59 protein-coding genes, 4 tRNA genes and 1 rRNA gene (1 of these 64 running past the window's edge) are annotated in these 56,276 nt (G+C 54.2%); 59 read left to right on the forward strand and 5 right to left on the reverse strand.

Going from position 1 to position 56,276, the window contains the following annotated elements; genetic code table 11:
* Positions 1-195 precede the first annotated feature (195 nt).
* The 47 genes from rrf to rplQ all read left to right on the forward strand — a co-directional run bounded on the left by rrf (position 196) and on the right by rplQ (position 33,130).
* A 5S ribosomal RNA gene (rrf, locus tag BT114_RS12470) occupies positions 196-311 on the forward strand.
* A 299-nt stretch (positions 312-610) separates the two neighbouring features.
* Complete coding sequence (locus BT114_RS12475; RefSeq protein ID WP_072326841.1) at positions 611-1,588, forward strand: biotin--[acetyl-CoA-carboxylase] ligase; 978 nt, start codon at positions 611-613, stop codon at positions 1,586-1,588.
* The gene (locus BT114_RS12480) at positions 1,578-2,366 is read left to right on the forward strand and encodes a type III pantothenate kinase (protein WP_072326842.1); all 789 of its coding nucleotides are present in this window, start codon (positions 1,578-1,580) and stop codon (positions 2,364-2,366) included. The genes BT114_RS12475 and BT114_RS12480 overlap by 11 nt, the downstream gene beginning before the upstream one ends.
* Before the next feature lie 111 nt (positions 2,367-2,477).
* Positions 2,478-2,561: transfer RNA gene (locus BT114_RS12485), tRNA-Tyr, on the forward strand.
* A 15-nt stretch (positions 2,562-2,576) separates the two neighbouring features.
* Positions 2,577-2,650 (forward strand) — tRNA-Gly (locus BT114_RS12490).
* An 8-nt stretch (positions 2,651-2,658) separates the two neighbouring features.
* A tRNA-Thr gene (locus BT114_RS12495) sits at positions 2,659-2,733 on the forward strand.
* 63 nt (positions 2,734-2,796) lie between these two features.
* A tRNA-Trp gene (locus BT114_RS12500) sits at positions 2,797-2,872 on the forward strand.
* 63 nt (positions 2,873-2,935) lie between these two features.
* Entirely contained in the window at positions 2,936-3,304 is a 369-nt protein-coding gene (secE, locus tag BT114_RS12505; RefSeq protein WP_072326843.1) for a preprotein translocase subunit SecE, read from the forward strand.
* A 9-nt stretch (positions 3,305-3,313) separates the two neighbouring features.
* Positions 3,314-3,847 (forward strand): transcription termination/antitermination protein NusG, encoded by a 534-nt coding sequence (nusG, locus tag BT114_RS12510; protein ID WP_072326844.1) that lies wholly within the window; start codon positions 3,314-3,316, stop codon positions 3,845-3,847.
* Positions 3,848-3,934: 87 nt separating this feature from the next.
* The gene (gene rplK, locus BT114_RS12515; protein WP_072326845.1) at positions 3,935-4,366 is read left to right on the forward strand and encodes a 50S ribosomal protein L11; all 432 of its coding nucleotides are present in this window, start codon (positions 3,935-3,937) and stop codon (positions 4,364-4,366) included.
* A complete protein-coding gene (gene rplA / locus BT114_RS12520; RefSeq protein ID WP_072326846.1) occupies positions 4,367-5,062 on the forward strand; it encodes a 50S ribosomal protein L1 in 696 nt (231 codons plus the stop codon).
* 209 nt (positions 5,063-5,271) lie between these two features.
* Positions 5,272-5,775, forward strand: coding sequence for a 50S ribosomal protein L10 (gene rplJ, locus BT114_RS12525; protein ID WP_072326936.1), 504 nt, complete (start codon positions 5,272-5,274; stop codon positions 5,773-5,775).
* A 63-nt stretch (positions 5,776-5,838) separates the two neighbouring features.
* Positions 5,839-6,207, forward strand: coding sequence for a 50S ribosomal protein L7/L12 (gene rplL, locus BT114_RS12530; RefSeq protein ID WP_072326847.1), 369 nt, complete (start codon positions 5,839-5,841; stop codon positions 6,205-6,207).
* A 205-nt stretch (positions 6,208-6,412) separates the two neighbouring features.
* Positions 6,413-10,492, forward strand: a complete 4,080-nt coding sequence (gene rpoB, locus BT114_RS12535) for a DNA-directed RNA polymerase subunit beta (protein WP_072326848.1) — start codon at positions 6,413-6,415, stop codon at positions 10,490-10,492.
* Positions 10,493-10,606: 114 nt separating this feature from the next.
* A complete protein-coding gene (gene rpoC, locus BT114_RS12540; RefSeq protein ID WP_072326849.1) occupies positions 10,607-14,821 on the forward strand; it encodes a DNA-directed RNA polymerase subunit beta' in 4,215 nt (1,404 codons plus the stop codon).
* A gap of 179 nt (positions 14,822-15,000) precedes the next feature.
* On the forward strand, positions 15,001-15,372 hold the full coding sequence (gene rpsL, locus BT114_RS12545) for a 30S ribosomal protein S12 (RefSeq protein ID WP_072326850.1): 372 nt from the start codon (positions 15,001-15,003) through the stop codon (positions 15,370-15,372).
* A gap of 95 nt (positions 15,373-15,467) precedes the next feature.
* Entirely contained in the window at positions 15,468-15,938 is a 471-nt protein-coding gene (rpsG, locus tag BT114_RS12550; protein ID WP_072326851.1) for a 30S ribosomal protein S7, read from the forward strand.
* 12 nt (positions 15,939-15,950) lie between these two features.
* Positions 15,951-18,056, forward strand: coding sequence for an elongation factor G (gene fusA, locus BT114_RS12555; protein ID WP_072326852.1), 2,106 nt, complete (start codon positions 15,951-15,953; stop codon positions 18,054-18,056).
* A gap of 35 nt (positions 18,057-18,091) precedes the next feature.
* Positions 18,092-19,285: an elongation factor Tu gene (gene tuf, locus BT114_RS12560; protein ID WP_072326853.1), complete on the forward strand. Its 1,194-nt coding sequence runs from the start codon at positions 18,092-18,094 to the stop codon at positions 19,283-19,285.
* 172 nt (positions 19,286-19,457) lie between these two features.
* A complete protein-coding gene (gene rpsJ, locus BT114_RS12565; protein WP_072326854.1) occupies positions 19,458-19,769 on the forward strand; it encodes a 30S ribosomal protein S10 in 312 nt (103 codons plus the stop codon).
* Between the two features lie 121 nt (positions 19,770-19,890).
* Positions 19,891-20,532 (forward strand): 50S ribosomal protein L3, encoded by a 642-nt coding sequence (gene rplC / locus BT114_RS12570; protein ID WP_072326855.1) that lies wholly within the window; start codon positions 19,891-19,893, stop codon positions 20,530-20,532.
* Positions 20,533-20,546: 14 nt separating this feature from the next.
* Positions 20,547-21,152: a 50S ribosomal protein L4 gene (gene rplD / locus BT114_RS12575; protein ID WP_072326856.1), complete on the forward strand. Its 606-nt coding sequence runs from the start codon at positions 20,547-20,549 to the stop codon at positions 21,150-21,152.
* Entirely contained in the window at positions 21,149-21,445 is a 297-nt protein-coding gene (gene rplW / locus BT114_RS12580) for a 50S ribosomal protein L23 (protein WP_072326857.1), read from the forward strand. The genes rplD and rplW overlap by 4 nt, the downstream gene beginning before the upstream one ends.
* Before the next feature lie 15 nt (positions 21,446-21,460).
* Entirely contained in the window at positions 21,461-22,285 is an 825-nt protein-coding gene (gene rplB, locus BT114_RS12585) for a 50S ribosomal protein L2 (RefSeq protein ID WP_072326858.1), read from the forward strand.
* A 16-nt stretch (positions 22,286-22,301) separates the two neighbouring features.
* On the forward strand, positions 22,302-22,577 hold the full coding sequence (rpsS, locus tag BT114_RS12590; RefSeq protein ID WP_072326859.1) for a 30S ribosomal protein S19: 276 nt from the start codon (positions 22,302-22,304) through the stop codon (positions 22,575-22,577).
* A gap of 11 nt (positions 22,578-22,588) precedes the next feature.
* The gene (gene rplV / locus BT114_RS12595) at positions 22,589-22,924 is read left to right on the forward strand and encodes a 50S ribosomal protein L22 (RefSeq protein WP_218163515.1); all 336 of its coding nucleotides are present in this window, start codon (positions 22,589-22,591) and stop codon (positions 22,922-22,924) included.
* 11 nt (positions 22,925-22,935) lie between these two features.
* Positions 22,936-23,649, forward strand: coding sequence for a 30S ribosomal protein S3 (gene rpsC / locus BT114_RS12600; RefSeq protein ID WP_072326861.1), 714 nt, complete (start codon positions 22,936-22,938; stop codon positions 23,647-23,649).
* Between the two features lie 11 nt (positions 23,650-23,660).
* Positions 23,661-24,074, forward strand: coding sequence for a 50S ribosomal protein L16 (rplP, locus tag BT114_RS12605; RefSeq protein WP_072326862.1), 414 nt, complete (start codon positions 23,661-23,663; stop codon positions 24,072-24,074).
* The gene (rpmC, locus tag BT114_RS12610) at positions 24,074-24,265 is read left to right on the forward strand and encodes a 50S ribosomal protein L29 (protein WP_072326863.1); all 192 of its coding nucleotides are present in this window, start codon (positions 24,074-24,076) and stop codon (positions 24,263-24,265) included. Before rplP ends, rpmC begins: the two co-directional genes overlap by 1 nt.
* 2 nt (positions 24,266-24,267) lie before the next feature.
* On the forward strand, positions 24,268-24,534 hold the full coding sequence (gene rpsQ / locus BT114_RS12615; protein WP_072326864.1) for a 30S ribosomal protein S17: 267 nt from the start codon (positions 24,268-24,270) through the stop codon (positions 24,532-24,534).
* Between the two features lie 43 nt (positions 24,535-24,577).
* Positions 24,578-24,946: a 50S ribosomal protein L14 gene (gene rplN, locus BT114_RS12620; RefSeq protein WP_072326865.1), complete on the forward strand. Its 369-nt coding sequence runs from the start codon at positions 24,578-24,580 to the stop codon at positions 24,944-24,946.
* 15 nt (positions 24,947-24,961) lie between these two features.
* Positions 24,962-25,279, forward strand: coding sequence for a 50S ribosomal protein L24 (gene rplX, locus BT114_RS12625; protein ID WP_072326866.1), 318 nt, complete (start codon positions 24,962-24,964; stop codon positions 25,277-25,279).
* Between the two features lie 17 nt (positions 25,280-25,296).
* Entirely contained in the window at positions 25,297-25,836 is a 540-nt protein-coding gene (rplE, locus tag BT114_RS12630) for a 50S ribosomal protein L5 (RefSeq protein ID WP_072326867.1), read from the forward strand.
* 10 nt (positions 25,837-25,846) lie between these two features.
* A complete protein-coding gene (rpsN, locus tag BT114_RS12635; protein ID WP_072326868.1) occupies positions 25,847-26,152 on the forward strand; it encodes a 30S ribosomal protein S14 in 306 nt (101 codons plus the stop codon).
* 24 nt (positions 26,153-26,176) lie between these two features.
* Entirely contained in the window at positions 26,177-26,569 is a 393-nt protein-coding gene (gene rpsH / locus BT114_RS12640; protein WP_072326869.1) for a 30S ribosomal protein S8, read from the forward strand.
* Between the two features lie 11 nt (positions 26,570-26,580).
* Positions 26,581-27,117, forward strand: a complete 537-nt coding sequence (gene rplF / locus BT114_RS12645) for a 50S ribosomal protein L6 (protein WP_072326870.1) — start codon at positions 26,581-26,583, stop codon at positions 27,115-27,117.
* A 9-nt stretch (positions 27,118-27,126) separates the two neighbouring features.
* Positions 27,127-27,477 (forward strand): 50S ribosomal protein L18, encoded by a 351-nt coding sequence (gene rplR, locus BT114_RS12650; protein ID WP_072326871.1) that lies wholly within the window; start codon positions 27,127-27,129, stop codon positions 27,475-27,477.
* Positions 27,478-27,488: 11 nt separating this feature from the next.
* Positions 27,489-27,989, forward strand: coding sequence for a 30S ribosomal protein S5 (rpsE, locus tag BT114_RS12655; protein ID WP_072326872.1), 501 nt, complete (start codon positions 27,489-27,491; stop codon positions 27,987-27,989).
* A gap of 4 nt (positions 27,990-27,993) precedes the next feature.
* A complete protein-coding gene (gene rpmD, locus BT114_RS12660) occupies positions 27,994-28,173 on the forward strand; it encodes a 50S ribosomal protein L30 (RefSeq protein WP_072326873.1) in 180 nt (59 codons plus the stop codon).
* 3 nt (positions 28,174-28,176) lie between these two features.
* A complete protein-coding gene (rplO, locus tag BT114_RS12665) occupies positions 28,177-28,611 on the forward strand; it encodes a 50S ribosomal protein L15 (RefSeq protein ID WP_072326874.1) in 435 nt (144 codons plus the stop codon).
* Between the two features lie 16 nt (positions 28,612-28,627).
* The gene (secY, locus tag BT114_RS12670; RefSeq protein WP_072326875.1) at positions 28,628-29,956 is read left to right on the forward strand and encodes a preprotein translocase subunit SecY; all 1,329 of its coding nucleotides are present in this window, start codon (positions 28,628-28,630) and stop codon (positions 29,954-29,956) included.
* A gap of 32 nt (positions 29,957-29,988) precedes the next feature.
* Entirely contained in the window at positions 29,989-30,102 is a 114-nt protein-coding gene (gene rpmJ / locus BT114_RS12675; RefSeq protein WP_072326876.1) for a 50S ribosomal protein L36, read from the forward strand.
* Between the two features lie 136 nt (positions 30,103-30,238).
* The gene (rpsM, locus tag BT114_RS12680) at positions 30,239-30,595 is read left to right on the forward strand and encodes a 30S ribosomal protein S13 (protein ID WP_072326877.1); all 357 of its coding nucleotides are present in this window, start codon (positions 30,239-30,241) and stop codon (positions 30,593-30,595) included.
* Between the two features lie 61 nt (positions 30,596-30,656).
* Positions 30,657-31,040 carry a 30S ribosomal protein S11 gene (gene rpsK, locus BT114_RS12685; protein ID WP_072326878.1) on the forward strand — a complete coding sequence of 128 codons (384 nt, stop codon included), beginning with the start codon at positions 30,657-30,659 and terminating at the stop codon, positions 31,038-31,040.
* A gap of 12 nt (positions 31,041-31,052) precedes the next feature.
* Positions 31,053-31,673, forward strand: a complete 621-nt coding sequence (gene rpsD / locus BT114_RS12690; protein ID WP_072326879.1) for a 30S ribosomal protein S4 — start codon at positions 31,053-31,055, stop codon at positions 31,671-31,673.
* Between the two features lie 37 nt (positions 31,674-31,710).
* The gene (locus tag BT114_RS12695) at positions 31,711-32,712 is read left to right on the forward strand and encodes a DNA-directed RNA polymerase subunit alpha (RefSeq protein WP_072326880.1); all 1,002 of its coding nucleotides are present in this window, start codon (positions 31,711-31,713) and stop codon (positions 32,710-32,712) included.
* 40 nt (positions 32,713-32,752) lie between these two features.
* Positions 32,753-33,130, forward strand: coding sequence for a 50S ribosomal protein L17 (gene rplQ, locus BT114_RS12700; protein ID WP_072326881.1), 378 nt, complete (start codon positions 32,753-32,755; stop codon positions 33,128-33,130).
* A gap of 63 nt (positions 33,131-33,193) precedes the next feature.
* Here the strand turns inward: rplQ and uvrA are convergent, their stop codons facing one another.
* Complete coding sequence (gene uvrA, locus BT114_RS12705) at positions 33,194-36,025, reverse strand: excinuclease ABC subunit UvrA (RefSeq protein ID WP_072326937.1); 2,832 nt, start codon at positions 36,023-36,025, stop codon at positions 33,194-33,196.
* Between the two features lie 200 nt (positions 36,026-36,225).
* Here uvrA and BT114_RS12710 point away from each other — a divergent pair, with 200 nt between their 5' ends.
* The 3 genes from BT114_RS12710 to BT114_RS12720 all read left to right on the forward strand — a co-directional run bounded on the left by BT114_RS12710 (position 36,226) and on the right by BT114_RS12720 (position 40,152).
* Positions 36,226-37,587, forward strand: coding sequence for an MFS transporter (locus BT114_RS12710; RefSeq protein ID WP_072326882.1), 1,362 nt, complete (start codon positions 36,226-36,228; stop codon positions 37,585-37,587).
* 60 nt (positions 37,588-37,647) lie between these two features.
* A complete protein-coding gene (locus BT114_RS12715; RefSeq protein ID WP_072326883.1) occupies positions 37,648-38,364 on the forward strand; it encodes a single-stranded DNA-binding protein in 717 nt (238 codons plus the stop codon).
* Between the two features lie 162 nt (positions 38,365-38,526).
* Positions 38,527-40,152, forward strand: coding sequence for a methyl-accepting chemotaxis protein (locus BT114_RS12720; RefSeq protein WP_072326884.1), 1,626 nt, complete (start codon positions 38,527-38,529; stop codon positions 40,150-40,152).
* A gap of 4 nt (positions 40,153-40,156) precedes the next feature.
* Here BT114_RS12720 and BT114_RS14840 read toward each other — a convergent pair whose 3' ends face one another.
* On the reverse strand, positions 40,157-42,205 hold the full coding sequence (locus tag BT114_RS14840) for a sensor histidine kinase (protein ID WP_143142839.1): 2,049 nt from the start codon (positions 42,203-42,205) through the stop codon (positions 40,157-40,159).
* 152 nt (positions 42,206-42,357) lie between these two features.
* On the opposite strand from BT114_RS14840, the gene BT114_RS12735 reads away from it, so the two are divergent.
* A complete protein-coding gene (locus BT114_RS12735; protein ID WP_072326885.1) occupies positions 42,358-42,741 on the forward strand; it encodes a DUF4168 domain-containing protein in 384 nt (127 codons plus the stop codon).
* 90 nt (positions 42,742-42,831) lie between these two features.
* Here the strand turns inward: BT114_RS12735 and BT114_RS12740 are convergent, their stop codons facing one another.
* Positions 42,832-45,000: a malate synthase G gene (locus tag BT114_RS12740; RefSeq protein ID WP_072326886.1), complete on the reverse strand. Its 2,169-nt coding sequence runs from the start codon at positions 44,998-45,000 to the stop codon at positions 42,832-42,834.
* Positions 45,001-45,222: 222 nt separating this feature from the next.
* Here BT114_RS12740 and BT114_RS12745 point away from each other — a divergent pair, with 222 nt between their 5' ends.
* Both BT114_RS12745 and BT114_RS12750 read left to right on the forward strand, forming a co-directional pair.
* Complete coding sequence (locus tag BT114_RS12745; protein WP_072326887.1) at positions 45,223-46,200, forward strand: alpha/beta hydrolase; 978 nt, start codon at positions 45,223-45,225, stop codon at positions 46,198-46,200.
* 15 nt (positions 46,201-46,215) lie between these two features.
* Positions 46,216-46,419, forward strand: a complete 204-nt coding sequence (locus BT114_RS12750) for a hypothetical protein (RefSeq protein WP_072326888.1) — start codon at positions 46,216-46,218, stop codon at positions 46,417-46,419.
* Between the two features lie 89 nt (positions 46,420-46,508).
* On the opposite strand, the gene serA is transcribed toward BT114_RS12750, so the two are convergent.
* Positions 46,509-47,738 carry a phosphoglycerate dehydrogenase gene (gene serA, locus BT114_RS12755; RefSeq protein ID WP_072326889.1) on the reverse strand — a complete coding sequence of 410 codons (1,230 nt, stop codon included), beginning with the start codon at positions 47,736-47,738 and terminating at the stop codon, positions 46,509-46,511.
* A 191-nt stretch (positions 47,739-47,929) separates the two neighbouring features.
* Here serA and BT114_RS12760 point away from each other — a divergent pair, with 191 nt between their 5' ends.
* From BT114_RS12760 to dxs, 4 genes are read left to right on the forward strand one after another with little or no spacing between them, the layout of a single operon-like run.
* Positions 47,930-49,324 (forward strand): FAD-binding oxidoreductase, encoded by a 1,395-nt coding sequence (locus BT114_RS12760; RefSeq protein WP_072326890.1) that lies wholly within the window; start codon positions 47,930-47,932, stop codon positions 49,322-49,324.
* Positions 49,325-49,339: 15 nt separating this feature from the next.
* Complete coding sequence (locus BT114_RS12765) at positions 49,340-49,582, forward strand: exodeoxyribonuclease VII small subunit (RefSeq protein WP_072326891.1); 243 nt, start codon at positions 49,340-49,342, stop codon at positions 49,580-49,582.
* Positions 49,582-50,454: a (2E,6E)-farnesyl diphosphate synthase gene (gene ispA, locus BT114_RS12770; protein ID WP_143142840.1), complete on the forward strand. Its 873-nt coding sequence runs from the start codon at positions 49,582-49,584 to the stop codon at positions 50,452-50,454. The genes BT114_RS12765 and ispA overlap by 1 nt, the downstream gene beginning before the upstream one ends.
* A 44-nt stretch (positions 50,455-50,498) precedes the next feature.
* The gene (dxs, locus tag BT114_RS12775; RefSeq protein ID WP_072326892.1) at positions 50,499-52,442 is read left to right on the forward strand and encodes a 1-deoxy-D-xylulose-5-phosphate synthase; all 1,944 of its coding nucleotides are present in this window, start codon (positions 50,499-50,501) and stop codon (positions 52,440-52,442) included.
* Here the strand turns inward: dxs and BT114_RS12780 are convergent.
* A complete protein-coding gene (locus BT114_RS12780; RefSeq protein WP_072326893.1) occupies positions 52,409-53,248 on the reverse strand; it encodes an NAD-dependent epimerase/dehydratase family protein in 840 nt (279 codons plus the stop codon). The genes dxs and BT114_RS12780 overlap by 34 nt on opposite strands.
* A gap of 207 nt (positions 53,249-53,455) precedes the next feature.
* Between BT114_RS12780 and BT114_RS12785 the strand changes: the two genes are divergently transcribed.
* Positions 53,456-54,361 (forward strand): hydrogen peroxide-inducible genes activator, encoded by a 906-nt coding sequence (locus BT114_RS12785; RefSeq protein ID WP_072326894.1) that lies wholly within the window; start codon positions 53,456-53,458, stop codon positions 54,359-54,361.
* A gap of 1 nt (position 54,362) precedes the next feature.
* On the forward strand, positions 54,363-56,276 hold the 5' portion of the coding sequence (gene recG / locus BT114_RS12790; RefSeq protein ID WP_143142841.1) for an ATP-dependent DNA helicase RecG. The gene runs 180 nt beyond the window's last position; only the first 1,914 of its 2,094 coding nucleotides appear in the window; its start codon is at positions 54,363-54,365; its stop codon lies off the right edge, out of view.

Raw genomic sequence — 56,276 nt, forward strand, 5'->3', positions numbered from 1 at the left:
GTGAACGAAACACCGGATACAGTGAGACTGATCCCGCTTTGACACAGCAAGCTTCAAGAAAAAGCAACAAGCAGCATTAACAAGCAAGCGTAAATTAAAAACTCGGTTCTTGCCCCTTTTAAGGATGTTGGCGTCGCTGTACAACAGCACAGGCATCACAAGTATCAAAAAACACGCCAACCTCCAACAGTTACGCCTGACGACCATAGCGTCCGGGAACCACCTGATCCCATGCCGAACTCAGAAGTGAAACCGATCAGCGCCGATGATAGTGTGGGGCCTCCCCATGTGAAAGTAGGTCATCGTCAGGCACCTATAAGATAATCCCCTTGGCTCAGTGAGCCAGGGGGATTTTTTTATGGCGTCTGAAAAAGACGACTTGAACATGCCATGTGACTGATCGGTCTGGAACCGATCAGAACGGCCGAAGGACGGCCCGCAGGGTGAGTGCCAGGGAGGGTGCGAATCAAGTAGGTCATCGTCAGGCGCCTTTTCAAAAAACCCCTTGAGCGAAAGCTTGAGGGGTTTTACTTTTGGGGTGGGATAAAAGGTTAATAAAGGTTACAAGGACCACCTGAAACGCTAGAATGACGCGCCTCAGGAGTTAAATATGAATTTATACCCCCTAATTAAAGCGCTCAGTGACGGCAAGTTTCACAGTGGAACAGAGCTAGGTGAACTATTGGGTGTCAGCAGGACCGCCATCTGGAAACAGGTGCAGCAGCTGTCTAGCTGGGGACTTAACTATTCGACAGAAAAAAATGCAGGGTATGCCCTGCAGCAGCCTCTTTCGTTGCTCGATCTGCAGCAAATTAACCAACTCCTAAAGAGACATGCAAGTCAGCTGCAGGCTGAGGTTGTTCCGCAGGTTGATTCGACTAATACAGAGTTATCGCGGCGCATTGCATCGGGGCAACTGGTGCATGGCACACTGTTACTTGCCGAAATGCAAACAGGGGGGCGTGGCCGCCGTGGCCGCAACTGGCAGAGTCCTCTGGGCAGCTCAATCAGTCTTTCGATTTGCTGGCAATTTGATGCTGGTGCCAATGCGTTGCAGGGTTTAAGTCTGGCAATTGGTGTTGCCGTGCGCAGGGTGCTGGCAAATTATGGTTTGGCTAACATCGGGTTGAAATGGCCTAATGATATTTATGCCCAAAATGCAAAGTTAGGTGGAATCCTGATTGAGGTGTTTGGTGATTTTGCTGGGCCATGCCAGCTGGTTATTGGACTGGGATTAAACTACCAACGTACTGATTTAATGAATGAGCTGGATCAGCCTGTCACCAGCCTTTCAGATTTAAATGCACAGCTGCCTTCAAGAAGTCAGTTATGTTCAGATTTGGCTTTTGCCATTGAACAGGTAGTCACAGTGTTTTCCGAGTCAGGTTTTAAACCTTTTAAAGCGGAGTGGAATGCAGCACACATCTGGCAAGGCCAAAAGGCTGTCATTATTGCAGTAAACGATGAAACCCCGGTGCGGCTTGGCGGGGTTAATGATCTGGGTGAACTTGAAGTTACCGATACTGATGGTTCCAGGCGCTTTATCAACGCAGGAGAAGTCAGTGTGAGGGTTAAACGTGATTCTTGATCTTGATATAGGAAACACCCTGACCAAGTGGCGTTTAAAGCACATTGCGGATGACAGGATTGTAGAGCGGGGTTCGATCTGGACACGGGATCGTTGGGAAGACTCTGAGAATATTCCTGATTTTCGGGACATCAAATTGATGCGTGTTTCCAATGTTGCTGGCAAAGAAGTTCTGGCTGAGGTTGAGCGGATAGCGCGACGTTATCATGTGCCATTACATGTTGCGCAGTCCACGGCACGATTCGGTGGTGTCACCAACGGTTATAAAGAGCCAGAGCGTCTGGGCGTTGATCGGTGGCTTGGGGTGTTGGCTGGCTATAAAGCACTTGGTGCGTGTTTTGTAGTGGACTGTGGTAGTGCGATCACCATGGATGCAGTTGAAGAAGGTGGTCGACATTTGGGTGGTTATATTGCACCTGGCATCAGGTTAATGAAAGAAAGCCTTAAGCTGGGTACCCGCAATGTACCTGTGGATCCTGATGAGTCACCTCAGGGGTTGATGACACCTGGAAGTACTACACATGAAGCAGTCAGTCACGGCATTTACCTTGCTGCAATAGGGCAGATCGATCTTGCATATGAGCGTATTTGTGAGCTTCTTCAGACTCGCTTGCCAGTGGTTTTGACAGGTGGTGACGCATTACTGGTTTCAGGTGGTCTTTCAGTTGAAACACAATGCTGGCCAGATATGGTCTATGCGGGGTTGGAGTTGATGTTTCCCGTGACTGACCGTGAACGGCGCGGCGAACTCTATGGAATGCCAAAAAAAGAAATATAAAAAAAGGACTTGCGGAACTTAAGAGGAGTTGGTAAAGTTGCGCCCGTTGTTGAGGCACATGAAAAAAACTTTGACAACGACGACAAGTTCACTATAATTTGTCGCCACGCTGGAGGGGTACCCGAGTGGTCAAAGGGAGCAGACTGTAAATCTGCCGCGCGAGCTTCGAAGGTTCGAATCCTTCCCCCTCCACCAGATTCTGCCGGGCATGCGGGCATAGTTTAATGGTAGAACCTCAGCCTTCCAAGCTGATGACGCGGGTTCGATTCCCGCTGCCCGCTCCAAGAGTTTGGCTCATGTAGCTCAGGGGTAGAGCACACCCTTGGTAAGGGTGAGGTCGACGGTTCAAATCCGTCCATGAGCTCCACGAATCATTCGGATTATCCGTTTGCTCGTGAAGCAGTGCAAAGCACTAGATGATTGCCAATATAGGCCAGTAGCTCAATTGGCAGAGCAGCGGTCTCCAAAACCGCAGGTTGGGGGTTCGATTCCCTCCTGGCCTGCCAATCTTCCCCAGGTTGGTTAATCTTTTTCCTGATTTCAGCTGCTGCAAGGAGTTAGTCTCTCTAATGAAAGCAAAAGCCGAGACTCATTCAGACAAGCTGGATGGTTTCAAGTGGGCGCTGGTTGTTGCGCTGATTGCAGCAGCAGTAACTGGTAACATGTATTATTCAGATGCTCCCCTCCTGTATCGGGTGGTTGGAGTTGTTCTGCTTTCTGTGGCTGCGGGCTTGGTGTTTCTGCAGACGGGGAAAGGTCAGCGTTTTTTGCTGCTGGCAAAAGAAGCAAGAACAGAAATTCGCAAGGTTGTATGGCCAACCCGCCCTGAAACCACTCAGACAACTTTGATTGTTCTGGCAGCGGTGGCTCTGGTGGCCTTCCTGCTCTGGCTCATTGATTCGTTTCTGAGCTGGGTTATCAGAAGCCTGATTTACTAGGAGCAAGACATGGCCAAGCGCTGGTATGTAGTTCATGCCTATTCAGGCTTTGAAAAGCAGGTAATGCGTTCGCTGCTTGAGCGTGTGAAGCTTAAGGGCATGGAAGAGCATTTTGGCCAGATCCTGGTCCCAACCGAAGAAGTGGTTGAGATGCGGGATGGCAAGAAGCGTAAGAGTGAGCGCAAGTTCTATCCTGGCTATGTTCTGGTCGAGATGGACATGAATGACGATAGCTGGCACCTGGTAAAAGAAACACCGAAGGTGCTGGGTTTTATTGGAGGTACGGCAGAAAAGCCGGCCCCAATCACCACCAAGGAAGCGGAAGCAATTCTTCAGCGTGTGCAGGATGGCAGTGATAAGCCGCGTCCTCGCACCATGTTTGAGCCGGGTGAAGTGGTTCGAGTGCTGGACGGTCCTTTTGCCGACTTTAATGGTGTGGTGGAAGAAGTTAATTACGAGAAGAGTCGCCTGCAGGTGTCGGTACTGATTTTTGGTCGTGCAACACCGGTAGAGCTTGAATTTGGTCAGGTAGAAAAAGACTGATTAGTCTGCCTGAGCTACTGAGGCCCTGCTATCAGGGCTTCTTTTGTCAACGGGGAGCCGAAAGGCGTTAAACCCACAGGAGTAAACATGGCTAAGAAAGTACAGTCCTATATCAAGCTGCAGGTTGCAGCCGGTAAGGCAAACCCGAGTCCGCCGGTTGGTCCCGCTCTGGGTCAGCACGGTGTGAACATCATGGAATTCTGTAAGGCATTCAACGCTGCTACTTCCGAGTTGGAAGTCGGTCTGCCGATTCCTGTTGTTATTACTGTTTACAGTGATCGTAGCTTCACTTTCATCACTAAAACCCCGCCAGCATCTGTACTGCTGAAAAAGGCGCTGGGTCTGCAGTCCGGTTCTGCTGAGCCGAACAAGAAGAAAGTAGGCAAGATTTCTCGTGAGCAGATCGAAGAAATTGCCAAAACCAAAGAGCCCGATCTGACTGCAGCTGATCTTGATGCTGCTGTTCGTACTATTGCCGGTACTGCCCGTAGTATGGGTATTGAAGTGGAGGGCGTATAAATGGCCAAGTTATCCAAGCGTCAGAAACTGATTGCCGAGAAAGTTGAAGCTGGCAAGGTTTACTCCATTGAGGAAGCTGTTGCACTGCTGGCCAGTCTGCCTGCTGCCAAGTTCAAGGAAACTGTAGAAGTTGCTGTGAACCTGGGTGTTGATCCACGTAAATCTGACCAGGTTGTTCGTGGTGCCACTGTGCTGCCAAACGGTACTGGCAAAAGCGTGCGTGTGGCTGTATTTGCCCAGGGTGCTGCTGCTGAAGCTGCCAAAGAAGCTGGTGCTGATCTGGTGGGTATGGATGATCTGGCTGAGCAGGTCAAAAAAGGCGAAATGAATTTTGATGTGGTCATTGCTGCGCCTGACGCGATGCGCGTTGTGGGCATGCTGGGCCAGATCCTGGGTCCACGTGGCCTGATGCCGAACCCGAAAGTGGGTACTGTGACTCCTGATGTTGCCACTGCTGTGAAAAACGCCAAGGCGGGTCAGGTTCGTTTCCGTACTGACAAGAACGGTATCATTCACGCTGGTGTTGGCAAGGTTGACTTCACTGCTGAAGCCATTCGTGGCAACGTTGAAGCCCTGCTGGTAGACCTGAAAAAACTGAAGCCGTCTTCTTCCAAAGGCGTCTACATGAAAAAGGTTACCCTGTCCAGTACCATGGGTCCTGGCCTGCTGATTGATATCAGCGGCCTGAACCTGTAACAAGACTTTGCGGCTGTCGGCATCTTGCATGCCGACAACCCGTCAAAGACCGCAGGTGCGGTTATTGATTTAACCGCTTAATGTCCTGCGCAGATGGATGACCGCCTGAATTGTCGGTCCAACCATCATACCGACTCTGGCAACTGCCAGAGGGTTGGAAACCGTGGAAAGCAGCCTGGCTGTTTTTCCGTAAACTGGAGCAAGATAAAGTGGCACTTAGTCTCAAAGACAAACAGGCCATTGTTGGCGAAGTCAACGATGCTGCCAAAGCTGCTCTGTCCGTAGTTCTCGCCGATTCCCGCGGTGTAACAGTAAGCGCCATGACTGGTCTGCGCAAGCAGGCTCGTGAAGCCGGTGTACAAATGCGCATTGTGCGTAACACCCTGGCTCGTCGTGCATTTGCTGATACAGCCTATGAGTGCCTCTCTGAGGAGCTCACTGGTCCGACTCTGATTGCTTTCTCCATGGAACACCCGGGCGCTGCTGCTCGTCTGTTCAAGGATTTTGCAAAGGGTCAGAAGGAATTCGAAGTCAAGGCGATGGCTTACGAGGGCGAACTGATTCCGGCTAAAGATATCGATCGTCTGGCAACACTGCCAACTTACGACGAAGCGATCGCCAAGCTGATGGCTACCATGAAGGAAGCCGCTGCTGGCAAGCTGGTACGTACCCTTGCAGCCCTGCGCGACCAGAAGCAGGCCGAAGCTGCCTGAGGGCAGTTTTGTATAACCTCATTCTGAGTCAACAAACTCACTTTTTACTCAGGTAAAGTTAAAATGGCACTTACTAAAGAAGATATCCTCAACGCGATTGCTGAAATGTCGGTAATGGAAGTTGTTGAGCTGGTTAGCGCAATGGAAGAGAAGTTCGGTGTTTCTGCTGCTGCTGCTGTTGTTGCCGGTCCGGCTGCTGCTGCTGAAGCTGCTGAAGAAAAAACCGAGTTTGATATTGTTCTGGCCGCCGCTGGTGACAAGAAAGTTAACGTCATCAAGGTTGTTCGTGAAATCACTGGCCTGGGCCTGAAAGAAGCCAAGGCGATGGTTGACGGCGCTCCAGCCACAGTCAAGGAAGGTGCTTCCAAGGCTGATGCTGATGCTGCCAAGGCCAAGCTTGAAGAAGCCGGCGCGACGGTGGAACTCAAGTAATTTGCATGGCAGCTTACGGCTGCTGCAGATGAATGGCTGGTGGTGCCAATGCACCGCCGGCCTTTTTCTGTTCAAGCCGGATGCATTGGATTGAAATGCCTGTTGCACGTTCAGAACGTGTGGGGGCACGGGGCACACCTCCCCCTGAAGGTGTAGTGACCACTACTTGCGGTCTGGTTTCTGGTGAACAAGCTGGGGAAAACTGATGGCTTACTCGTACACTGAGAAAAAACGCATCCGCAAGGATTTCAGCAAACTGCCACAGGTGATGGACGTTCCTTACCTGCTGGCCATTCAGCTGGATTCCTATCGCCAGTTCCTCCAAGAGGATCAAACAGGTGATGCGCGAACTGAAACAGGCTTGCATGCCGCCTTTCAGTCCGTGTTCCCGATCGAGAGCTACTCAGGCAATGCTGCCCTTGAGTATGTAAGCTACCGCCTCGGAACCCCGGCTTTTGATGTCAAGGAGTGTATTCTGCGTGGTGTGACCTACGCAGCACCCCTGCGCGTGAAAGTACGCCTGGTTATTTATGATAAAGATTCGCCCAACAAGGCAATCAAGGACATCAAAGAACAAGAAGTCTACATGGGCGAAATTCCGCTCATGACCAAAAATGGTACCTTCGTTATCAATGGTACCGAGCGAGTGATTGTTTCCCAGTTGCACCGTTCACCGGGTGTGTTTTTTGATCACGATCGTGGTAAAACCCACTCTTCAGGCAAGCTGCTTTATTCTGCTCGCATCATTCCTTATCGTGGTTCCTGGCTGGATTTTGAATTTGATCCCAAGGATCTGGTTTACGTACGTATTGACCGTCGCCGTAAACTGCCGGCCTCCATTCTGCTGCGAGCACTGGGTTACTCAGCCGAGCAGATCCTGGAAATGTTTTTCGACACCAGCAAGTTCCACATCGAGAAAGATGGTTTCTCTGTGGATCTGGTGCCTTCACGTCTGCGTGGTGAAACTTCTTCTTTCGAGATTCTCGACAAAGATGGCAATGTCCTGGTTGAGAAGGATCGTCGCATCACCCAGAAGCACATCCGCCTGCTGGAAAAAGCCGGTATTGAGCGCCTGGCCGTACCGATGGATTATCTGTATGGCAAGGTGCTGGCTCGTGACATCATTGATCCTGCCACGGGTGAACTGGTGGTGGAGTGCAATTCCGAAATCACTGATGAAGTGCTGAAAAAGCTGGGGCAGTGCAAGGTCACCACTTTTGAAACCCTCTACACCAATGATCTGGACTGTGGTCCGTTCATGTCGGATACCCTGCGTATCGATCCGACGCGCTCACAGCTTGAGTCGCTGGTAGAAATTTACCGCATGATGCGCCCTGGTGAGCCGCCAACCAAAGAAGCCGCGGAAAGCCTGTTCTCCAACCTGTTCTTCACCGAAGAGCGTTATGACTTGTCTGCTGTTGGACGGATGAAGTTCAACCGCCGCCTGCGCCGTGATGAAGATACCGGTGAAGGTGTACTGTCGCATGACGACATCATTGATGTCATGCGTGAACTGATCAGCATTCGTAACGGCAAGGGTGAAGTTGATGATATCGACCACCTGGGTAACCGCCGTATCCGTTGTGTCGGTGAAATGGCTGAGAACCAGTTCCGTGTTGGTCTGGTCCGTGTTGAGCGTGCTGTTAAAGAGCGTCTGTCGCTGGCAGAAAGTGAAGGTCTGATGCCTCAGGACCTGATCAATGCCAAACCGGTTGCTGCTGCAGTGAAAGAGTTCTTCGGTTCCAGCCAGCTGTCCCAGTTCATGGACCAGAACAACCCGCTGTCTGAAGTCACCCACAAGCGTCGTGTTTCTGCTTTGGGCCCAGGCGGTCTGACCCGTGAGCGTGCCGGCTTTGAAGTTCGTGACGTACACCCGACCCACTATGGCCGTGTTTGCCCGATTGAAACACCGGAAGGTCCGAACATCGGCCTGATCAACTCCCTGGCCACCTATGCTCGCACCAACTCCTACGGTTTCCTGGAAACGCCTTACCGTACCGTTGTGGATGGCAAGGTTACCGATGAAGTGACCTATCTGTCGGCCATTGAAGAAGGCCAGTATGTTATCGCTCAGGCTTCTGCCAAGCTGGATGCAGAGGGGCGCCTGATTGATGAGCTGGTGCAGGTGCGTCACAAGGGTGACACCACCTTTGTAACCCCTGAACAGGTCACCCTGATGGATGTGTCACCGCGTCAGGTCGTGTCTGTTGCTGCATCGCTGATCCCCTTCCTGGAGCACGATGACGCCAACCGCGCTCTGATGGGTTCTAACATGCAGCGTCAGGCGGTACCGACCCTGAAAGCGGACAAACCGCTGGTTGGTACTGGTATGGAGCGCTTTGTTGCCCGTGACTCCGGCGTATGTGCTGTTGCGTTGCGTGGCGGTGTGGTCGACTCTGTTGATGCATCCCGTATTGTAGTGCGCATCAATGAAGTTGAGCTGATCGGCGGTGAGGCCGGTATCGACATTTACAACCTGACCAAATACACCCGCTCCAACCAGAACACCTGTATCAACCAGCGTCCGATCGTCAAGCCGGGTGATGTGGTCAGTCAGGGTGATATCCTGGCTGATGGTCCTTCAGTCGACATGGGTGAGCTGGCTCTGGGTCAGAACATGCGTATTGCGTTCATGCCCTGGAACGGCTTTAACTTCGAAGACTCGATTCTGGTTTCCGAGCGCGTGGTGCAGGAAGATCGCTTCACCACCATCCACATTCAGGAACTGACCTGCGTGGCGCGTGATACCAAGCTGGGCTCTGAAGAGATTACTGCGGATATACCCAACGTTGGTGAGTCTGCCCTGTCCAAACTGGACGAATCCGGTATTGTTTACATCGGTGCTGAGGTTGGTCCGGGCGACATTCTGGTCGGTAAGGTGACACCCAAGGGTGAAACTCAACTGACACCAGAAGAAAAGCTGCTGCGTGCGATTTTCGGTGAAAAAGCTTCCGACGTGAAAGACACTTCACTGCGTGTCTCCACCGGTATGAAAGGCACCGTTATTGACGTGCAGATTTTCACCCGTGATGGTGTCGAGAAAGACAAGCGTGCATTGAGCATCGAACAGATGCAGCTGGATGAAGTGCGCAAGGATCTGAAAGAAGAGTACCGCATTGCTGAAGAAGCAACTTTTGCGCGTCTGCGTAACGCGCTGGTTGGCGAAGTGGTTAATGGTGGTCCGCAGCTGAGCAAGGGCGCAGCCATCACTGACGACTACCTGACAGAGCTGCCGACCGTGCAATGGTTCAAGCTGCGCATGCAGGATGAAGCGCTGAATGAACTGCTGGCTCAGGCTCAGCAGCAGCTGGAAGAGCGCAAGTCCATCATGGAAGAGAAGTTTGAGGACAAGAAGCGCAAGCTGCAGCAGGGTGATGATCTGGCGCCGGGTGTACTGAAGATTGTTAAAGTTTACGTGGCTGTTAAGCGTCGCATCCAGCCTGGTGACAAGATGGCCGGTCGTCATGGTAACAAGGGTGTTATTTCTGCCATCATGCCAGTGGAAGACATGCCTTATGACGAAAAGGGCATCCCGGTAGACATCGTTCTGAACCCGCTGGGTGTACCTTCACGTATGAACGTGGGTCAGGTACTGGAAACTCACCTGGGTCTGGCGGCCAAAGGGCTGGGCGAGCGTCTGGCAGAAATGCTGGAAGCTGAGCGCAGCACCCAGATTACCGAAATCCGCTCCTTCCTTGACCAGGTGTACAACCACACCGGTGGCAAACGCAAGGAGGAACTGGACAGCCTGACCGATCAGGAAGTGATCCAGTTAGCCTTCAACCTGAAGAAGGGTGTACCGATGGCAACACCCGTCTTTGATGGTGCCAAGGAGCAGGAAATCAAAGCCATGCTGGAGTTGGCAGGCCTGCCGCGTAGTGGTCAGATGGATCTGTACGATGGCCGTACCGGCGACAAGTTTGACCGTCCTGTGACTGTTGGCTACATGTACATGCTGAAGCTCAACCACCTGGTGGATGACAAGATGCATGCCCGTTCCACTGGCTCTTACAGCCTGGTTACCCAGCAGCCGCTGGGTGGTAAGGCTCAGTTCGGTGGTCAGCGTTTCGGTGAGATGGAGGTGTGGGCACTGGAAGCTTATGGTGCTGCCTACAGTCTGCAGGAAATGCTGACCGTTAAGTCGGACGACGTAAACGGCCGGACCAAGATGTACAAGAACATTGTTGACGGTAATCACCGCATGGAGCCGGGCATGCCCGAGTCATTCAACGTTCTGATCAAGGAAATACGTTCTCTGGCGATTGATATCGACCTGGAATACTGAGAAACGCTGCCAGCCATTGATTGAAGATGGCTGGCAGTCCCCGGTACTCCGGGGCTGGATGAGATTGCAAGGCGGGCCCTGGCCCGCTGTCCACTCCAACGGGAGCTGCGGCTGATGAAAGACCTGGTTAATGTATTGCGTACTCAGGGTCAACCTGAAGAATTTGAGTCCCTGAAAATTTCCCTGGCCTCGCCGGACATGATCCGTTCCTGGTCCTTTGGCGAAGTCAAGAAGCCGGAAACCATCAACTACCGGACCTTCAAGCCCGAGCGTGATGGTCTGTTCTGTGCCAAGATTTTCGGTCCTGTGAAGGACTATGAGTGCCTGTGTGGCAAATACAAGCGCATGAAACACCGCGGCATCATCTGCGAAAAGTGCGGCGTGGAAGTCACTCAGGCCAAGGTGCGCCGTGAGCGCATGGGCCACATCGAACTGGCTTCGCCGGTTGCCCACATCTGGTTCCTCAAGTCCCTGCCATCCCGCATTGGTCTGATGCTGGACATGACCCTGCGTGATATCGAGCGAGTGCTTTATTTTGAAAGCTTCGTGGTGATTGATCCGGGCATGACCACCTTGGAAAAAGGCCAGCTGCTGAATGATGAGCAGTACTTTGATGCACTGGAAGAATTTGGTGATGACTTTGATGCCCGCATGGGTGCTGAAGCCATCCAGGCACTGCTGCAGGATATCGATCTGATCGGTGAAATCGAGCAGATCCGTGAAGAAATCCCGCAGACTTCGTCTGAAACCAAGCTGAAAAAGATCACCAAGCGCCTGAAAATTCTTGAGGCATTCCGTGATTCAGCCAACCAGCCAGGCTGGATGGTGCTGGAAGTGCTGCCCGTACTGCCGCCGGATCTGCGCCCTCTGGTGCCGCTGGATGGTGGTCGTTTTGCGACTTCCGACCTGAACGATCTGTACCGTCGGGTGATCAATCGTAACAACCGTCTGAAGCGTCTGCTGGAACTTAATGCGCCTGATATCATTGTGCGCAACGAAAAGCGCATGTTGCAGGAAGCGGTTGATGCCCTGCTGGACAACGGTCGTCGTGGCCGCGCCATCACTGGCAGCAACAAGCGCCCGTTGAAGTCACTGGCTGACATGATCAAGGGTAAGCAGGGTCGTTTCCGTCAGAACCTGCTCGGTAAGCGTGTTGACTACTCCGGTCGTTCTGTGATCACCGTAGGTCCGACCCTGCGTCTGCACCAGTGCGGTCTGCCCAAGAAGATGGCGCTGGAGCTGTTCAAGCCGTTCATTTTTGCCAAGCTGGAAGCCCGCGGTCTGGCGACCACCATCAAGGCTGCCAAAAAGATGGTTGAGCGCGAACTGCCGGAAGTCTGGGATATCCTGGCTGAAGTGATTCGCCAGCACCCAGTGATGCTGAACCGTGCACCAACGCTGCACCGTCTGGGTATTCAGGCCTTTGAACCGGTACTGATTGAAGGTAAGGCCATTCAACTGCACCCGCTGGTTTGTGCGGCTTACAACGCCGACTTTGACGGTGACCAGATGGCTGTTCACGTACCGCTGACTCTGGAAGCCCAGCTGGAAGCGCGTGCCCTGATGCTGTCCACCAACAACGTACTGTCACCCTCCAACGGTGAGCCAATCATTGTTCCTTCCCAGGACGTGGTATTGGGTCTGTACTACATGACCCGTGAAAAGATCGGTGCTCGCGGTGAGGGCATGGTGCTGAGTGGTATTGATGAAGCTGAGCGTGCTTATGCCACTGCCACAGCCAGTCTGCATGCCCGTATTAAAGTGCGCATCACTGAAACGGTGAAGGAAATTGAAGGTGAGCCCTTCACCCGTACCTTCATGGCTGAAACCACCATTGGTCGCGCCCTGCTGTCGCGCATCATGCCGAAGGGTCTGCCCTTTGAGCTGGTCAACAAGGCACTGAACAAAAAAGCCATTTCCCGCTTGATCAACGAGGCGTACCGCCGCGTGGGTCTGAAGGATACGGTTATTTTTGCTGACCAACTGATGTACACCGGCTTCCGTTATGCCACCTGGTCCGGCTGTTCCATCGGCGTAAACGATTTTGTTATTCCAGAAGAGAAAGCAAAAATTGTTGCTGAAGCTGAAGCTGAAGTGAAACAGATCGAGCAGCAGTTTGCTTCCGGTCTGGTGACCCAGGGTGAAAAATACAACAAGGTTATCGATATCTGGTCCAAGGCCAACGATAAGGTAGCCAAGGCGATGATGGCGGGTATCTCCAAGGAAACCGCAGTGGACAGCAAGGGTGTCGAGCATGAGCAAGACTCCTTTAACAGCGTGTTCATCATGGCTGACTCGGGTGCGCGTGGTTCTGCTGCGCAGATTCGTCAGTTGGCGGGTATGCGTGGTCTGATGGCCAAGCCAGATGGCTCGATCATCGAAACCCCGATTGTGGCTAACTTCCGTGAAGGTCTGAACGTACTCCAGTACTTCATCTCCACACACGGTGCTCGTAAAGGTCTGGCGGATACCGCACTGAAAACGGCTAACTCCGGTTACCTGACGCGTCGTCTGGTGGACGTGGCTCAGGATCTGGTGGTCACTGAAGATGACTGTGGCACCGAAGAAGGTCTGGTGATGCATCCGGTCATTGAAGGTGGTGACATCATTGTGCCTCTGTCTCAGCGTGTACTGGGTCGTGTGGTTGCGCGTGATGTATTGAATGCTGAAACCGGTGAAGTGGTCATCAACAAGGGCACCCTGCTGGATGAAAAATGGTGTGACCGTCTGGATACACTGGGTGTGGATGAAATTGTGGTGCGTTCCACCATCACCTGTGATACCCGTTTTGGAGTTTGCTCCAAGTGTTACGGCCGCGATCTGGCGCGTGGTCACCAGGTCAACGTGGGTGAAGCAGTGGGTGTTATTGCTGCCCAGTCGATCGGTGAGCCGGGTACCCAGTTGACGATGCGTACCTTCCACATCGGTGGTGCTGCGTCTCGTGCCTCTGCCACTGACAGTGTACAGGTGAAGCACGGCGGCAAGGTGCGTTTCCATAACATCAAGTTTGTGACCCGTGAAGATGGCAAGCTGGTTGCTGTATCCCGCTCGGGCGCGCTGGCTGTTGCTGATGCCCAGGGTCGTGAACGCGAATACTACAAGCTGCCCTACGGTGCCGAAATCAGTGTTAATGATGGTCAGGCTGTTGAAGCCGGACAAGTGGTTGCCAAGTGGGATCCGCACACTCATCCAATTGTGGCTGAAGTGGCCGGTCGCGTGCAGTTTGCCGACATGGAAGACGGCATCACCATCAACCGCAACATTGATGATCTGACTGGTTTGTCCTCGATTGAAATCATTGAGACACAGCACCGTCCTGCTGCCGGTAAAGACAAGCGCCCGATGATGCTGTTGCTGGATGCCAAGGGCAAGGAAGTGACGCTACCAGGCAGTCAGACGCCGGTACAGTACATTCTGCCCGGCAAGGCAGTTGTTACCATCGAAGATGGTGCTGCTGTAGCTGTGGGTCAGATCATTGCCCGTATTCCGCAGGAAAGCAGTGGTAACCGCGATATCACCGGTGGTCTGCCACGCGTTGCTGACTTGTTTGAAGCGCGTCGTCCGAAAGAGCCTGCGATTCTGGCTGAGTGTGATGGCACTGTGTCACTGGGCAAGGAAACCAAAGGCAAGCAGCGCATCATCATCACCCCGAACGATGGTGGTGACCCGATTGAGCTGCTGATTCCGAAGTGGCGTAAGATCAACGTGTTTGAGGGTGAAACCGTTCAGCGTGGTGAAGTGATTTCTGACGGTCCAGCCAACCCGCACGACATTCTGCGCCTGCTGGGTGTCAGTGAGCTGGCCAAGTACATCACCACTGAAGTGCAGGACGTATACCGCCTGCAGGGTGTAGTGATCAACGACAAGCACATTGAAGTGATTGTGCGCCAGATGCTGCGTAAGGTTGAAATCATCGAAGCCGGTGACTCCTCCTTTATTTCCGGCGAGCAGGTTGAGTACTTCAAGGTGATTGAAGAAAATGCTGCGCTGCTGAAAGGCGACAAGTTCCCGGCTCGCTTTGAGCGCCTGCTGCTGGGTATCACCAAGGCCTCGTTGGCAACTGAGTCCTTCATCTCTGCGGCCTCCTTCCAGGAGACCACACGAGTGCTGACTGAAGCAGCGGTTAACGGTAAGCGTGATCACCTGCGTGGTTTGAAAGAAAACGTGGTGGTAGGTCGTTTGATTCCGGCTGGTACCGGTCTGACCTATCACGCACAGCGCAAGCGTCGTCGTGACGAGCAGCAGTTGGTGCTGAGCGGACCGAGCGCGAGTGAAGTAGAAGCAGCACTGACCAGCGAGCTTTCAGCACTGGATCAGGACGAAGAATAAGGCACGGGGTCGGTGCTGACGGGGTTGAAAACCCTGTCAGCACTTGACCTCTTGTGCTTTCTGACCGTAGAATGCGCTTCCTCAAAAGAGGGGATAGGTGCGTCTATCCATTTTGTATCATCAGAAATCTGCCTTGTTGCGGTGTTTCGGCACCAAAACAGACATTGGAGTTTGCTTGCATGGCAACAATTAATCAGTTGGTTCGCAAGCCACGCAAACGTAAGGTAGCCAAGAGCGACGTTCCGGCGCTTCAGGCCTGCCCGCAAAGACGTGGCGTATGTACTCGTGTTTACACGACTACCCCGAAAAAACCTAACTCGGCTCTGCGTAAAGTATGCCGTGTGCGTCTGACCAATGGTTATGAAGTCACTTCCTATATCGGTGGTGAAGGTCACAACCTGCAGGAGCACTCAGTAGTACTGATTCGCGGCGGTCGTGTAAAAGACTTGCCAGGTGTGCGTTACCACACCGTACGCGGTGCCCTGGATACCTCTGGTGTTCAGAACCGTAAACAGGCTCGTTCCAAATACGGCGCCAAGCGTCCGAAGTAATCTATTTGTTAACTGTGTCTGATAAGAGTAAGGCCAGGCCTGCCTGATTTGATCAAGTGCCTGGGGTTACCTGAAGACCGTTTAGAGGGCTTATCATGCCAAGAAGAAGAGTTGCGGCGAAACGTGAAGTACTTCCAGATCCAAAATACGGAAGTGATCGTCTGGCCAAGTTCATCAACCACGTGATGGAAAGCGGCAAAAAATCCGTTGCTGAGCGAATTGTTTATGGCGCGCTGAGCAAAGTGGAAGAACGCACCAAGAAAGACCCGATTGAGCTTTTCGAGAAAGCACTCGAAAGCATTCAGCCGCTGGTGGAAGTTAAGTCACGTCGTGTTGGTGGTGCTACCTACCAGGTTCCGGTGGAAGTACGTCCTTCCCGTCGTACCGCACTGGCCATGCGTTGGCTGGTGGATTTTGCCCGTAAGCGTGGCGAGAAATCCATGGATCTGCGCCTTGCTGGCGAGATGATGGACGCTGCTGAAGGCAAGGGTGCGGCAGTCAAGAAGCGTGAAGATGTGCACCGCATGGCCGAAGCCAACAAAGCATTTTCTCACTACCGCTTCTAACGGAGGCCCCAAGTGGCACGTAAAACCCCGATTAACCGTTACCGTAATATCGGTATCTGTGCTCACGTTGACGCGGGTAAAACCACGACAACTGAGCGTGTTCTCTACTACACCGGTGTCAACCACAAGCTGGGCGAGACTCACGATGGTGCGTCTACCACCGACTGGATGGAGCAGGAGCAGGAGCGTGGTATTACCATCACTTCCGCTGCTGTAACCACCTTCTGGAAGGGCATGGACCACCAGTTTGAAGAGCATCGCGTCAACATCATCGACACCCCCGGCCACGTTGACTTCACCATTGAAGTAGAGCGTTCGCTGCGCGTGCTGGATGGTGCCGTGGTTGTATTCTGTGGTTCCTCCGGTGTTGAGCCGCAGTCTGAAACCGTATGGCGTCAGGCCAACAAATACGAAGTTCCGCGTCTGGTGTTCGTTAACAAAATGGACCGTTCCGGCGCCGACTTTGAGCGTGTGGTTGCCCAGATCAAAAACCGTCTGGCTGCCAACCCTGTGCCGATTCAACTGAATATCGGTGCAGAAGAAGAGTTTGAAGGTGTGATCGACCTGATTCGCATGAAGGCGATCTACTGGAATGAAGCTGACCAGGGCATGACCTATGAGCTGCGTGACATTCCTGAGCATCTGGTAGCCAAGGCTGAAAAATACCGCGAAGAGATGATCGAAGCGGCTGCTGAAGCCAATGAAGAGCTGATGAACAAGTACCTCGAAGAGGGTGAGCTGACCACCGAAGAAATCAAGGCTGGTCTGCGTCAACGCGTTATCGGCAACGAAATTGTGCTGGCCATGTGTGGTTCTGCCTTCAAGAACAAGGGTGTGCAAGCTGTACTGGATGCGGTGGTTGAATACCTGCCGGCACCAAACGAAGTTAAAGCCATTGAAGGTGAGCTGGAGAATGGCGAGATCGGAGTGCGTCCGGTTGATGACAAGGAGCCCTTTGCGGCCCTCGCATTCAAGATTGCCACTGACCCCTTTGTGGGTACGCTGACCTACATCCGTGTTTATTCGGGTGTTCTGGAAAGTGGCTCCGGCGTTTACAACTCCGTGAAGCAGAAAAAAGAGCGCATTGGTCGTTTGGTTCAGATGCACGCCAACCAGCGTGAAGAGATTAAAGAAGTTCGTGCGGGTGACATCGCGGCCTGTGTGGGCCTGAAAGATGTAACCACTGGTGATACCCTGTGTGACATCGACAACAAGATTGTCCTGGAGCGCATGGAATTTCCGGAGCCGGTAATCTCTGTTGCTGTTGAGCCGAAATCCAAGGCGGATCAGGAGAAGATGGGTATTGCACTGGGCAAGCTGGCTCAGGAAGATCCATCTTTCCGCGTGAAGACTGACGAAGAATCCGGCCAGACCATCATCTCTGGTATGGGTGAGCTGCACCTGGACATCATCATCGACCGCATGCGTCGTGAGTTCAAGGTTGAAGCGAACATCGGCAAGCCGCAGGTTGCTTACCGTGAAACCATTCGCAAGAAGGTTGAGCAGGAAGGTAAATTTGTACGCCAGTCCGGTGGTCGTGGTCAGTACGGTCACGTCTGGCTGAAAATCGAGCCGCTCACCGACAAGGGTGAAGATGGCGAGAAGACTTACGAGTTCGTTAACGAAATCGTTGGTGGCGTTGTGCCGCGTGAATACATTCCTGCTGTTGACAAGGGTTGCTTTGAGCAGCTGCAGAATGGTGTTCTGGCTGGCTACCCGATGATCGACGTTAAAGTCACCATCTTTGATGGTTCTTACCATGACGTCGACTCTAACGAAATGGCCTTCAAGATTGCTGGTTCCATGGCAATCAAAGAAGGTGCAAAGAAAGCAGGTGCTGTGCTGCTTGAGCCGATCATGAAGGTTGAAGTGGTTACACCTGAAGACTACATGGGCGACGTCATGGGCGACTTGAACCGCCGTCGTGGCCTCGTGCAGGGTATGGACGATATTCCAGCAGGAAAAGTTGTCCGTGCGAAAGTTCCACTGGGTGAAATGTTCGGTTATGCAACCGATCTGCGCTCTGCGACCCAGGGTCGTGCGAGCTACTCGATGGAGTTTCTTGAGTATGCTGAGGCGCCGGCTAGCATTGTCGAAGCCGTCATCAAACAGAAGTAATTTTTAATCTGCCGTTAACTGAAGAGGTTATCGTTGTGGCTAAAGAAAAATTTGAACGTAGCAAACCCCACGTAAACGTTGGCACCATCGGTCACGTTGACCATGGTAAAACCACTCTGACTGCTGCCCTGACTCGCGTTTGTGCAGAAGTTTTTGGCGGTAAGGCGGTTGCCTTCGACGGTATCGACAATGCGCCAGAAGAGCGTGAGCGTGGTATTACCATCGCTACCTCTCACGTAGAGTACGAGTCCAGCATCCGTCACTACGCGCACGTTGACTGCCCCGGTCACGCTGACTACGTAAAAAACATGATCACCGGTGCTGCCCAGATGGATGGCGCGATCCTGGTTTGTTCCGCTGCTGACGGCCCGATGCCGCAGACTCGCGAGCACATCCTGCTGTCCCGTCAGGTTGGTGTACCCTACATCGTTGTGTTCATGAACAAAGCCGACATGGTTGACGATGCCGAGCTGCTGGAACTGGTTGAGATGGAAATTCGTGACCTGCTGTCTGCTTACGAATTCCCTGGCGACGACACCCCGATCATCATCGGTTCTGCCCTGATGGCACTGAATGGTGAAGACGACAACGAAATGGGCACCAGCGCTGTCAAGAAACTGGTTGAGGCTCTGGACTCTTACATTCCTGAGCCTGAGCGTGCCATTGACAAGCCGTTCCTGATGCCGATCGAAGACGTATTCTCTATTTCCGGTCGCGGTACTGTAGTAACTGGTCGTGTAGAGCGCGGCATCATCAAGACTGGCGAAGAAATTGAAATCGTTGGTATTGTTGACACCGTAAAAACCACCTGTACTGGTGTTGAAATGTTCCGCAAGCTGCTGGACGAAGGCCGTGCTGGTGAGAACATCGGCGCCCTGCTGCGTGGCACCAAGCGTGACGACGTACAGCGTGGTCAGGTTCTGGCCAAGCCAGGCTCCATCAAGCCGCACACCCAGTTCGAGGCAGAAATCTACGTTCTGTCCAAGGACGAAGGTGGTCGTCACACGCCTTTCTTCAAGGGCTACCGTCCTCAGTTCTACTTCCGTACCACTGACGTGACTGGTTCTTGTGAGCTGCCAGAAGGCGTAGAGATGGTTATGCCTGGTGACAACGTCAAGCTGGTTGTTACCCTGATTGCTCCGATCGCGATGGAAGACGGTCTGCGTTTCGCCATCCGTGAAGGTGGTCGTACTGTTGGCGCTGGTGTTGTTGCCAAGATCCTTGCCTGATCTGAAGCTCCACTAGTCTGACCAAAGAGGGTCTCCGCATGGAGGCCCTCTTTCTTGTATCAAATTTCTGATTAAATTTGACACATAAGAAATCACAGCACTATAATGCTGCTCCTTTTTCAGGTGCAGATCCGGTGTCTGTGCCATGTAGCCCGTATCGGAGCATTGGAAAATGCAAGACCAGAAAATCCGTATTCGGCTGAAATCGTTTGATCATCGCCTGATTGATCAGTCTGCGCTGGAGATTGTTGAAACTGCCAAGCGCACTGGTGCACAGGTTAAAGGTCCGATTCCACTGCCGACTCGCAACGAAAAATTCACTGTGCTGATTTCTCCGCACGTGAACAAGGATGCTCGTGACCAGTACGAGATTCGTACTCACAAGCGTGTGCTCGACATTGTTGAGCCGACTGAAAAAACAGTTGATGCGCTGATGAAGCTTGAACTGGCCGCTGGTGTTGATGTCCAGATCAGCCTGGGCTGATTTGCTGACAAAGTAGTCAAGAAGTTCGCGTCGAGAGACGCAATACAATCGAGATAGTGGAATGCCCTGGAAAAGGCAGCCATAGCGGGTGATAGCCCCGTACACTGATAGGAGACATACAATGGCTCTTGGTTTGGTCGGTAAGAAAAGCGGCATGACCCGCATTTTCACCGAAGACGGTGTTTCTATACCCGTCACCGTGATTGAAGTCACTCCTAACCGTGTTACGCAGATCCGTACTGCTGAAGTGGACGGTTATTCTGCTGTACAGGTTACTGCAGGTTCGCGCAAAGCGAAGCACCTGACCAAGGCGCAAGCTGGGCATTTTGCCAAGGCTGGTGTTGAGGCTGGTAGCGTTGTGCGTGAATTCCGTCTTGCTGAAGGTCAGGAAGTGCCCGCCCAGGGTTCTGAGTTGACAGTCGGTCTGTTTGAAGCTGGTCAGATCATTGATGTGACCGGTATCTCCAAAGGTAAGGGTTTCCAGGGTGCTGTTAAGCGCTGGAACTTCCGTACTCAGGATGCTACCCACGGTAACTCACTTTCTCATCGTGCTCCCGGTTCTATCGGTCAGAACCAGACTCCCGGTCGTGTCTTTAAAGGCAAGAAAATGGCGGGTCACATGGGTGCTGAGCAAGTGACTGTTCAATCCCTGGAAATCGTTCGTGTCGATGCGGAGCGTAATCTGCTGCTGGTTAAGGGTGCTGTACCCGGAGCCACTGGTGGTGACGTCGTCGTTCGTCCAGCGGTCAAAGCTCGCAGCTAAGAGGATAAAGACGTATGAATCTGAATCTGGCCGGAGCTCAGGGTACTGTTGAAGTATCTGACGCGACCTTTGGAAAAGAATTTAACGAAGCCCTGGTGCATCAGGTAGTGACTGCTTACCTGTCTGGTGCTCGTCAGGGTAGTCGTGCCCAGAAAACTCGTGCCGAAGTTAACGGTGGTGGCAAGAAGCCCTGGCGTCAAAAGGGTACTGGCCGTGCGCGTTCTGGTACTGCGACTTCTCCGATCTGGCGTAAGGGTGGCGTAACTTTTGCCGCTCGTCCTCAGGATCACTCCCAGAAAGTAAACAAGAAAATGTATCGTTCTGCGATGCGTTCGATCCTTTCTGAGCTGGCTCGTCAGGACCGTCTGGTTGCCGTTGAAGACTTCAGCGTTGAGGCACCCAAGACCAAGCTGCTGGCTGCCAAGCTGAGCGAGATGAATCTGGGTAAAGTGCTGATTGTTACTTCTGAGCTGAACACCAACCTGTACCTGGCAGCGCGTAACCTGCCGCATGTTGATGTTATCGAAGCTAGCGCAGCCGACCCTGTCAGCCTGATCGCCTATGAAAATGTGCTGGTTACTGTACCGGCCCTGCGTCAGCTCGAGGAGAAATTGGGATGAACCAGGAGCGCCTTTTCAAAGTACTGCTCGGTCCTCACATGACCGAGAAAGCTGCCGTACTGGCTGATGCAAAAAACCAGTATGTATTCAAGGTAGCCGCAGATGCGACCAAGCCTGAGATCAAGAAGGCTGTCGAGCAGCTGTTCGATGTCAAGGTTGATGCCGTGCGTGTTCTGAACACCAATGGCAAGACCCGTCGCACTCTTCACGGTCTCGGTCGTCGCAATGGTTTCCGCAAGGCTTATGTGAGCCTGGTGGAAGGTCAAGCGATCGATTTCGCTGACGCGGAATAAGGCAAGGGGTTAATCATGGCAGTTATCAAGACTAAGCCGACTTCCGCCGGTCGCCGCCACCTGGTCAAGGTGGTGAACAAGGACCTGCACAAGGGTGCACCTTATGCCCCGCTGCTTGAGTCCAAGAACAAGACTGGTGGTCGTAACAACAACGGCCGTATCACCACTCGTCACATTGGCGGTGGTCATCGTCAGCACTACCGTATTGTTGACTTCAAACGCAACAAAGACGGTATTGTCGGTGTGGTTGAGCGCCTGGAATACGATCCAAACCGCTCTGCTCACATTGCGCTGATCAAGTACATGGACGGTGAGCGTCGCTACATCATTGCACCTAAGGGTGTGGTGGCTGGTGATCGCATTCAGTCCGGTGTTGATGCACCCATCAAGGCTGGCAATACCCTGCCGCTGCGTAACATGCCGCTGGGTGCCACCCTGCATTGTGTTGAACTGAAGCCTGGCAAGGGTGCACAAATCGCACGCTCCGCTGGTGCCTCTGTTCAGCTGGTAGCTCGTGAAGGTGCTTATGCCACCCTGCGTCTGCGTTCTGGTGAGACCCGCAAAGTGCTGGTTGATTGCCGCGCAACCCTGGGCGAAGTGGGCAACAACGAACACAGTCTGCGTGTCCTCGGTAAAGCCGGTGCAAGCCGCTGGCGTGGTGTTCGCCCGACCGTACGCGGTATGGCGATGAACCCGGTTGATCACCCCCATGGTGGTGGTGAAGGCCGTAACAAGGGTATGCATCCGACCACGCCTTGGGGTGTACCGACCAAGGGTTACAAAACTCGCAAGAACAAGCGCACGAGCAATCTGATTGTTCGTCGTCGCAAAGCGAAATAACTAAGGGGATACCGCTGTGCCTCGTTCACTGAAGAAAGGTCCTTTCATTGACCTTCATCTGTTGAAAAAAGTGGAAGTTGCGGTCGAAGGCAAAGACAAGAAGCCAATTAAGACTTGGTCTCGTCGTTCCATGATCATTCCAGATATGATCGGCCTGACGATTGCTGTCCACAATGGACGCCAGCATGTACCGGTTTACATCACTGAAGAGATGGTCGGTCACAAGCTGGGTGAATTTGCTGCTACCCGTACTTATCGCGGTCATGCAGCTGACAAGAAAGCCAAGCGCTAATTCAGGAGGTTATGATGGAAGTCGCCGCTAAACTGCGTGGTGCCCGTCTGTCCGCACAGAAGGCTCGCTTGGTTGCTGATCAGGTGCGTGGCAAGAAGGTTGCTGATGCGCTCAACCTGCTGACCTTCAGCCCGAAAAAAGGTGCTGTGCTGGTTAAGAAGGTGCTGGAGTCTGCAATTGCAAACGCCGAGCATAACGAAGGTGCTGATATCGATGAACTGCGTGTTTCTACCATCATGGTAGATGAAGGCATGACCATGAAGCGCATTAAACCGCGCGCCAAGGGCCGTGCTGACCGCATTCTCAAGCGCACTTGCCATATCACTGTCAAGGTAGCCGACCGGTAAGGAGTCACCCTATGGGTCAGAAAGTTAATCCGACCGGCATTCGCTTGGGCATCGTTAAAGAGCATACCTCTACCTGGTACGCCGAAGGCCCTGCTTATGCTGACAAGCTGAACAATGACATGCAGGTGCGCAGCTTTCTGGAAGAGCGTCTGAAGCAAGCTGCTGTCAGCCGTATCCAGATCGAGCGTCCGGCCAACAACGCCCGCATCACCATTCACACTGCCCGTCCAGGTATTGTGATTGGTAAAAAAGGTGAGGACGTTGAGCGTCTGCGTAAGGACGTATCCGACATGATGGGTGTGCCAGTGCACATCAACATTGAGGAAGTTCGTAAGCCTGAACTGGATGCAGCTCTGGTTGCCCAGAGTGTTGCCGGCCAGCTCGAGCGCCGCGTCATGTTCCGTCGCGCCATGAAGCGCTCGGTACAGAACGCCATGCGTCTCGGTGCCAAAGGCATCAAGATCCAGGTTGGTGGTCGTCTCGGTGGTGCTGAAATTGCCCGCTCCGAGTGGTATCGCGAAGGTCGTGTGCCGCTGCACACCCTGCGTGCCGATATCGACTACGCCACTGCTGAAGCCCACACCACTTATGGCGTCATCGGCGTCAAGGTATGGATCTTCAAAGGTGAGATCCTGGGCGGGATCGAAGAGGTGCGTGCAAACGCTGCCAAGCAGGCCCAACAGCCTCAGCAGCCGGCAGCACCCAAGAAAAAAGGTTCCAAGTAAGGGGATAGTCGATGTTACAGCCTAAGCGTACAAAATTCCGCAAGCTGCACACAGGCCGTAACCGCGGCCTGGCACTGCGCGGAAACAAGGTCAGCTTTGGTGAATTCGGTCTGAAAGCCACCGGTCGTGGTCGTCTGACTGCCCGCCAGATTGAGGCGGCCCGTCGTACCATGACTCGCCACATCAAGCGTGGTGGTAAAATCTGGATCCGGGTTTTCCCAGACAAGCCGATCACAGAAAAGCCGTTGGAAGTTCGTATGGGTAAGGGTAAGGGTAACGTGGAATACTGGGTTGCCCTGATCCAGCCGGGTAAGGTGCTGTACGAAGTTGAAGGTGTTACCGAAGAGCTGGCCCGTGAGGCATTTGCTCTTGCAGCTGCCAAACTTCCTATCCCGACAACTTTTGTTAAACGGACGGTGATGTAATGAAAGCTCAAGAACTGCGCGGCAAATCAGCCGATGAGCTCAAGGAGCAGCTGCACAACCTGTTGCGTGAGCAGTTCCAACTGCGCATGCGTAAGGTGACCGGTCAGCTGGGCCAGACTCATGTGCTCAAGCAGCTGCGTCGCGATATAGCACGCGTTAAAACCGTGCTGAACGATAAGGCAGGTAACTGAACATGGCCGAAGTCGAAAAGAAAGCAAGAACTGTCACCGGCAAGGTGGTCAGCGACAAAATGGACAAATCCATCACCGTAGTGGTTGAGCGCAGTGTGGCTCACCCTCTGTATGGGAAGTACGTTCGCCGCTCTACCAAGATGCATGCACATGACGAGACGAACGATGCTCGCATGGGTGACACCGTAACCATCCAGGAAACCCGTCCGCTGTCCAAGACGAAGACCTGGAAACTGGTTGAGATTGTTGAGCGCGCCAAGGAAGTCTGAGGAAACTCAGACTCCTAAGCTGCTTCAAGTTTGGAGATAACCAATGATTCAGACGCAATCAATGCTGGATGTTGCCGACAACAGCGGCGCGCGTCGCGTCATGTGTATTAAGGTGCTCGGTGGTTCCCACCGTCGCTATGCACGTGTCGGTGACATCATCAAGGTCACCGTAAAAGATGCCATCCCGCGTGGTAAGGTGAAAAAGGGCCAGGTTCTCAAGGCTGTGGTTGTTCGCACCAAGGCGCCGGTACGTCGTCCTGACGGTTCCGCTATCCGTTTTGACGGCAATGCTGCCGTTATCCTGGATAACAAGGACGCCCCGATGGGCACCCGTATTTTTGGGCCGGTAACCCGTGAGCTGCGTGGCGACAAGTTCATGAAGATCATTTCCTTGGCACCTGAAGTGCTGTAAGGAGCGAGGCCGGTTATGCGTAAAATTAAACGTGACGATGAAGTGATCGTCATCGCAGGCAAAGACAAGGGTAAGCGTGGTACTGTAAAGCGCGTTCTCAAAGACGATCGCTTTGTGGTGTCCGGTGTGAATATGATCAAGCGTCACACCCGCCCGAACCCCTATGCCAATCAGCCAGGCGGCATTATTGAGCGCGAAGCGCCCATTCATGCATCCAACGTTGCCATTTTCAATAAAGAAACTGGCAAGGCTGATAGAGTAGGATTCAAGGTCCTGGACGATGGTTCCAAGGTACGTATTTTCAAGTCGACTCAAGCTGAGATCGACTCCTAATCAAGTCAGGTATCAGCATGGCTAGATTGAAAAATCTTTACCAAGATGAAGTTGCAGCCAAACTGAAAGATGAGCTTGGCTTAAAGAATGTGATGGAAGTGCCACGCATTACCAAAATCACCCTGAACATGGGTGTGGGTGAAGCGCTCAGCGATAAAAAGCTGATGGAGAACGCCGTCGCTGATTTGGAAAAACTGAGTGGGCAAAAAGCTGTAATCACCAAAGCCCGCAAGTCCATCGCTGGCTTTAAAGTCCGCGAAGGCTGGCCGATTGGCTGCAAGGTGACCCTGCGCCAGGAGCGTATGTGGGATTTTCTGGACCGTTTGGTAGATGTTGCGATTCCTCGTATTCGTGACTTCCGTGGTCTGAACCCCAAATCGTTTGATGGCCGTGGCAACTACAGCATGGGTGTGCGTGAGCAGATCATTTTCCCCGAAATCGACTACGACAAGGTCGACCGGGTACGCGGTCTGGACATAACCATCACCACCACTGCCCGTAACAACGACGAAGGCCGTGCGCTGCTTGCAGCACTTGGCTTCCCGTTCAAGAAGTAAGGGGAAAGACATGGCGAAGGTTTCCATGATGCAGCGTGAGCTGAAGCGCGCCAAGCTGGTAGAGAAATATGCTGCCAAGCGTGCCGAGCTGAAAGCGATTATTGTCAACCCACAGACCTCTGAAGAGGATCAGTGGGCGGCACTGCAACAGCTGCAGAAGCTGCCACGCGACTCCAGCCCAGCCCGTCAGCGTAACCGCTGTCGCGCGACTGGTCGTCCGCATGGTTTCTACAACAAGTTCGGCCTGAGCCGCAACGCACTGCGTAAAGCAGCTATGCGTGGCGATGTTCCGGGCCTGCGCAAGTCCAGCTGGTAAGCAGGATCCAGGAGTGCAAAGCGAATGAGCATGCAAGACACCCTGGCGGATATGGTTACTCGTATTCGCAACGCCCAGATGGCAACTAAAGAGACGGTCACCATGCCGTCTTCCAAGATGAAAATCGAAGTTGCCCGGGTGCTGAAAGAAGAGGGTTACATCGCGGACTATTCCGTCCAGGGCGATGTTAAACCCGAACTGACTGTGACCTTGAAGTACTTTGAAGGCAAAGCGGTCATCGAGAAGATCGAACGTGTCAGCAAGCCAAGTCTGCGTCAGTACAAGGGCAAGAGTGAGCTGCCCAAGGTTGCTGCCGGTCTGGGTATCGCGATTGTTTCCACCTCCAAGGGTGTGATGACAGATCGTGCTGCGCGCGCGGCCGGTGTCGGTGGCGAAGTCATCTGCACCGTGTTCTAAGGGAGAGTGCAATGTCCCGTGTAGCAAAGAAACCGATTGAACTGCCAGCTGGCGTTGACTTCAAGGTCAATGACCGCAAGCTTACCGCAAAAGGTGGCAATGGCACACTGGAGCTCAACCTGCATCCGCTGGTTGATGTGAAAGTGGAAGGTACGACCGTGACGGTTGCCGCTGGCAACCCGAACAACAAGGCTGCCTGGGCTCATGCCGGCACCACCCGTGCACTGGTCAACAATATGCTGACCGGTGTTTCCCAGGGCTTCACCAGAACTCTGGAAATCAACGGTGTGGGTTACCGCGCACAAGTCAAAGGGCAAACCATCAATCTCACCTTGGGCTTCTCCCATCCGGTGGATTATGACCTGCCGGCCGGTGTAACTGCCGAGACTCCGAGCAACACCCAGATCATCCTGAAAGGTGCTGACAAGCAACTTCTGGGTCAGGTGGCTGCAGAGATCCGCAATTACCGCCGTCCGGAACCCTATAAGGGCAAGGGCATCCGCTATAGCGACGAACAAGTTCGTCGTAAAGAAGCCAAGAAGAAGTAAGGCAGGGTTATGAACGCGAAGAAAGAATCTCGTTTACGTCGTGCCCGCCGTGCCCGCGCCAAAATTCGCGAGCTGGGTGCAGTACGCCTGTGCGTGAACCGCACTCCGCGGCACATTTACGCGCAGATCATTTCCGCCGATGGTGGTCAGGTGCTGGCCAGTGCTTCCACACTGGATTCCAGCCTGCGCGCTGGTGCGACCGGTAACATTGAAGCCGCCACCAAGGTGGGCAAGCTGATCGCTGAACGTGCAAAAGCAGCTGGCATCAACGCCGTTGCCTTTGACCGCGGCGGTTTTAAATATCACGGACGCGTGAAGGCCCTGGCTGATGCGGCCCGTGAAGGCGGCCTGGAATTCTAAAGGGTGTGACAATGGCGAATATTGAAAAAACAGCCGGTGACCTGCAGGAAAAGCTTGTACAGGTTAACCGTGTCGCCAAAGTGGTCAAGGGTGGACGCATTTTTGCGTTCACCGCTCTGACTGTTGTTGGTGACGGCAATGGCCGCGTTGGTTTTGGTCGTGGCAAGGCGCGTGAAGTGCCTGTAGCGATTCAGAAAGCAATGGAGCAGGCTCGCCGCAACATGGTGAACGTACAGCTGGATGGCACCACCCTGCAATATCCTGTGCGCGCCGCTCACGGTGCGTCCAAGATCTTCATGCAGCCTGCCTCTGAAGGTACTGGAATCATCGCTGGTGGTGCCATGCGCTCTGTGCTGGAGCTGGCCGGTGTACAAAACGTACTGGCCAAGTGCTATGGCTCCACCAATCCGGTGAACGTAGTGCGTGCCACCATCAAGGGTCTGGCTGCCATGCAGGCGCCGGAAGACATTGCTGCCAAGCGCGGCAAGACCGTAGAAGACATTCTGGGGTAATACCATGGCGAAATTGAAAGTCACTCTGGTACGCAGCCCCATTGGTACACTGCCGAAACACAAGCTGTGTGTCAAAGGTCTGGGTCTGCGCCGCATCGGCCATCAGGTCGAAGTGGAAGACACTCCGGCAGTGCGTGGCATGATCAATAAGGTCAGCTACATGCTGCAGGTCGAAGGAGCTTAAGTCATGCAACTGAACGATCTGAGCCCGGCACCGGGCTCCAAACCTGCGGGCAAGCGTGTTGGCCGCGGTATCGGCAGTGGCCTGGGTAAAACCGGTGGTCGCGGCCACAAGGGTCAGAAATCCCGCTCTGGCGGCAAGGTATCACCAGGTTTTGAAGGTGGTCAGATGCCGTTGCAGCGTCGTCTGCCGAAGTTCGGTTTCACTTCGCATAAAGCACCTCTGAGTGCTGAAGTGCGTTTGCATGAAATCGCACTGGTGGAAGGTGATCTGGTCACACTGGAAACCCTGAAAGCTGCGGATGTCATTAAAGATGCCACGCAGTTTGTCAAGGTGATCCTGTCTGGCGAAATCAACCGTGCTGTCACCGTGAAGGGCCTGAAGGCCACCAAGGGTGCTCGTGCGGCCATCGAAGCGGCTGGCGGTAAGGTCGAAGACTAAGTAAGTCGAGGACGAAATGGCAAAACCAGGAACCCTACCAGGTAATCAAGGCGGTCTCAGCGAGCTCTGGGCGCGCCTCAGATTTGTTGTGTTGGCGATTATCGTCTACCGCATCGGTGCGCATGTGCCTGTGCCTGGTATCAATCCTGATCAGCTTGCTGCCATCTTCGAGCAAAACCGGGGCACCATCCTGGACATGTTCAACATGTTCTCGGGTGGTGCACTGGAAAACATGAGTATCCTGGCACTGGGCATCATGCCCTATATTTCTGCCTCGATCATCATGCAGCTGCTGACGGCTGTAACACCCAAGCTTGAAGCGCTGAAAAAAGAAGGTGAGGCCGGTCGTCGTAAAATCAACCAGTACACCCGCTACGGCACGGTGTTCCTGGCGCTGGTTCAGGCGATTGGTATGTCAGTGGGGCTGGCGGGACAAAGTGGTGTCGTCTACATGGCGAACTTCGGGTTTTACTTTGTCGCGGTAACGACGCTGGTTTGTGGTGCAGTATTCCTGATGTGGCTGGGTGAGCAGATCACCGAGCGGGGTATCGGTAACGGTATTTCGCTGCTGATTTTTGCCGGTATTGTTGCCGGTCTGCCCGGAGCCATCGGCAGTTCACTGGAAGTTGCCCGTAGCGAAGGTTCCTGGAACCTGATTCCGCTGCTGGTGATCGGTGTGCTGGCGATTGCCACTGTTGCCTTTGTGGTGTTTATTGAGCGTGGTCAGCGTCGTGTGACGGTGAACTATGCCAAACGCCAGGTTGGTAATCAGGTTTTTGCAGCTCAGTCCAATCATCTGCCGCTCAAGGTGAACATGGCCGGTGTGATACCGCCCATTTTTGCTTCCAGTATCCTGTTGTTCCCTGCATCCATCGGACAGTGGTTTGGTAGTGCTGAAGGCTTGACCCTGTTGCAGGACCTTGCGCAATTGCTTGCGCCTGGTGCACCCCTGTACATCTTGCTTTTTGCACTCAGTGTTGTATTCTTCTGCTTCTTTTATACAGCACTCATGTTCAACCCCAAAGAAATTGCTGAAAACCTCAAGCGTTCAGGTGCCTTTTTGCCGGGTATCCGTCCGGGTGAGCAAACAGCAAAATACATTGATGGGGTGGTCACTCGTCTGACCCTGTTCGGGGCTCTGTATATCACGGCTGTTTCCCTGATGCCTCAGTTCCTGCAGGTGGCCTGGAATATCCCTTTCTACGTCGGCGGCACATCACTTCTGATTGTTGTTGTTGTAGTAATGGATTTCATGGCTCAGTTGCAGTCGCACATGATGTCGCATCAGTACCAGAATCAGTCTTTGCTTAAGAAAGCCAACCTTAAGGGCTATGGTCGTCGCTGAGACGCGAGGCCTGCAAGGGAACGGAGTAGAAGATGAAAGTTCGTGCATCTGTAAAGAAGATCTGTCGTAACTGTAAGATCATTCGTCGTCGTGGTTCTGTTCGCGTTATCTGCATCGAGCCGCGTCACAAACAGCGCCAGGGTTAATCGCCCTGGACAGGACCATAAAAGGTCTGTTAAAGCTGCCCCTTGATATTTTTCTTATCAGGGGGTAAGCTTTTGCGCCCTTTATGGACTTAAAAACTGGTGGTCGATTTTTCGACCTGGAATCGGAGTAAATTGAATGGCACGTATTGCTGGTGTCAACATTCCGGACAACAAGCATGCGGTAATCTCGCTGACCTATATTTTTGGTATTGGCAAGACGCGTGCTCAGGCCATCTGTGAAAAGGCCGGAATTGCACCTAACCGTAAAATCGGCGACCTGTCTGTCGACGAGCTGGACAGCCTGCGTAATGCTGTGGGCGTGTACACCGTTGAAGGTGACCTGCGTCGTGAAATTACACTGAACATCAAGCGTCTGATGGATCTGGGCTGCAACCGTGGCATTCGTCACCGTCGTAACCTGCCGGTTCGTGGTCAGCGCACCAAAACCAACGCGCGTACCCGCAAAGGACCGCGTAAACCAATTCGCAAATAAGCCGGTCAGCGCACGCTCATGAGTGTGCGCCAACCCGCGAACATTCAGGAAAAATAGTACTATGGCTAACCCGCGTACTCGTAAAAAAGTTAAAAAGACAGTGGTTGATGGCATTGCCCACATCCATGCGTCTTTTAACAATACCATCATTACGATAACTGACCGCCAGGGCAACACCCTTTCCTGGGCAACTGCCGGTGGTTCGGGTTTTCGTGGTTCTCGCAAGAGCACCCCGTTCGCAGCGCAAGTCGCGAGTGAACGTGCCGCAACTGCGGCAGCCGAGTATGGTCTGAAGAACGTCGACGTAATGGTCAAGGGCCCGGGCCCAGGCCGTGAATCTGCCGTTCGTGCCCTGAACGCTGCTGGTTTCAAGGTCACCAACATCACCGATGTGACCCCGATTCCACACAACGGTTGTCGTCCACCGAAGAAACGCCGCGTATAAGGAGACAGATTCATGGCTCGTTACTTAGGTCCAAAATGCAAACTCTCACGTCGTGAGGGTACTGATCTGCTGCTGAAGAGCGGTGTGACTGCCTTCGAAAAGAAGTGCAAATCCGAATCCGTTCCTGGTCAGCATGGTCAGCGTCGCGGTCGTCTGTCTGACTACGGTCTGCAGCTGCGCGAAAAACAGAAAGTACGCCGTATGTATGGTGTGCTGGAAAAACAGTTCCGTAACTACTACAAGGCTGCTGCCAGCATGAAAGGCGCAACGGGCGAAAACCTGCTGCAACTGCTGGAAGGCCGCCTGGATAACGTAGTTTATCGCATGGGCTTTGGCTCCACTCGTGCAGAAGCACGTCAGTTGGTTAGCCACAAGGCCCTGACTGTGAATGGTAAGACAGTGAATATTCCTTCTTACCAGGTTCAGCCCGGTGATGTAGTTGCCGTGCGCGAAAAAGCCAAGCAGCAGCTGCGCATCAAAAATGCCCTGCAACTGACTGGTCAGCGCTCGGATGTTTCCTGGGTTGAAGTTGATGCCGGTAAACTGGAAGGTACGTACAAGGCTCGTCCTGAGCGCACTGACCTTTCCGGTGAAATCAACGAAAACCTCATCGTCGAGCTTTACTCCAAGTAATCTGGGGTAACCGTCAGGCAGCCAAACAGGTGTTTCTATGCAGCGTTCAGTGACAGAGTTTCTTCGCCCTCGTGACATTAAAGTCGAGACCCTGAGTCCGACTCGTGCAAAAATCATTCTCGAGCCTTTCGAGCGTGGTTTCGGACATACCCTTGGGAATGCTCTGCGTCGTATTCTGCTTTCTTCCATGCCCGGCTGCGCGATCGTCGAGGCGGAAATTGAAGGTGTTGAGCACGAGTACAGTGCAATCGAAGGTGTTCAGGAAGATGTCATCGAGATCCTTCTGAACCTGAAGCAGGTTGCGGTGAAAATGTTCACCCGTGACGATGCGGTGCTGTCGCTGACCAAAAAGGGTCCGGGTGTTGTCACTGCCGGTGACATCCAGGGTGATCATGATATCGAGATCATCAACCCGGATCTGGTGATTGCCAATCTGAATGAAGGTGCAGTACTGAACATGAAGCTTCGTGTTCAGTCCGGTCGTGGTTACGTACCGGCTGATGCCCGTGTATCTGATGAAGACGAAACTCGTCCAATCGGCCGCCTGGCACTGGATGCAACTTTCAGTCCGGTAATCCGCGTGGCTTATTCTGTTGAAGCGGCCCGTGTAGAGCAGCGTACAGACCTTGATAAGCTGGTTCTGGAACTGGAAACCGACGGTACACTGGACCCGGAAGAGTCCATTCGTCGTGCGGCAACCATCCTGCAGGAACAGCTGGCTGCCTTCGTTGATCTCGAAACAGACAAACAGCAAGAGCCGGTCGAAGAGGAAGATCAGATTGATCCAGTCCTGCTGCGTCCGGTGGATGATCTTGAACTGACCGTCCGCTCTGCCAACTGTCTGAAAGCCGAGAACATTTACTATATCGGTGATCTGATCCAGCGCACTGAAGTTGAGCTGCTGAAGACTCCGAACCTGGGTAAAAAGTCCCTGACAGAAATCAAGGATGTTCTCGCGGCCCGTGGCCTGTCTCTGGGCATGCGGTTGGAAAACTGGCCTCCGGCCAGCCTGAAGAGCGACGACAAGGCTTCGGCCTGAGCGTCATTCAAGTCCTCAAGGTTTGAAAGGATAAACGACAATGCGTCATCGTAAGAGTGGTCGTAAGCTGAATCGTACCAGCGCTCACCGCAAGGCCATGTTCAAGAACATGAGCGTTTCACTGGTTGAGCACGAAGTGATTAAAACAACCCTGCCAAAAGCCAAAGAGCTGCGTCGCGTCATTGAGCCGCTGATCACTCTGGCCAAGGTGGACAGCGTTGCGAACCGTCGTCTGGCTTTTGCCCGTACCGGTTCCAAAGAAGCTGTTGGCAAACTGTTTACCGATCTTGGTAAGCGCTTTGCCAATCGTCCCGGTGGTTATGTCCGCATTCTGAAGTGCGGCCTACGCCCCGGCGACAGCGCTCCCATGGCTTATGTTGAGCTGGTGGATCGCGCGAGTGGCGAAGCTGCAGAATAAGTTCTGTTGCCAGTCACTAAAAAACCGGCCTTTTGGCCGGTTTTTTTATGCCTGGGATAACCCTTATCCCTGTTGTTCCAGTAGCCGCGCCAAAAAGCGCCCGGTGTGTGACTGAGGCATACATGCCACGGCTTCTGGCGTGCCCTCCGCAATCACCTGGCCGCCACCCTTGCCACCTTCTGGCCCCATGTCGATGATCCAGTCGGCGGTTTTGATCACATCCAGGTTGTGTTCAATGATCACCAGGGTGTTGCCGTGATCGCGCAGCCGGTGCAATACCGTCAGCAGTTGGCGGATGTCTTCGAAGTGCAGGCCTGTGGTGGGTTCATCAAGGATGTAGAGGGTTTTGCCGGTATCCCGTCTGGCCAGCTCCCTGGCCAGTTTCACACGCTGGGCTTCTCCGCCGGACAGGGTGGTGGCACTCTGGCCGAGACGGATATACGATAGCCCGACATCAATCAGGGTTTGCAGTCTTCTGGCAATGGCTGGTACGGCACTGAAGAAGTCTCTGGCTTCTTCAATGGTCATTTCCAGCACTTCATGAATGTTCTTGCCCTTGTAGCGTATTTCCAGGGTTTCACGGTTGTAGCGTTTGGCCTTACAAACATCACAGGGCACATAAATATCTGGCAGAAAATGCATTTCCACCTTGATCAAACCATCACCCTGGCAGGCTTCACAGCGGCCGCCCTTGACGTTGAAGCTGAAGCGGCCGGGTTTGTAACCCCGTGATCTGGATTCCTGGGTGCCGGCAAAAAGCTCACGCACCGGTGTGAAAATGCCGGTATAGGTCGCAGGGTTGGAGCGGGGGGTGCGCCCGATCGGGCTCTGGTCGATATCAATCACCTTGTCCAGCTGATCCAGCCCATCAATGCCCTCGCAGGCTTCAGGTTCGAGGCTGGTGGCGCCATTCAGTAATCTGGCAGCATGGGGGTAAAGGGTGGCATTGATCAGGGTGGATTTGCCGGAGCCGGAAACACCGGTGATGCAGGTCATGATGCCCAGCGGGATGCTGACGCTTTCCCCTTTTAAGTTATTGCCGCTGGCACCACGAATCACCAGTTGTTTGTTAGGTTCATTCAGGTGGCGTACCTGTGGAATTTCAATGCGACGACGACCGGTCAGGTAATCGGCGGTGATGGATTCTGTGCAGGCCATCACCTGCTCCGGCGTGCCTTGTGCAACTATCCGGCCGCCATGTACACCGGCACCCGGTCCAATATCCAGCAGCCAGTCTGCCGTGCGGATGGCATCTTCATCATGTTCCACCACCAGTACGGTATTGCCCAGGTCACGCAGGTGGGTCAGGGTATTCAGCAGTCGTTCGTTATCACGCTGGTGGAGTCCAATGGAAGGCTCGTCAAGGATGTACATCACGCCCACCAGGCCGGCACCGATCTGGCTGGCCAGTCGAATGCGCTGCGCTTCCCCACCGGACAGGGTTTCCGCACTGCGATCCAGCGACAGGTAATCCAGACCGACATTCACCAGGAAGTTCAGGCGTTCAATGATTTCCTGCAGGATGCGGGCGGCAATTTCACCGCGCCTTCCTTCCAGCTTCAACTGGCTGAAATAGTCACGCGCTTCACCCAGTGGCATTTTCACCAGCGCCGGCAGGTTCATGTCACCCACAAACACATGACGGGCTGATTCCCGCAGACGGCTGCCTTCACAGTCGGGACAGGCATGAGTGGTCAGCAGGCGTGCCAGTTCTTCACGCAGGCTCTGGGAATCCGTTTCACGATAACGCCGCTCCAGGTTGGGGATCACACCTTCAAAGGGATGCGCCTTGGTAACCTGTTGGCCGCGTTCACCGGGGTAAACAAACTCAACGGCTTCAGTGCCACTGCCATGCAGTACCACTTGCTGTATCCGGTGTGGCAACTGCTGCCAGGGCGTTTCCAGTGCAAAGTTATAATGTTTTGCCAGGTGTTTGAGCAGACCAAAATAATAAATGTTGCGCCGGTCCCAGCCTTTGATCACCCCTTCTGCCAGTGACAGTTCCGGTGCCACAATCAGTTTATGTTCATCAAAAAACTGCTTCATACCCAATCCGTCACAGGTCGGACAGGCTCCGGCGGGGTTGTTGAAGGAGAAGAGCCTGGGTTCAAGCTCGGACAACGCATAACCACAGTGCGGGCAGGCAAAACTGGCTGAGAACAGCAGGTCTGGCTGTGTGCCATCCATAAAACTCACCAGTGCCAGACCGTCGGAGAGCCCCAGTGCAGTTTCAAAGGATTCTGCCAGTCGCAGCTGTTGGTCATCACGCACCTTCAGGCGGTCCACCACCACTTCAATGGTGTGTTTGCGCTTTTTATCCAGTGCCGGTGCTTCATCCAGCTCCACCACCTGGCCGTTGATGCGGGCGCGAATGAAACCCTGAGCACGCAAGTCGGCCAGCAGGTTCAGGTGTTCACCCTTGCGGTCCTGCACCACCGGGGCAAGGATCAGGATGCGGCTGTCTTCCGGCAGCTTCAGTACCTCATCAACCATTTCCGTAACGGTTTTGGCTTCCAGTGGCACATCATGTTCGGGGCAGCGGGGAATGCCGGTGCGAGCATAAAGCAGGCGCAGGTAATCGTAGATTTCAGTGATGGTGCCAACAGTGGAGCGGGGGTTGTGTGAGGTGGATTTCTGTTCAATCGAAATGGCTGGAGACAGGCCTTCGATGTGGTCCACATCGGGTTTTTCCATCATCGACAGGAACTGGCGCGCATAAGCCGACAAGGATTCCACATAACGCCGCTGGCCTTCCGCATAAAGGGTGTCAAAAGCCAGAGATGACTTGCCGGATCCGGATAAACCGGTGATCACCACCAGTTTGTCACGCGGAATCTCGACCGAAACATTCTTCAAGTTGTGGGTTCTGGCCCCACGCACACTGATCTTATCCAGAGCCACCCGTTTTCTCCCGATTAATAGCAACCGGCCATTATAGGTTTCAGTGAGTGCTCCTGTCTGCCCCCGGTTAGCACTGAAGGGTTTGCCGGTGTAGCAAGGGTGGTGCTGTAAGGGTGGTGAGGTGAGGCCCAGCAGAGTAGAATTGTCGGTTTGTCCTGCAGTGAAGCAGCGGCAGTTGCAACCCGGATTTTTACATGGCACGAGATGCATTAACATCGGTTGAACTCAGAGCAGTCAGTGGACTGGCAAGCCTTTATGGGTTGCGCATGCTCGGGCTGTTCATGGTCTTGCCGGTCATGCCCTTGTTACTGCAAGAGTATGAGGGTGCCACCCCGCTGGCAATCGGGCTGGTGATTGGCATTTATGGCTTCACCCAGGCCTTGTTGCAGCTTCCTTTTGGTTGGCTTTCCGATCGCTTTGGGCGCAAGCCGCTGATTTATGCTGGTCTGGTGGTTTTTGCACTGGGCAGCCTGGTGGCCGCAACAGCAGATAGCTTGTTGATGCTGACATTAGGGCGCGCACTACAAGGTGCGGGTGCCATTGCCAGTGTATTGATGGCCTTGCTGGCTGATCTGACCCGCGATGAACGCCGTACCCAGGCAATGGCAACCGTAGGCATCAGCATCGGGCTTGCCTTTATTGTGGCAATGGCTGCCGGTCCCTGGTTGGCTGGCTGGTTGGGCCTGTCGGGGTTGTTCTGGCTGACCGCCTTGTTGAGTGTGTTTGGTATGCTGCTGGTCTGGCGCTGGGTGCCCAGCCCCATGCAACAGCGCCGCCATCTGGATGCAGGCATTGATCCAGCACGTTTAAAAGACGTGGTGCGTCATCCGCAGTTATTGCGGCTGGACCTCAGTATCTTGTTGTTGCACCTGCTGTTAACCGGTATTTTCCTGGCGGTGCCCTTGTTACTGCAACAGGCTGGCTGGACACTGAATCAACATGGCTGGATTTACCTGCTGACCATGTTGCTGGGCTTTTTTACCATGATTCCCTTGATCATCATTGGTGAAAAAGGTCGCAAAATGAAAGCGATGCTGTTGTTGGCGGTTGGCTTGTTGCTGGTGTCGCTGTTGATCATGACCAGTTCACTCAGTTGGTTGTTGTTGCCGGGTTTGTGGATTTTTTTCACGGGTTTTAACCTGCTGGAAGCAAGCCTGCCCTCATTAATCAGCAAGCAGGCACCGGTGGCGGCCAAAGGAACCGCAATGGGTGTTTATTCCACCTCCCAGTTTCTTGGTGCCTTTGTGGGTGGTGTGGCGGGTGGTTGGGTGCTGACACACTGGGATGCAACCGGAGTTTTATTTGGGGCGGCAGTGTTATGTGGTCTCTGGCTGGTGTTGCTGCTGGGCTTTCAACCACCAAGGCATCTGTCCAGCCGGGTTTTTTCGCTGCAAGTGGCTGCAACAGAATTGCCCGCTTTGCGTGAGCAGCTTCTGGCCGTACCGGGTGTGGTGGAAGTGGTTTTGCTGGCCGAAGAGTCCGCCGGATACCTCAAACTGGATCGGCAGCAATTGGATGAAGCCTTGCTTGACAGTCTACTGGAACGTCAGGGATAGTCTGTATTTATATCCAGCTCAGGAAGGATTGATTTCAAATTTATCAACAGGGGAAAGAACATGGCGCGTGGTGTGAACAAAGTCATCTTGATCGGTAATCTGGGCCAGGACCCGGAAGTGCGTTATACCCAGAATCAGAAACAGGTGGCCAACCTGAATCTGGCCACCAGTGAGCAGTGGACGGATCGACAGACCGGTCAGAAGCAGGAAAAAACCGAATGGCATCGGGTGGTACTGTTTGATCGTCTGGCAGAAATTGCCGGGCAGTATCTGAAAAAAGGCAGCAAGGTTTATATTGAAGGCAAGCTGCAGACTCGCAAGTGGCAGAATCAGCAGGGTCAGGATCAGTACACCACAGAAATTGTCGGTAATGAACTGCAGATGCTGGATGGACGCGGTGGTGACTCTGGTCAGTCTTATGGCAATGCCGGTTACCAGGGTGGCAACGATTATGCGCAACCCCAGCAGTCAGCGGGTGGTTATGCTGCACCTCAGCAATCCTATGCGGCTCCGGCGCCTCAGCAGCCAGCAGCACATCAGCCTTACGCTGCACCAGCACCCCAGCCCCAGGTACAACAGCCACCGGTTCAGCAGGCACCGGCAGCACCGGTTCAGCAGCCTTATGGCGCACCTGCAGCTGGTCATACTGCGCCACCGCCTCGCCAGCCTTATGCTGCTCCGGCTCAACCGCAAGGTCAGCCACAGCATCCCGCTCAAGGGCAGCCTGCGCCACAGGGCAAGTCATTCAATGAATTTGATGACGATATCCCGTTCTGAGGTTCACCTCTCCTGATCAGCCCTCGCAATGCGAGGGCTTTTTTTTGCAAAAGTTATACAAAACCTACTGGATGCATAGGTTTTATTCATTGTATTATTGCTATCAGTTCGAAGAAGATAATCGTGATAATTTATTTATGCTTCCCTTGAGGAGGAGTCGCAATGACAATTGCCCAGCGTTTGTATTTCGGTTTTGGTTTTATCCTGTCTCTTTTGATCGTGATTACTCTGGTGGGCGTGTACAAGGTGGGTGCAGTGGATGCACGTCTGACCCAGATCAACGATGTGGATACCCAGAAACAACGTTTTGCCATCAATTTTCGTGGCAGTGTGCATGATCGTGCCATTGCCATTCGTGATGCGGTGCTGGTGCCGGATGAGGCTGCAAGGTCTGTTCATCTGCAGGAGATACGCCAGCTGGATGCCTTTTATCAGGAGGCTGCCAGAGGAATGGATCAGTTGTTTTCTTCCGGAAAAGGAGTGACTCAGGCGGAGCGGCGGTTACTGGCAGACATTCAGGCAGCAGAACGTGATACCCAGCAACTGACCCGGCGTGCACTGGAGCTTTTGCAGCAAGACCGGTTGCAGGCACAGATTTTTGTGCTGAATCAGGTTTCATCTGCTTACAGTGACTGGCTGATGCGCATCAATGCCTTCATTGATTATCAGGAGCAGGAAATCCAGCAGCAGGTGAATGAAGTCAGATCGGAAACAGGTGGTTTTCAGTTGTTGATGGTTTTGGTGACGGGTATTGCCTTGATTGTTGGTGTGCTGGTCAGTGTGCGTCTGGTGTCCAGTCTGACACGCACCATCGGTGGTGAACCTGAAGTGGCCGCACGCTTGATTCGTCAGGTGGCTGATGGTGACCTGACACTGGAAATCAGAACCCGTTACCCGAACAGCATCATGGGGGCGGTGGCAGATATGACCAATGCCTTGTCTGGCATCATCCGCGGTGTGGGAACCACGGCTGATGGTCTGGCTCAGGCTGCCGAACAGATGGCGGAAACTGCCAGTCTCAATCAGCGGCTGGTGCAGTCTCAGCGTGAGCAGACCGAGCAGGGTGCTGCGGCCATCAATCAGATGTCGGCCACGGTGCAGGAGGTGGCAGGTCACACTGTTGAGGCAGCGCGCCTGGCGCAGACGGCAGATGGTGAGGCTGTATCGGGCAGTGAAGAGGTGAAAAGAACGCTGAACAGCATCAATGCTCTGGCGGACGAAGTGGAAGCTGCCGGTCAGGTCATTGATCAGTTGTCCGAACACAGTGCTGAAATCGGCTCAGTGCTGGAGGTGATAGAAACCATTGCTGAGCAGACCAATCTGCTGGCGCTGAACGCGGCCATTGAGGCGGCACGTGCCGGTGAACACGGACGAGGATTTGCGGTGGTGGCGGATGAGGTGCGTGGACTGGCCAGCCGCACCCAGGAGTCCACTCGTGATATTCAGCAGCGCATCGAGAAGATGCAGACCAGTGCCCGAAGTGCGGTGCAGGCGATGGAAAAAGGGCGCAGCAAGGCAGTGGACAGTGTGGTACAGGCACGCCGTGCAGGTGACTCGCTCTCGGCCATCAATCAGTCAGTGGCAGCCATCAATGACATGAATACTCAGATTGCCAGTGCTGCTGAGGAGCAATCCGCTGTTGCGGAGGAAATCAATCGTAATTTCAGCAGCATTACTGAGGCTTCGGAACAGGCGGCAGCAGGGTCCAACCAGATTTCGGCTGCCAGCCGTGAGCTGGCACGGCTGGCTGGCGAGTTGCAAGCGAGTGTACGAAAGTTCCGTACCTGATTTTTCAGGCTAAAGGCTGTTCTTCGCGAGCCAGGGTGAAGCAGAAGGCGCTGCCCTGGTTTGCGCCTGCTGATTCCACCCAGATGCGTCCACCATGGCGTTCTACTATGCGTCGGCAGATGGCCAGGCCAATGCCGGTGCCTTCATATTCAGAGCGGGCATGCAGGCGCTGAAAAACCTTGAACAGGCGATCTTGCTGGTCTGGTGCAATACCGATACCGTTATCACGGATACAGAATAACCAGTGGTTGGTTTGTTCTGTGATCTCTATCTGGATTTTGGGTTGCTGTTCGGGTTGGCGGTATTTGATGGCGTTGCCCATCAGGTTCTGGAATAAGCGAATGCCTTCATTGCGGCTGATATAAATGTCCGGCCAGGCCTCCGGGCAGATGATTTCTGCCTGGGTTTCCTGGATTTCCGGCTGTAAAAAAGTCAGTGCTTCATCCAGCAGTTGTCGTGAAGGTGTCAACGCCTTGGGTTCTCCCATGCGTCCGATACGGGAATACTCCAGCAAAGACACCAGCATCTGGTCCATGCGGGCGGCGCCATCGGTGATGTAATGCATGAATAGTCGACTATCACCATCCAGTTGGTTCTGTAGCCGCTTTTCCAGCAGCTCCACATAACTGCGGATCATGCGCAGCGGCTGTCGCAGGTCATGGGATACCACGTAAGCAAATTGTTCCAGGTCGGCATTGGAGCGTTGCAGTGCTTCGGTTCGTTCTGCCAGTTGTTGCTGAGCTTCACGGTATTCATGAATGTTCAGGCTGGTGCCTGTCAGTCGTAGCGGATGCCCCTGCAGGTCCCAGCTGACCACCTGACCACGTCCCTGTTGCCATTGCCATTGGCCTGAAGCAGTTTGACAGCGGAACTCCAGCAAGAAGGGTTTGCGAGAGCGCAGGCTTGCCTCCAGCAACTGCTGTACCTGTGGCAGATCTTCGGGGTGGATGGTATCCAGCCATGCCTGCATGCTCAGTGGGAAGGCAGGTTTGTCATAACCCAGTTGTTTCCAGATCTGGTTATCCCACTTCAACTCGCCTGATTGCAGATCCAGATCCCAGACACCCAGCTGTGCAGCATCCTGTGCCAGCCGAAAGCGTTCTTCGCTTTGTTGCAGATGCACTTGATTGGTCTGGTAGCGGCGCAAGAGTAATAACAGGCTGCCCATCAACAATGAAAAAAATGCCAGAGCCAGCAGTGCACGCTGCGTTTCGATCTGGCGGTGTGTGCGAATTTGTAGCTCTGTTGCGCTCAGGTCCTCAGAAACGTAAACCACCACCGGCCAATCGGGTATCCTGCCGTAACTCAGTTGGCGGGATTGCCCGTCAAAAGGTGAGGTAATGCGAGTGGCATGCATGCTGCCCAGCTCGCCAACGTGACTGGCCAATACACCGGATTGCAGCCCGGTGCTTTCGGGTAGCCAGGGCATACGAAAGAAGATTCTGCCGTTCAGATCAGAAAGCACTGTGGCATGGCTGCCATCTTCGGTCAGTTTGCCCAGTTCGCTCGCCAGTTGCTCAAGATCTATGGCTGCTGCCAGTACACCAATGAATTCACCATCCTGATTGTGCAGGGCACGGCTGATGGCAACAAACAACACTGCATCGTTGGAGCGGGAATAAAGGGGTGGAGAAATATAACTGCGACCAGAGTCAGGGTTATCCTTGTGCCAGACAAAATAGTCTCGGTCACTGAGTTCCGGGTTTAATTCGGGCAGGCTAAAGGCCTGGAGTTCACCTTGATGATTCAGCAGGATAAAAGCCAGGATTTCCGGGCTGGGCTGTTTGCGGGCTCGCATGGCCTGCTCCAGCTGCTTCCGATCCATCTGGGTGCTGGCAGCCAGCGTTTCCAGTGCCACAAGGATGCGCTCAATTTCCTGCAGCTTGAGTTGCACCAGGGTCTTTTGTATTTCAGCCAGGGAATGAGTATGGCTTTCCATCTGCTGTAGTGAGGTGGTTTCAAAACTGCGTACAGACTGATTCCAGCCCACCCACAACAGAGCACTGACCAGTAGCCAGCAGCCCAGCAGCAGGGGCATCAAAAGTCGATTCAAGGCCAGGTCTCCGGTCGGTCCTTTGCGCGATATCCTGCAGTATAAACCGAGCGGGTGCAAAAGCACCTAGTAACACTTGGTAACACGACAGGGTGAACCTCACTTTTTATACCGGGTCAGTTTTAAGACCATTTGTAAAAAAAGAGGTGAAAATGAAAAAGCTGACAGGTATTTTTGTGGTTTTTGCACTGATGCTGGGGTTTTCCGTTGCTGCAACGGCTCAGCAGGCAGGTACAGCAAGTGACAGTGCCAGCATGGCGCCTCAACATCAGGCACAGGTTGAGTTTTCAGATGTGGATCTGGAAAAATTTGTTGGGGTGCAGGGTACCCTCGAAGAAATTCGCCAGGATTATACCCAGCGTCTGGAAGCTGCCGGTGACCAGGAAGCGGCCAATCGCTTGCAGCAGGAAGCAGGTCAGCTGATGGTGGAGGCTGTGCAGGACGAAGGGCTGGATGTGGAAACCTACAACCAGATCGCCATGGCACTGCAAACTGATCAGCAGCTGCGAGATCGGGTTGAAAGCATGATGAACTGAAAGAGCTTTTAGAGTTCTTGTGCACTGAATACAACAAAGCCGGGCGATGCCCGGCTTTGTTGTGTGTTGCTGTTGGCTTCAGGTGCTGAATTAACCCTGGGCTTTCAGCTGCAGGCGGCGACGGTGCAGGACTGGCTCAGTGTAACCACTGGGCTGGACACAACCTTCAACCACCAGTTCCAGCGCGGCCTGGAAGGCAATGGAGGTGTCGAAGTTGCCGTGCATCGGGCGATACAGCGGATCACCAGCATTCTGCTCATCCACCACCTTGGCCATGCGCTGCAGGGTTTCAATCACCTGCTCTTTGCTGCAAATGCCGTGGTGCAGCCAGTTGGCAATGTGCTGGCTGGAAATCCGCAGGGTGGCGCGGTCCTCCATCAGGCCGATGTTGTTGATGTCCGGTACCTTGGAGCAACCCACACCCTGATCCACCCAGCGCACCACATAACCCAGAATGCCCTGAGCATTGTTGTCCAGCTCCTGCTGAATTTCAGCAGCGGTCCAACTGGGGTTCTCGGCCACAGGAATGGTCAGAATGTCATCCAGGCTGGCGCGCTCGCGGGATTTCAGTTTTTCCTGCACTTCAGCCACATTCACCTGGTGGTAATGCAGGGCGTGCAGGGCGGCTGCGGTTGGCGAGGGAACCCAGGCAGTGTTGGCACCGGCTTTGGGATGGGCAATTTTCTGCTTGAGCATTTCACCCATCAGATCAGGCATGGCCCACATGCCCTTACCGATCTGGGCGCGGCCTTTCAGGCCACAGCTCAGGCCGATATCCACGTTCCACTGCTCGTAGGCCTGAATCCACTTGGAGGTTTTCATTTCTCCTTTACGGATCATGGGGCCTGCTTCCATGGAGGTGTGAATTTCATCACCGGTACGATCCAGGAAGCCGGTATTGATGAAGGCTACACGGTCTTTGGCGGCGCGGATGCACTCTTTCAGGTTCACCGTGGTACGACGTTCTTCGTCCATGATGCCCATTTTCAGGGTGAAGCGCTCCAGACCCAGCAGGTCTTCCACACGACCGAACAGCTCATTGGCAAAAGCCACTTCTTCCGGACCGTGCATTTTCGGCTTCACGATGTACATGCTGCCGCTGCGTGAGTTGCGGAACTTGCCCAGTCCCAGCAGATCCTGCTTGGCAATCAGGGTGGTGATGGCGCAGTCCATGATGCCTTCGGGGATTTCTGAGCCATCTTTCAGCAGAATCGCCGGGTTGGTCATCAGGTGGCCAACATTGCGCACAAACATCAGGGAGCGACCCGGCAGGGTGAAGCCATCACCGGTCGGGCTGGTGTAGGCGCGGTCTTCATTCATCACGCGAGTGAAGGTCTGGCCGCCCTTGCTGACCTGTTCAGCCAGTTTGCCGGTCATCAGTCCCAGCCAGTTGCTGTAAGCCAGAATCTTGTCTTCAGCATCAACGGCGGCAACGGAGTCTTCACAGTCCATGATGGTGGTCAGAGCCGCTTCCATCAGCAGGTCTTTAACACCAGCTGCATCGGTCTGACCGATGTGGTGGTTACGGTCAATCTGGATTTCAAAATGCAGGCCGTGGTGTTGCAGCAGAATACCGGTTGGCTGGTCGGCAGCACCGGTGAAACCTTTCAGTTGTGCCGGGTTTTGCAGGCCGGTGTTGCCACCGTTTTTCAAGCTGACCAGCAGTTTGCCATCGGTGATGGTGTAAGCAGTGGCATCCTTGTGGCTGGCGCCTTCCAGCGGAGCGCTCTGATCCAGGAAGTCGCGTGCAAAGGCAATAACCTTTTCACCACGAACCGGGTTATAACCCGGGCCTTTTGCTGCGCCGCCTTCTTCCGGCAGGGCGTCAGTGCCATACAGGGCATCGTAGAGGCTACCCCAGCGGGCATTGGCTGCATTCAGGGCAAAGCGGGCATTCATCACCGGAACCACCAACTGGGCACCGGCTTGTTGGGCAATTTCGGCGTCAACCTTGGTGGTGCTGGCCTGGAAATCTTCACCTTCTGGTACCAGGTAGCCGATTTCGGTCAGAAATTGTTTGTAGGCGGCCAGATCAAAGCTGCCTTTGTTGGTCTTGTGCCAGGCATCAATTTTTGCCTGCAGATCGTCACGCTTCTGTAAAAGGGCGCGATTTTTGGGAGCCAGTTCATGAACCAGGGTGTCCAGTCCGGCCCAGAAAGCGTCGCTTGTAATTCCGCTACCCGGGATGGCTTGCTCGTTGACGAAGGTATAAAGCGTCTTGGCGACCTGAAGTCCGCCGATTTGAACGCGATCAGTCATGTAAAATCGCCTCTTTGCTTGGGTTGTTGAGTACCTGATTGATTTCGTGATGCGGCAAAACCTGCAGCAAATGTCATTGAACAGGCAGGTTTTTGTAGTAAATTTTCAAGAACTTACCGCTTTACGAGGCAAGAAGATACAGGATTCCAGAGCGAATTACACCCTACCTTTTGGTGAAGCGGTTAAAATCCAGAAATACACTTCAGATATCAGGATCATGGCATGAATCAACCTGCAGCAGCCTTTAAGGTCGACCTGCGGCTCTGGCCCCGGAGTTTTGCCGATGCAGAGTGGCAAATGCCTTTGCCTCAGGTTTATCAGGATTATCTTGAGCTTTATCGTATGGCCAGCAAACCGCAGCAGGGATTGGCTGCCGCACGTTACGGTTGGCTGGCACTGGGACAAGAGCGCGTCTGGGTGCAGGCCTTTGCACCCTTGATAAAGCAGCAGTCAGGCCAAGGCACTCTGCTACACCTGCATGGGTTTTATGATCATGGGGCGAGTTATCCCGCCTGGCAGCAGTTGGTTTTACAACAGGGCTGGCATTATCTCACGGTGGATTTGCCGGGGCATGGTTTGTCCAGTGGTGAGCGTGCAGGTATCGGTGATTTTGCTCAGTACCAGGCGTTGCTGGCGCTGCTGCTGGAGCAACTGGAGCAACAGCAGTTTCCTCGACCCTGGCTGCTCAGCGGTTTTTCCACCGGTGGTGCCATTGCGTTGGAGCATCTGTTGACCGGATCGCAATTTGATCGGGTTGCGCTGATTGCCCCCCTGGTGCGTCCGGTGGGTTGGCATAGTGTCGGGCGCTGGTTATGGCTGGTTCGACTGTTTGTAAGGCGCTTGCCGCGCAAGTTTCGCAGTAATTCCCACGATGCCGCCTTTCTGGATTTTGTTCACCATCAGGACCCGCTGCAAAGTCATCAGTTGCCGCTTAGTTGGGTAACGGCCTTGTCCCGCTGGATTCCTCAGGTGGAAAGGGCTAAACCGGTTGCTGCAGCCCCCTTGATTTTGCAGGGGGATGAAGATACAACGGTGGATTGGCGGTACAATCTGAGTGTATTGCACCGGCTGCTGCCAGAGGCCAGGGTGGCGCTGGTGGAGAAGGGTGCACATCAATTGCTGAATGAAGCCCTGCCGCAACGTGCCCAGGTGCTGGACTGTCTGGAGCGTTGGTTGGTTGATTCACAACCTGATCGTTAGAAAGGAGTAAATGCAATGAAGCTGAAGCAGATTCCGGTGTTGGTGCTGGCAGGCCTGATGTTGAGCGGGGTGGTGCTGACGGGTTGTGCCGGTATTGATCAGGCTGAACGCGAACGAAGAGCGGCTTATGAACAGTCGCGTGAGCAGGAGCGGATCGATCGTATTCAGCGGGAAACCGATGCCGCGACCCGGCGGCTGGATGAGCAAACCAAGCGCTGAGATACTCTGGCCTGGATGACTGGGCTGAACATTAAAAACCCGCCGAAGTGGCGGGTTTTTAATGGCTGCAGCTTCAGAAGGTCTCTGAATCAGAACAGCACGCGACTGCGAATGGTGCCTTTAACTTCTTTCAGGGCTTCCAGGGCTTGTTGGCTGTACTCAATGTCCACATCCACCACCACATAACCCAGTTTTTCGTTGGTCTGCAGGTACTGGCTGGAGATGTTGATGCCGTTTTCAGACAACACCCGGTTGATTTCAGACAGTACACCTGGCACGTTTTCGTGAATGTGCAGCAGGCGGTGTTTGCCAGGGTGAGACGGCAGGGCCACTTCCGGGAAGTTCACAGCAAAGGTGGTGGTGCCGTTGTCGCTGTAACGAATCAGCTTCTCGGACACTTCCTTGCCGATGTTGGCCTGGGCTTCCAGGGTGGAGCCGCCGATGTGTGGGGTCAGGATCACGTTGTCCAGGCCGCGCAGCGGGCTGATGAATTCATCATCGTTGCCACGGGGTTCAACCGGGAAGACATCGATGGCAGCGCCGCCCAGATGACCGGATTTGAGTACATCAGCCAGATCCTCGATCACCACTACGGTGCCACGGGATGCATTGATCAGGTGTGCGCCGGGTTTCATCTTTTTCAGTTGGTCAGCGGCAACCATCCACTTGGTGGAGTCCAGCTCGGGAACATGCAGGCTGACCACATCGGACATACCCAACAGTTCATCCATGGTTTCAACCTGGCGAGCATTGCCCAGCGGCAGCTTGGTGACCACGTCGTAATACAGCACTTCCATGCCCAGGCCTTCAGCCAGCACCGACAGCTGTGAACCGATGTTGCCGTAACCAACAATACCCAGCTTTTTGCCGCGCAGTTCAAAGCTGCCTTCAGCTGACTTGACCCAGCCGCCGCGATGGCAGACGGCATTCTTGTGCGGAATGCCACGCATCAGCATGATCATTTCACCCAGCACCAGTTCAGCCACTGAGCGGGTGTTGGAGTAAGGTGCGTTGAATACCGGGATACCACGAATCAGGGCGGAGTAGAGCTCTACCTGATTGGTGCCGATGCAGAAGCAGCCGACCGCTACCAGTTTTTTGGCAGCAGCAAAGACTTCTTCTGTCAGCTGGGTGCGGGAACGGATGCCGATGAAGTGGGCATCTTCCACCGCTTTCAGCAGCTCGGCTTCCGGCAGAGACTTGGGGTGGTATTCAATGTTGGTGTAACCATTGGCCTTGAAGTTGTCGACTGCGGTCTGGTGAACGCCTTCAAGCAGCAGGATCTTGATCTTGCTTTTATCAAGTGATGTTTTAGACATGGGAAGCCTGAGTCCTGATGGAAGTGCAAGGTGGAAAAAAGTCGAGGCGGGCAAGCCAGCCAGAGGCAGCTATGTTAACATAACGTGATCAATAAACAGCCCCTGATGCTGGATTGGCAGGTGAAATTGACGCTAGATCAACCTGTATTTTTTTCATGTTTCCATCCATTCCGAGAAGCTGAGCCGTTGCAATGACCCCAGAGCAGATCAAACAAGCCGTTGAAGCCCTGATTGGCCCCGACAAGGTGCGCCTTGATGGTGAAGCCCTAGAAATTTATGGCCGTGACTGGACCAAGATCCACACCCCGCGCCCAAGGGCCATTGCTTTCCCCCGTACCACGGAAGATGTGCAAGCCATTGTGCAGTTTGCCAACCAGCAAAAGATTGCCCTGGTGCCCTCCGGTGGGCGTACCGGTCTGTCTGCTGGTGCCGTGGCCGCCAACGATGAGTTGGTGATTGTCATGGATTACATGAACAAGGTGGTGGAATTTAATGCGGTAGACCGTAGTGTCACCGTACAGGCGGGCATGATCACCGAACAACTGCAGCAGTTTGCGGAAGAGCAGGGGCTTTATTACCCGGTGGATTTTGCTTCAGCAGGCTCCAGCCAGATCGGTGGCAACATTGCCACCAATGCCGGTGGCATCAAGGTGATCAAATACGGCATGACCCGTGACTGGGTGCTGGGATTAAAAGTGGTCACCGGCAAGGGTGAGGTACTGGAGCTGAACCGGGGACTGATCAAAAACAACACCGGTTACGACCTGCGCCACCTGTTCATTGGTGCTGAAGGCACGCTGGGTATTATCACCGAAGCCACCATCAAACTGACCCGGGCACCCAGAAACCTCACCGTGATGGTGCTGGGTGTACCCTCCATGCAGGATGTGATGGAAGTGCTCAAATCCTTCCAGAACAGCATGGATCTGACGGCTTTTGAATTTTTCTCCGAAAATGCTCTGACCAAGGTCACTGCTCACCACCAACTGCAGCGGCCCTTTGATACCGTCACGCCCTATTATGCACTGCTGGAATTTGAGGCAGAAAATGAGGAAGTGATGGATACCGCCATGCAGGTATTCGAGCAGTGCATGGAATCCGGTTGGGTGGAAGATGGTTCGATCAGCCAGAATGAAACCCAGGCGCGTAACCTGTGGAGCCTGCGTGAATTCATTTCTGAAACCATCAGCCACGAAACCCCCTATAAAAATGACCTGTCGGTGGTGGTGTCACGGGTGCCTGAATTCCTGAAGGAAGTGGATACCTTTGTTGAAGAAACCTATCCCGGTTTTGAAATTGTCTGGTTTGGTCATATCGGTGACGGCAACCTGCACCTGAATATTCTCAAACCCAAAGCCATGGACAAGGATGAGTTCTTCGACAAGTGCCACCATGTCAGCGACAAGGTGTTTGCCATCACTCAGGCCTATGCCGGCAGTGTTTCTGCTGAACATGGTGTTGGTCTGGTGAAAAAGGACTTCCTGCATTTCACCCGCAGTGCTGAAGAGATCGCTTACATGAAAGCCATCAAGCAGGTGTTTGATCCCAATGGCATCATGAATCCCGGCAAGATGCTGGACCTGTAAAAGAGGACCGCCCTTGTGACCGGTGAACAGACCGATTTTGAACACTTGATGCAGCAGCTTGAAGCGCTGGTGACACAAATGGAGTCCGGTGATTTGTCGCTGGAAGCTTCACTGCAGGCTTATGAAGAGGGGGTGCGCCTGACACGTCTGTGTCAGCAGCATCTGGCTTCGGCAGAACAGCGAGTGTTGCATCTGCAGGAACAACAGGGTCAGGTGGGTTTTGAACCTCTGAACCTGAGTGATCCGGGAGTCAGCTGATGCCACTGCAGGACGCAATAACCCGCTACGCCCAGCGGGTGGATGAACAGTTGCAGCAATGGTTATTGCAGACCACCGGACCGAGTCCCCTTTTACAGGAAGCGCTGGGTTACAGCCTGTTGCTGGGTGGCAAACGCATGCGGCCCCTGCTGGTTTATGCCACCGGTCAGGCACTGGGTGCTCCGTTGGCGGCTTGTGATCGTCCGGCCATGGCTGTAGAGCTGATCCATGCCTATTCACTGGTGCATGATGATTTGCCCGCCATGGATGATGATGACCTGCGACGGGGTCATCCGACCTGTCACAAGGCTTTTGATGAAGCCACCGCAATACTGGTTGGTGATGCCCTGCAGACCCTGGCCTTTGAAGTGCTGGCGGATGCCCGGCAACCGGCAGCCCTGCAACTGGTGCAGTCCCTGGCTGAAGCCAGTGGCAGTCGCGGCATGGTGGCGGGGCAGATGCTGGATTTGCAGGCCGAAGGTCGCCAGTTGAGTCTGGAACAGCTGGAGCAGTTGCATAATCACAAAACCGGTGCTTTGATTCGTGCAGCAGTGCGTATGGGTGCACTGGTATCGGGTGCTGATGCTGCAACCCTGCAGGCACTGGATGTCTATGCAGCAGCGCTGGGGCTGGCATTTCAGGTGCAGGACGACCTGCTGGATGTGACCGGTGATGCTGCCACCCTGGGTAAAAAAACCGGTGCTGATGCCCAGTTAAACAAGGCCACCTATCCGGCCCTGCTGGGTGTGGCAGGGGCTCGCAGCCATGCTGAAGCCCTGGTTGAACGCGCTTGCGCCAGTCTGGAACCCCTGTCGGGAGACTGGTTGTTGCTGCAGGAATTGGCCCGCTGGTCGATCAGTCGCAACCATTGAGTGGCTGAAAACACACCAGCCAGATAACCAAAGAGCTTTTACACATGTTTGATGCCCTGCCGCTGGAGCGTCCGGAAACACCGCTGCTGGATCGAATCACCGGTCCGGCAGATCTCAAGCCTTTATCTGAGCGGCAGTTGATTCAACTGGCGCGGGAAGTTCGTGCCTGGTTACTCTGGTCCGTCAGTCGCACCGGTGGGCACTTTGGTGCCGGGCTGGGTGTGGTGGAGCTGACAGTGGCCCTGCATGCGGTATTTAATACACCAGACGACCGGCTGATCTGGGATGTCGGGCATCAGGCCTATCCTCATAAAATCCTCACCGGCCGCAAGGAAAGCCTGCTGACCATTCGCCAGAAAAAGGGTGTGGCCGCCTTCCCCAAACGCAGTGAATCCGAATTTGATGCTTTTGGTGTGGGGCATTCCAGTACCTCCATCAGTGCTGCGCTGGGCATGGCCATTGCGGCGCGCGCGCAGGGCAGCAAACGGCGTTGTGTGGCGGTGATCGGTGACGGTGCCATGACAGCGGGCATGGCCTTTGAAGCCCTGACCCATGCCGGGCACGTGCAGCCAGACATGCTGGTGATCCTCAACGACAATGAAATGTCGATCTCCGAAAATGTCGGTGGACTGGCCACCTACCTGTCACGACTGCTGGTCAGTGAGCCTTATAACCAGTTGCGTGAAGGCAGCCGCAAGGTGTTGTCAAAACTGCCGCTGGCCTGGGAGCTGGCGCGCAGAACCGAAGAGCAGGTCAAGTCACTGGTGACACCCGGCACCCTGTTTGAAGAGCTGGGTTTTAACTACATTGGCCCGATTGATGGTCATGACCTGCCAGAACTGCTGTCCACCTTGAAGCGCCTGAAGCATCTGAAAGGCCCGCAGTTCCTGCATGTGGTCACCAAAAAGGGCAAGGGATTCATTCCGGCGGAAGCGGACCCCATCACCTACCATGCGCTGACCAAGCTGGAGAAGCCGGTCAAACCTCTGGCCCTGCTGCCAGAAAAAACGCTGGAAAAACCCCGGGAAAAGGCCAAAAAACCCAAGTACTCCAATGTGTTTGGTCAGTGGCTGTGTGACATGGCTGCTGCCGATTCACGTCTGGTTGGCATCACCCCGGCCATGCGTGAAGGATCGGATCTGGTGCGCTTTTCGCGCGAATACCCTGAGCGGTATTTTGATGTGGCCATTGCTGAACAGCATGCGGTGACGCTGGCTGCCGGTATGGCTTGTGAAGGCATGAAGCCGGTGGTGGCCATTTATTCCACCTTCCTGCAGCGGGCTTATGATCAACTGATCCATGATGTGGCGGTACAGAAGCTGGATGTGCTGTTTGCCATCGACCGGGCCGGTGTGGTGGGTGAGGATGGCCCGACCCATCATGGCACACTGGACCTGTCTTTCCTGCGTTGTGTGCCGGAGATGGTGATCATGGCACCGGCGGATGAAAACGAATGCCGCCAGATGCTGACCACCGGTTATGAATATGCCGGCCCAGCCGCAGTACGTTACCCGCGCGGCACCGGACCTGGCGTCAGCATTGAGCCTGCGCTGAACAGCCTGCCACTGGGCAAGGCCGAAGTGCGCCGCAAGGGGCAGAAAATTGCTCTGCTGGCTCTGGGCAGCATGGTTGCAGTGGCTGCCCAGGTTGCGGAATGGCTCGACGCCACCCTGGTCAACCTGCGTTTTGTGAAACCGCTGGATGAGCAGCTGCTGCTGGAGATGGCCGCCAGTCATGAGCTGTTGGTGACGCTGGAAGAAAATGCCGTGATGGGCGGTGTGGGCAGTGCCATCAACGAGTTTTATGCTGCGCAGGGTTTGCAGCCGCAGCTACTGAATCTGGGTATTCCTGATCTGTGGGTGGATCAGGGCACACCGGAGGAGCTGCTGGCCGACTGTGGTCTGGATGCCACGGGCATCCTGGCAGCCATCACGGCCCGGCGGCAGGCAGCCGATCAGGATGCAGTGGCATCCAGCAGTGGTGCATAACCTTCCCGATAGCTGGGGTAGCGGAACTGAAAGCCGGTATCACGCAAGCGTTGGCTGTTAATGCGTTTGTTGCCACCCCGCTCGGGAACCTGATTTCCCGGATGTACCTGTAAACCCATCTGATGGGCCAGCCAACCGGTGACTTCCTGCAGTGGTGCCGGTTCACAATCACTGACCAGATACAGGTCGTCCAGTGGCTGCTGGGCGGCATCCCTTTCCAGCAGATGCACCAGCGCGCGAGCACCATCTTCAATATGCACCCGGTTGGAGTATTTCAGCGGTGTAGCAGCTGGAAATTCACCGGCACGCACTTGACGGATCAGGCGTTCCCGCCCCGGTCCGTAAATACCGGAAAAACGCAGGATGGTTACTGGCCAGGGCGACTGATGCAGGGCTTCTTCGCCTTGCAGGAGTAGCTGACCGGAAAAATGCAACGGCTGGGTGCTGCTGTTTTCATCCACTGTTTCGCCCTGGTTCTGGGTGTAAACCCCTGTGGATGAAATGAAAAAGATGCGTCTGGGTGCGATTTTCTGTCGCACCAGACTCTGCAGCATGACCTGAACACCATCCAGATAAGCCAGTCGGTAGGCATCTTCATTAAAGCCATCAGCGGACAGGGTGTAGATCACATAGTCCAGTTGTGGCAGTTGTGGTGCCGGTTCAGGCAGGGTCCAGGCCAGCGGTTGTATGCCGCTGCTCAGGCGATTCAGGCTGCGTCTGGCACCCCAGACCTGGTGCTGTTGTTGCAGCAGCAGTTGGCCGGTACGGTTACCCAGATCACCACAACCCAGCAGCAGGACACGCATGGTTTTCTCCAATGGTCAGCAATTGATGCATTGCAATAGTCATACAGGATTAAAAATGGATCACTTGATTATTCAAATCAATGGTGCATACTTTTCACCGATGCTTTTCTGATCCAGAATCAGTGATCTTGCTGGTTGCTGCATCATCAGTCAGCCAGGACCAGGCAACCAAGACCAGACAGCCAAAACCAGACAGGTGGGACGCCCATGACTCTGACAGAACTCAAGTATATTGTCACTCTGGCGCAGGAGCGTCACTTTGGTCATGCAGCCGAGCGCTGTTTTGTCAGTCAGCCTACCCTCAGTGTAGCGGTTAAAAAGCTGGAAGAAGAGTTGGGTGTGCCGCTTTTTGAGCGTAGTAAAAGTGCGGTGCAACTGACTCCCATCGGTGAAAAGGTGGTGGAGCAGGCGCGCAAGGTGCTGGAGCAGGCTTCAGCAATCAAGGAAATGGCACACCAGGGCAAGGATCAGTTGACTTCCCCGCTGCGTGTCGGGGCTATTTACACCATTGGTCCTTACCTGTTTCCGCATCTGGTTCCGGCGCTGCAGGCACTGGCACCACAAATGCCGCTTTACATCGAAGAAAACTTCACTGCCAATCTGCGTCGCAAGCTGCGTGGTGGTGAGCTGGATGCCATCATCATTGCCTTGCCCTTCACGGAAACCGATGTGGTAACGCGCACCCTTTATGAAGAACCCTTTGAAGTGCTGTTGCCCAAAACCCACGCCTGGGCCGATCGCACCCGCATTCCCATCAATGACCTGACCAGTGAAAAGCTGTTGATGCTGGGTGAAGGCCACTGTTTTCGTGACCAGGTGCTGGAAGCTTGCCCAGCACTGGAAGCCAATCTGAAAAACCCGGAACAAACACTGGTGGCGGAAGGTGGTTCGCTGGAAACCATCCGGCACATGGTGGCCTCTGGCCTGGGGATTACGGTATTGCCTCATTCTGCCATCGGCACCAGCCAGTATGCTCCCGATGTGTTGATCACTCGCCCCTTTGATGATCCGGTGCCTTCACGTGGTGTAGCTCTGGCCTGGCGCACCAGCTTCCCCCGGCCCAAGGCCATCGACGCACTGGTGCAGGCAGTGGCTCAGTTCAAGCAGGCCTGAAGTGAGCGGCGTCCTGCTGCAGGACATCCCACTCACCCGGCTCAAGGGTGTGGGTGAAGCGCTGTCGGACAAGCTGGCACGGCTTGGTATCCACGACCTGCAAGGTTTGTTGTTCCATCTGCCTTTGCGTTATGAAGATCGCACCCAGGTGAGCAGTCTGGGCAGTCTGCGGGTGGGCAGCACGGCAGTGGTTGAAGGCGAGGTGATCAGTGCTCAGGTTCAACTGGGCCGTCGCCGTAGCCTGCTGGTGCGATTACGGGATGCCACCGGGCTGTTGGGTCTGCGTTTTTTCCACTTTTCTGCTGCGATGAAAAAACAGCTGGAACCGGGGGTTCGGTTACGCTGTTACGGTGAAGCTCGCCCTGGCGCCACTGGGCTGGAGATTTATCATCCGGAGTTCCGGGTGTTGAAAGACGCGCTGGCCGAACCAGCGCTGGAGCAGACATTGACTCCGGTTTACCCCATCACTGAAGGGCTGCAGCAGCAGCGTATCCGGCAACTGGTGCAACAGGGGTTGGCGCTGATGGCAGCAACACCGCCGGAAGAGCTCTTGCCGCCTTCTTTTCTGAATCACCAGGCATTTCCGACCTTGACTGCGGCCTTGCAGTACCTGCATCAGCCACCGGCAGATGCAGATCTGGAGCAACTGGCGACCGGGTTGCACCCGGCACAGCGGCGGCTGGCGCTGGAAGAGCTGCTGGCCCAGCAACTGGGCATGTTGTTATTGCGCCAACAAAGCCGTTGTCAGCAGGCCACTCCATTGCTTCCAGCGGGTCAGATGCAACTGGAACAGCAGTTATTGCAAAGCCTGCCTTTTGCCCCCACCGCTGCCCAGCAACGGGTCTGTGCCGAAATCTTCCAGGACCTGGCGCAGCCCCAACCAATGCTGCGGCTGGTGCAGGGGGATGTGGGCTCTGGCAAAACCCTGGTGGCCGCACTGGCCTGCCTGCGAGCCATTGCCTGTGGTTATCAGGCTGCATTAATGGCCCCTACCGAACTGTTGGCTGAACAGCATTACCGTAATTTAATTCAGTGGCTGGAACCGCTGGGCGTTCAGGTGGATTGGCTGGCGGGCAAACTCAAGGGGCGCCAGCGTGAAACAACCTTGCAGCGCCTGGCTGCCGGTGAAACACAATTACTGATTGGTACTCATGCCCTGTTTCAGGAGCAGGTGGTGTTTCAGCGTCTGGCGCTGGTGGTGATTGATGAACAACACCGCTTTGGTGTGCATCAGCGCCTGGCCCTGCGTGACAAGGGCATTCAGGGGCAGACCCTGCCGCATCAGTTGATCATGACCGCAACACCGATTCCGCGCACTCTGGCGATGAGTGCTTATGCAGATCTGGATGTGTCAGTGATTGATGAGTTACCGCCTGGGCGTCAACCGGTCACCACGCTGGTGTTGCCGGATAATCGTCGCCCTGAAGTGGTGGAGCGGGTGCGCCATGCCTGTCTGGAAGGGCGTCAGGCTTATTGGGTCTGCACCCTGATTGAGGAATCGGAGGCACTGGAGTGCCAGGCGGCGGAAAACACCCATTTGGAGTTACAGGCCGCCTTGCCGGAACTGCAGATTGCTCTGGTGCACGGGCGCATGAAACCAACAGAAAAAACCGCGGTGATGGATGCCTTTAAACGGGGTGAATATCAGCTGTTGGTGGCCACTACGGTAATTGAGGTGGGAGTGGATGTGCCCAATGCCAGCCTGATGATCATCGACAATGCCGAGCGGCTGGGGCTGGCGCAATTGCATCAGTTGCGTGGCCGGGTTGGTCGGGGCAACACCGACAGTTATTGTGTGCTGGTTTATCATCCGCCCTTGTCCGAACAAGGACGTGAGCGTTTACAGGTGATGCGACAAACCAGTGATGGTTTTGTGATTGCCCAGAAGGACCTGGAGATACGTGGCCCCGGTGAA

Source organism: Marinospirillum alkaliphilum DSM 21637, from assembly GCF_900119735.1.
Classification (GTDB): Bacteria; Pseudomonadota; Gammaproteobacteria; order Pseudomonadales; family Halomonadaceae; genus Marinospirillum; species Marinospirillum alkaliphilum.

Excerpts from the sequence above, each read along its gene's own strand:
- rplQ (WP_072326881.1), top strand. The coding sequence starts at position 32,753 with ATGCGTCATCGTAAGAGTGGTCGTAAGCTGAATCGTACCAGCGCTCAC.
- BT114_RS12715 (WP_072326883.1), top strand. The coding sequence starts at position 37,648 with ATGGCGCGTGGTGTGAACAAAGTCATCTTGATCGGTAATCTGGGCCAG.
- rplP (WP_072326862.1), top strand. The coding sequence starts at position 23,661 with ATGTTACAGCCTAAGCGTACAAAATTCCGCAAGCTGCACACAGGCCGT.
- rplR (WP_072326871.1), top strand. The coding sequence starts at position 27,127 with ATGAACGCGAAGAAAGAATCTCGTTTACGTCGTGCCCGCCGTGCCCGC.
- rpoC (WP_072326849.1), top strand. The coding sequence starts at position 10,607 with ATGAAAGACCTGGTTAATGTATTGCGTACTCAGGGTCAACCTGAAGAA.
- rplW (WP_072326857.1), top strand. The coding sequence starts at position 21,149 with ATGAACCAGGAGCGCCTTTTCAAAGTACTGCTCGGTCCTCACATGACC.
- rplL (WP_072326847.1), top strand. The coding sequence starts at position 5,839 with ATGGCACTTACTAAAGAAGATATCCTCAACGCGATTGCTGAAATGTCG.
- rpsL (WP_072326850.1), top strand. The coding sequence starts at position 15,001 with ATGGCAACAATTAATCAGTTGGTTCGCAAGCCACGCAAACGTAAGGTA.
- BT114_RS12720 (WP_072326884.1), top strand. The coding sequence starts at position 38,527 with ATGACAATTGCCCAGCGTTTGTATTTCGGTTTTGGTTTTATCCTGTCT.
- nusG (WP_072326844.1), top strand. The coding sequence starts at position 3,314 with ATGGCCAAGCGCTGGTATGTAGTTCATGCCTATTCAGGCTTTGAAAAG.
- rpsG (WP_072326851.1), top strand. The coding sequence starts at position 15,468 with ATGCCAAGAAGAAGAGTTGCGGCGAAACGTGAAGTACTTCCAGATCCA.
- rplC (WP_072326855.1), top strand. The coding sequence starts at position 19,891 with ATGGCTCTTGGTTTGGTCGGTAAGAAAAGCGGCATGACCCGCATTTTC.
- rplE (WP_072326867.1), top strand. The coding sequence starts at position 25,297 with ATGGCTAGATTGAAAAATCTTTACCAAGATGAAGTTGCAGCCAAACTG.
- rpsH (WP_072326869.1), top strand. The coding sequence starts at position 26,177 with ATGAGCATGCAAGACACCCTGGCGGATATGGTTACTCGTATTCGCAAC.
- BT114_RS12760 (WP_072326890.1), top strand. The coding sequence starts at position 47,930 with ATGACCCCAGAGCAGATCAAACAAGCCGTTGAAGCCCTGATTGGCCCC.
- rplN (WP_072326865.1), top strand. The coding sequence starts at position 24,578 with ATGATTCAGACGCAATCAATGCTGGATGTTGCCGACAACAGCGGCGCG.
- BT114_RS12710 (WP_072326882.1), top strand. The coding sequence starts at position 36,226 with ATGGCACGAGATGCATTAACATCGGTTGAACTCAGAGCAGTCAGTGGA.
- BT114_RS12740 (WP_072326886.1), bottom strand. The coding sequence starts at position 45,000 with ATGACTGATCGCGTTCAAATCGGCGGACTTCAGGTCGCCAAGACGCTT.
- rplF (WP_072326870.1), top strand. The coding sequence starts at position 26,581 with ATGTCCCGTGTAGCAAAGAAACCGATTGAACTGCCAGCTGGCGTTGAC.
- rpsN (WP_072326868.1), top strand. The coding sequence starts at position 25,847 with ATGGCGAAGGTTTCCATGATGCAGCGTGAGCTGAAGCGCGCCAAGCTG.
- rplX (WP_072326866.1), top strand. The coding sequence starts at position 24,962 with ATGCGTAAAATTAAACGTGACGATGAAGTGATCGTCATCGCAGGCAAA.
- rpmC (WP_072326863.1), top strand. The coding sequence starts at position 24,074 with ATGAAAGCTCAAGAACTGCGCGGCAAATCAGCCGATGAGCTCAAGGAG.
- BT114_RS12780 (WP_072326893.1), bottom strand. The coding sequence starts at position 53,248 with ATGCGTGTCCTGCTGCTGGGTTGTGGTGATCTGGGTAACCGTACCGGC.
- BT114_RS12785 (WP_072326894.1), top strand. The coding sequence starts at position 53,456 with ATGACTCTGACAGAACTCAAGTATATTGTCACTCTGGCGCAGGAGCGT.
- rplA (WP_072326846.1), top strand. The coding sequence starts at position 4,367 with ATGGCCAAGTTATCCAAGCGTCAGAAACTGATTGCCGAGAAAGTTGAA.
- BT114_RS12745 (WP_072326887.1), top strand. The coding sequence starts at position 45,223 with ATGAATCAACCTGCAGCAGCCTTTAAGGTCGACCTGCGGCTCTGGCCC.
- rpsD (WP_072326879.1), top strand. The coding sequence starts at position 31,053 with ATGGCTCGTTACTTAGGTCCAAAATGCAAACTCTCACGTCGTGAGGGT.
- rplV (WP_218163515.1), top strand. The coding sequence starts at position 22,589 with ATGATGGAAGTCGCCGCTAAACTGCGTGGTGCCCGTCTGTCCGCACAG.
- secY (WP_072326875.1), top strand. The coding sequence starts at position 28,628 with ATGGCAAAACCAGGAACCCTACCAGGTAATCAAGGCGGTCTCAGCGAG.
- dxs (WP_072326892.1), top strand. The coding sequence starts at position 50,499 with ATGTTTGATGCCCTGCCGCTGGAGCGTCCGGAAACACCGCTGCTGGAT.
- rpsQ (WP_072326864.1), top strand. The coding sequence starts at position 24,268 with ATGGCCGAAGTCGAAAAGAAAGCAAGAACTGTCACCGGCAAGGTGGTC.
- rpsK (WP_072326878.1), top strand. The coding sequence starts at position 30,657 with ATGGCTAACCCGCGTACTCGTAAAAAAGTTAAAAAGACAGTGGTTGAT.
- rplK (WP_072326845.1), top strand. The coding sequence starts at position 3,935 with ATGGCTAAGAAAGTACAGTCCTATATCAAGCTGCAGGTTGCAGCCGGT.
- rpsC (WP_072326861.1), top strand. The coding sequence starts at position 22,936 with ATGGGTCAGAAAGTTAATCCGACCGGCATTCGCTTGGGCATCGTTAAA.
- rpmD (WP_072326873.1), top strand. The coding sequence starts at position 27,994 with ATGGCGAAATTGAAAGTCACTCTGGTACGCAGCCCCATTGGTACACTG.
- rpmJ (WP_072326876.1), top strand. The coding sequence starts at position 29,989 with ATGAAAGTTCGTGCATCTGTAAAGAAGATCTGTCGTAACTGTAAGATC.
- rpsJ (WP_072326854.1), top strand. The coding sequence starts at position 19,458 with ATGCAAGACCAGAAAATCCGTATTCGGCTGAAATCGTTTGATCATCGC.
- rplB (WP_072326858.1), top strand. The coding sequence starts at position 21,461 with ATGGCAGTTATCAAGACTAAGCCGACTTCCGCCGGTCGCCGCCACCTG.
- serA (WP_072326889.1), bottom strand. The coding sequence starts at position 47,738 with ATGTCTAAAACATCACTTGATAAAAGCAAGATCAAGATCCTGCTGCTT.
- ispA (WP_143142840.1), top strand. The coding sequence starts at position 49,582 with ATGCCACTGCAGGACGCAATAACCCGCTACGCCCAGCGGGTGGATGAA.
- rplO (WP_072326874.1), top strand. The coding sequence starts at position 28,177 with ATGCAACTGAACGATCTGAGCCCGGCACCGGGCTCCAAACCTGCGGGC.
- rplD (WP_072326856.1), top strand. The coding sequence starts at position 20,547 with ATGAATCTGAATCTGGCCGGAGCTCAGGGTACTGTTGAAGTATCTGAC.
- rpsE (WP_072326872.1), top strand. The coding sequence starts at position 27,489 with ATGGCGAATATTGAAAAAACAGCCGGTGACCTGCAGGAAAAGCTTGTA.
- BT114_RS12750 (WP_072326888.1), top strand. The coding sequence starts at position 46,216 with ATGAAGCTGAAGCAGATTCCGGTGTTGGTGCTGGCAGGCCTGATGTTG.
- secE (WP_072326843.1), top strand. The coding sequence starts at position 2,936 with ATGAAAGCAAAAGCCGAGACTCATTCAGACAAGCTGGATGGTTTCAAG.
- rpsM (WP_072326877.1), top strand. The coding sequence starts at position 30,239 with ATGGCACGTATTGCTGGTGTCAACATTCCGGACAACAAGCATGCGGTA.
- BT114_RS12735 (WP_072326885.1), top strand. The coding sequence starts at position 42,358 with ATGAAAAAGCTGACAGGTATTTTTGTGGTTTTTGCACTGATGCTGGGG.
- BT114_RS12475 (WP_072326841.1), top strand. The coding sequence starts at position 611 with ATGAATTTATACCCCCTAATTAAAGCGCTCAGTGACGGCAAGTTTCAC.
- BT114_RS12695 (WP_072326880.1), top strand. The coding sequence starts at position 31,711 with ATGCAGCGTTCAGTGACAGAGTTTCTTCGCCCTCGTGACATTAAAGTC.
- rpoB (WP_072326848.1), top strand. The coding sequence starts at position 6,413 with ATGGCTTACTCGTACACTGAGAAAAAACGCATCCGCAAGGATTTCAGC.